59 protein-coding genes and 1 pseudogene (1 of these 60 only partly in view) are annotated in these 56,323 nt (G+C 46.9%); 35 read left to right on the top strand and 25 right to left on the bottom strand.

The annotated features are described in order from the left end of the window. The first annotated feature begins 195 nt into the window (after positions 1 to 195). The 3 genes from H6F52_RS26545 (at position 196) to H6F52_RS21650 (ending at position 2,930) form a co-directional block, all read left to right on the top strand. The gene (locus H6F52_RS26545; protein WP_347276245.1) at positions 196 to 774 is read left to right on the top strand and encodes a hypothetical protein; all 579 of its coding nucleotides are present in this window, start codon (positions 196 to 198) and stop codon (positions 772 to 774) included. 70 nt (positions 775 to 844) lie between these two features. Continuing rightward, positions 845 to 2,209, top strand: coding sequence for an amino acid permease (locus H6F52_RS21645; RefSeq protein ID WP_190536717.1), 1,365 nt, complete (start codon positions 845 to 847; stop codon positions 2,207 to 2,209). Positions 2,210 to 2,243: 34 nt separating this feature from the next. After that, positions 2,244 to 2,930 carry a class I SAM-dependent methyltransferase gene (locus tag H6F52_RS21650; RefSeq protein WP_190430570.1) on the top strand — a complete coding sequence of 229 codons (687 nt, stop codon included), beginning with the start codon at positions 2,244 to 2,246 and terminating at the stop codon, positions 2,928 to 2,930. A gap of 253 nt (positions 2,931 to 3,183) precedes the next feature. On the opposite strand, the gene H6F52_RS21655 is transcribed toward H6F52_RS21650, so the two are convergent. Beyond that, a complete protein-coding gene (locus tag H6F52_RS21655) occupies positions 3,184 to 3,480 on the bottom strand; it encodes a hypothetical protein (protein ID WP_190536718.1) in 297 nt (98 codons plus the stop codon). Positions 3,481 to 3,530: 50 nt separating this feature from the next. On the opposite strand from H6F52_RS21655, the gene H6F52_RS21660 reads away from it, so the two are divergent. Further along, positions 3,531 to 4,076, top strand: a complete 546-nt coding sequence (locus H6F52_RS21660) for a pentapeptide repeat-containing protein (protein WP_190536719.1) — start codon at positions 3,531 to 3,533, stop codon at positions 4,074 to 4,076. Between the two features lie 49 nt (positions 4,077 to 4,125). Here H6F52_RS21660 and H6F52_RS21665 read toward each other — a convergent pair whose 3' ends face one another. Next, positions 4,126 to 4,488 carry a metalloregulator ArsR/SmtB family transcription factor gene (locus tag H6F52_RS21665; RefSeq protein ID WP_190414558.1) on the bottom strand — a complete coding sequence of 121 codons (363 nt, stop codon included), beginning with the start codon at positions 4,486 to 4,488 and terminating at the stop codon, positions 4,126 to 4,128. Positions 4,489 to 4,885: 397 nt separating this feature from the next. On the opposite strand from H6F52_RS21665, the gene trxA reads away from it, so the two are divergent. After that, positions 4,886 to 5,257 carry a thioredoxin gene (gene trxA / locus H6F52_RS21670; RefSeq protein WP_190414557.1) on the top strand — a complete coding sequence of 124 codons (372 nt, stop codon included), beginning with the start codon at positions 4,886 to 4,888 and terminating at the stop codon, positions 5,255 to 5,257. Positions 5,258 to 5,383: 126 nt separating this feature from the next. Next, positions 5,384 to 6,490: an alkene reductase gene (locus tag H6F52_RS21675; RefSeq protein ID WP_190414556.1), complete on the top strand. Its 1,107-nt coding sequence runs from the start codon at positions 5,384 to 5,386 to the stop codon at positions 6,488 to 6,490. A gap of 295 nt (positions 6,491 to 6,785) precedes the next feature. On the opposite strand, the pseudogene H6F52_RS21680 reads toward H6F52_RS21675, so the two are convergent. The 3 genes and pseudogenes from H6F52_RS21680 to H6F52_RS21690 form a co-directional block, all read right to left on the bottom strand. Next, positions 6,786 to 7,468, bottom strand: a pseudogene (locus tag H6F52_RS21680) (SDR family oxidoreductase). 99 nt (positions 7,469 to 7,567) lie between these two features. Continuing rightward, entirely contained in the window at positions 7,568 to 8,419 is an 852-nt protein-coding gene (locus H6F52_RS21685; RefSeq protein ID WP_190414555.1) for a pentapeptide repeat-containing protein, read from the bottom strand. Between the two features lie 138 nt (positions 8,420 to 8,557). Next, the gene (locus H6F52_RS21690; protein ID WP_190414554.1) at positions 8,558 to 9,199 is read right to left on the bottom strand and encodes a hypothetical protein; all 642 of its coding nucleotides are present in this window, start codon (positions 9,197 to 9,199) and stop codon (positions 8,558 to 8,560) included. 276 nt (positions 9,200 to 9,475) lie between these two features. Between H6F52_RS21690 and H6F52_RS21695 the strand changes: the two genes are divergently transcribed. The 5 genes from H6F52_RS21695 to H6F52_RS21705 all read left to right on the top strand — a co-directional run bounded on the left by H6F52_RS21695 (position 9,476) and on the right by H6F52_RS21705 (position 11,682). Continuing rightward, positions 9,476 to 9,742: a hypothetical protein gene (locus H6F52_RS21695; RefSeq protein WP_190414553.1), complete on the top strand. Its 267-nt coding sequence runs from the start codon at positions 9,476 to 9,478 to the stop codon at positions 9,740 to 9,742. A gap of 29 nt (positions 9,743 to 9,771) precedes the next feature. Next, complete coding sequence (locus H6F52_RS26240) at positions 9,772 to 9,894, top strand: hypothetical protein (RefSeq protein WP_277879377.1); 123 nt, start codon at positions 9,772 to 9,774, stop codon at positions 9,892 to 9,894. Positions 9,895 to 10,276: 382 nt separating this feature from the next. Then, complete coding sequence (locus H6F52_RS26245; RefSeq protein WP_277878744.1) at positions 10,277 to 10,399, top strand: hypothetical protein; 123 nt, start codon at positions 10,277 to 10,279, stop codon at positions 10,397 to 10,399. Positions 10,400 to 10,452: 53 nt separating this feature from the next. Then, a complete protein-coding gene (locus H6F52_RS21700) occupies positions 10,453 to 11,193 on the top strand; it encodes a DUF2993 domain-containing protein (protein ID WP_190430565.1) in 741 nt (246 codons plus the stop codon). Between the two features lie 141 nt (positions 11,194 to 11,334). Further along, the gene (locus H6F52_RS21705) at positions 11,335 to 11,682 is read left to right on the top strand and encodes an antibiotic biosynthesis monooxygenase (RefSeq protein WP_190414550.1); all 348 of its coding nucleotides are present in this window, start codon (positions 11,335 to 11,337) and stop codon (positions 11,680 to 11,682) included. Here the strand turns inward: H6F52_RS21705 and H6F52_RS21710 are convergent. Both H6F52_RS21710 and H6F52_RS21715 read right to left on the bottom strand, forming a co-directional pair. Continuing rightward, a complete protein-coding gene (locus H6F52_RS21710; protein WP_190536720.1) occupies positions 11,643 to 12,014 on the bottom strand; it encodes a hypothetical protein in 372 nt (123 codons plus the stop codon). The genes H6F52_RS21705 and H6F52_RS21710 overlap by 40 nt on opposite strands. 275 nt (positions 12,015 to 12,289) lie before the next feature. Then, positions 12,290 to 12,784, bottom strand: coding sequence for a peptidoglycan-binding protein (locus H6F52_RS21715; protein ID WP_190536721.1), 495 nt, complete (start codon positions 12,782 to 12,784; stop codon positions 12,290 to 12,292). Positions 12,785 to 13,011: 227 nt separating this feature from the next. On the opposite strand from H6F52_RS21715, the gene H6F52_RS21720 reads away from it, so the two are divergent. Together H6F52_RS21720 and H6F52_RS21725 are read left to right on the top strand one after the other, a co-directional pair. Beyond that, positions 13,012 to 13,185, top strand: a complete 174-nt coding sequence (locus H6F52_RS21720; RefSeq protein WP_190536722.1) for a hypothetical protein — start codon at positions 13,012 to 13,014, stop codon at positions 13,183 to 13,185. Next, positions 13,182 to 13,628 carry a hypothetical protein gene (locus H6F52_RS21725; protein WP_190536723.1) on the top strand — a complete coding sequence of 149 codons (447 nt, stop codon included), beginning with the start codon at positions 13,182 to 13,184 and terminating at the stop codon, positions 13,626 to 13,628. Before H6F52_RS21720 ends, H6F52_RS21725 begins: the two co-directional genes overlap by 4 nt. 97 nt (positions 13,629 to 13,725) lie before the next feature. Here the strand turns inward: H6F52_RS21725 and H6F52_RS21730 are convergent, their stop codons facing one another. Next, on the bottom strand, positions 13,726 to 13,950 hold the full coding sequence (locus H6F52_RS21730; protein WP_190414545.1) for a hypothetical protein: 225 nt from the start codon (positions 13,948 to 13,950) through the stop codon (positions 13,726 to 13,728). A 531-nt stretch (positions 13,951 to 14,481) separates the two neighbouring features. Here H6F52_RS21730 and H6F52_RS21735 point away from each other — a divergent pair. Next, positions 14,482 to 15,069, top strand: a complete 588-nt coding sequence (locus H6F52_RS21735) for a universal stress protein (RefSeq protein ID WP_242034026.1) — start codon at positions 14,482 to 14,484, stop codon at positions 15,067 to 15,069. A gap of 517 nt (positions 15,070 to 15,586) precedes the next feature. On the opposite strand, the gene H6F52_RS21740 is transcribed toward H6F52_RS21735, so the two are convergent. Next, positions 15,587 to 15,784 (bottom strand): hypothetical protein, encoded by a 198-nt coding sequence (locus H6F52_RS21740; RefSeq protein ID WP_190536724.1) that lies wholly within the window; start codon positions 15,782 to 15,784, stop codon positions 15,587 to 15,589. Between H6F52_RS21740 and H6F52_RS21745 the strand changes: the two genes are divergently transcribed. The 4 genes from H6F52_RS21745 (at position 15,783) to H6F52_RS21760 (ending at position 23,779) form a co-directional block, all read left to right on the top strand. Next, positions 15,783 to 17,348 (top strand): adenylate/guanylate cyclase domain-containing protein, encoded by a 1,566-nt coding sequence (locus H6F52_RS21745; protein ID WP_242034027.1) that lies wholly within the window; start codon positions 15,783 to 15,785, stop codon positions 17,346 to 17,348. The two genes, H6F52_RS21740 and H6F52_RS21745, sit on opposite strands and share 2 nt — an antisense overlap. Positions 17,349 to 17,654: 306 nt before the next feature. Then, positions 17,655 to 20,789 carry a plasmid replication protein, CyRepA1 family gene (locus tag H6F52_RS21750; protein WP_190536725.1) on the top strand — a complete coding sequence of 1,045 codons (3,135 nt, stop codon included), beginning with the start codon at positions 17,655 to 17,657 and terminating at the stop codon, positions 20,787 to 20,789. A gap of 401 nt (positions 20,790 to 21,190) precedes the next feature. Further along, the gene (locus tag H6F52_RS21755; protein ID WP_190536726.1) at positions 21,191 to 22,144 is read left to right on the top strand and encodes an isoaspartyl peptidase/L-asparaginase family protein; all 954 of its coding nucleotides are present in this window, start codon (positions 21,191 to 21,193) and stop codon (positions 22,142 to 22,144) included. A 339-nt stretch (positions 22,145 to 22,483) separates the two neighbouring features. Next, the gene (locus H6F52_RS21760; RefSeq protein WP_190525104.1) at positions 22,484 to 23,779 is read left to right on the top strand and encodes an ATP-grasp domain-containing protein; all 1,296 of its coding nucleotides are present in this window, start codon (positions 22,484 to 22,486) and stop codon (positions 23,777 to 23,779) included. A 196-nt stretch (positions 23,780 to 23,975) separates the two neighbouring features. Here H6F52_RS21760 and H6F52_RS21765 read toward each other — a convergent pair whose 3' ends face one another. Further along, on the bottom strand, positions 23,976 to 24,506 hold the full coding sequence (locus H6F52_RS21765; protein WP_190536727.1) for a DUF2243 domain-containing protein: 531 nt from the start codon (positions 24,504 to 24,506) through the stop codon (positions 23,976 to 23,978). A gap of 496 nt (positions 24,507 to 25,002) precedes the next feature. On the opposite strand from H6F52_RS21765, the gene H6F52_RS21770 reads away from it, so the two are divergent. Then, positions 25,003 to 25,836 (top strand): SGNH/GDSL hydrolase family protein, encoded by an 834-nt coding sequence (locus H6F52_RS21770; RefSeq protein WP_190536728.1) that lies wholly within the window; start codon positions 25,003 to 25,005, stop codon positions 25,834 to 25,836. On the opposite strand, the gene H6F52_RS21775 is transcribed toward H6F52_RS21770, so the two are convergent. Beyond that, positions 25,808 to 26,518 (bottom strand): alpha/beta hydrolase-fold protein, encoded by a 711-nt coding sequence (locus H6F52_RS21775; protein WP_190536729.1) that lies wholly within the window; start codon positions 26,516 to 26,518, stop codon positions 25,808 to 25,810. The two genes, H6F52_RS21770 and H6F52_RS21775, sit on opposite strands and share 29 nt — an antisense overlap. 25 nt (positions 26,519 to 26,543) lie before the next feature. Continuing rightward, on the bottom strand, positions 26,544 to 26,681 hold the full coding sequence (locus H6F52_RS25900; protein WP_190433945.1) for a hypothetical protein: 138 nt from the start codon (positions 26,679 to 26,681) through the stop codon (positions 26,544 to 26,546). Positions 26,682 to 26,875: 194 nt separating this feature from the next. Here H6F52_RS25900 and H6F52_RS21785 point away from each other — a divergent pair, with 194 nt between their 5' ends. Beyond that, the gene (locus tag H6F52_RS21785) at positions 26,876 to 27,733 is read left to right on the top strand and encodes a hypothetical protein (RefSeq protein WP_190536730.1); all 858 of its coding nucleotides are present in this window, start codon (positions 26,876 to 26,878) and stop codon (positions 27,731 to 27,733) included. Positions 27,734 to 27,951: 218 nt separating this feature from the next. Here H6F52_RS21785 and H6F52_RS21790 read toward each other — a convergent pair whose 3' ends face one another. Then, entirely contained in the window at positions 27,952 to 28,497 is a 546-nt protein-coding gene (locus H6F52_RS21790) for a hypothetical protein (protein ID WP_190536731.1), read from the bottom strand. 272 nt (positions 28,498 to 28,769) lie between these two features. On the opposite strand from H6F52_RS21790, the gene H6F52_RS21795 reads away from it, so the two are divergent. The 8 genes from H6F52_RS21795 to H6F52_RS21825 all read left to right on the top strand — a co-directional run bounded on the left by H6F52_RS21795 (position 28,770) and on the right by H6F52_RS21825 (position 35,770). Further along, complete coding sequence (locus H6F52_RS21795; RefSeq protein ID WP_190536732.1) at positions 28,770 to 30,251, top strand: cytochrome P450; 1,482 nt, start codon at positions 28,770 to 28,772, stop codon at positions 30,249 to 30,251. A 135-nt stretch (positions 30,252 to 30,386) separates the two neighbouring features. After that, on the top strand, positions 30,387 to 30,512 hold the full coding sequence (locus H6F52_RS26250; protein ID WP_277881992.1) for a hypothetical protein: 126 nt from the start codon (positions 30,387 to 30,389) through the stop codon (positions 30,510 to 30,512). A gap of 26 nt (positions 30,513 to 30,538) precedes the next feature. Further along, complete coding sequence (gene psbP, locus H6F52_RS21800; RefSeq protein ID WP_190536733.1) at positions 30,539 to 31,084, top strand: photosystem II reaction center PsbP; 546 nt, start codon at positions 30,539 to 30,541, stop codon at positions 31,082 to 31,084. A gap of 137 nt (positions 31,085 to 31,221) precedes the next feature. Next, positions 31,222 to 31,818 carry a nucleoside triphosphate pyrophosphatase gene (locus tag H6F52_RS21805; protein WP_190536734.1) on the top strand — a complete coding sequence of 199 codons (597 nt, stop codon included), beginning with the start codon at positions 31,222 to 31,224 and terminating at the stop codon, positions 31,816 to 31,818. A 173-nt stretch (positions 31,819 to 31,991) separates the two neighbouring features. Further along, positions 31,992 to 32,438, top strand: a complete 447-nt coding sequence (locus H6F52_RS21810; RefSeq protein ID WP_190536735.1) for a hypothetical protein — start codon at positions 31,992 to 31,994, stop codon at positions 32,436 to 32,438. Between the two features lie 184 nt (positions 32,439 to 32,622). Next, the gene (locus H6F52_RS21815) at positions 32,623 to 34,134 is read left to right on the top strand and encodes a hypothetical protein (protein WP_190536736.1); all 1,512 of its coding nucleotides are present in this window, start codon (positions 32,623 to 32,625) and stop codon (positions 34,132 to 34,134) included. Positions 34,135 to 34,164: 30 nt separating this feature from the next. After that, a complete protein-coding gene (locus H6F52_RS21820) occupies positions 34,165 to 34,983 on the top strand; it encodes a hypothetical protein (protein ID WP_190536737.1) in 819 nt (272 codons plus the stop codon). Between the two features lie 154 nt (positions 34,984 to 35,137). Further along, positions 35,138 to 35,770, top strand: coding sequence for a hypothetical protein (locus H6F52_RS21825; RefSeq protein ID WP_190430725.1), 633 nt, complete (start codon positions 35,138 to 35,140; stop codon positions 35,768 to 35,770). 78 nt (positions 35,771 to 35,848) lie between these two features. On the opposite strand, the gene H6F52_RS21830 is transcribed toward H6F52_RS21825, so the two are convergent. The 6 genes from H6F52_RS21830 to H6F52_RS21845 all read right to left on the bottom strand — a co-directional run bounded on the left by H6F52_RS21830 (position 35,849) and on the right by H6F52_RS21845 (position 41,203). Next, positions 35,849 to 36,097 (bottom strand): hypothetical protein, encoded by a 249-nt coding sequence (locus H6F52_RS21830; RefSeq protein ID WP_190430724.1) that lies wholly within the window; start codon positions 36,095 to 36,097, stop codon positions 35,849 to 35,851. Positions 36,098 to 36,474: 377 nt separating this feature from the next. Continuing rightward, positions 36,475 to 37,596: an AI-2E family transporter gene (locus H6F52_RS21835; RefSeq protein ID WP_190525085.1), complete on the bottom strand. Its 1,122-nt coding sequence runs from the start codon at positions 37,594 to 37,596 to the stop codon at positions 36,475 to 36,477. Between the two features lie 227 nt (positions 37,597 to 37,823). After that, positions 37,824 to 39,230, bottom strand: a complete 1,407-nt coding sequence (locus tag H6F52_RS21840; RefSeq protein WP_199300674.1) for a protein-glutamate O-methyltransferase CheR — start codon at positions 39,228 to 39,230, stop codon at positions 37,824 to 37,826. A gap of 64 nt (positions 39,231 to 39,294) precedes the next feature. After that, positions 39,295 to 39,426 carry a hypothetical protein gene (locus H6F52_RS26255; protein ID WP_277878397.1) on the bottom strand — a complete coding sequence of 44 codons (132 nt, stop codon included), beginning with the start codon at positions 39,424 to 39,426 and terminating at the stop codon, positions 39,295 to 39,297. Positions 39,427 to 39,566: 140 nt separating this feature from the next. Next, on the bottom strand, positions 39,567 to 39,719 hold the full coding sequence (locus H6F52_RS25505) for a hypothetical protein (RefSeq protein WP_206754046.1): 153 nt from the start codon (positions 39,717 to 39,719) through the stop codon (positions 39,567 to 39,569). A gap of 758 nt (positions 39,720 to 40,477) precedes the next feature. After that, a complete protein-coding gene (locus H6F52_RS21845) occupies positions 40,478 to 41,203 on the bottom strand; it encodes a Crp/Fnr family transcriptional regulator (RefSeq protein WP_190438337.1) in 726 nt (241 codons plus the stop codon). A gap of 353 nt (positions 41,204 to 41,556) precedes the next feature. Here H6F52_RS21845 and H6F52_RS21850 point away from each other — a divergent pair, with 353 nt between their 5' ends. Then, on the top strand, positions 41,557 to 42,846 hold the full coding sequence (locus tag H6F52_RS21850; protein ID WP_190536738.1) for a cation:proton antiporter: 1,290 nt from the start codon (positions 41,557 to 41,559) through the stop codon (positions 42,844 to 42,846). Positions 42,847 to 43,324: 478 nt separating this feature from the next. Here the strand turns inward: H6F52_RS21850 and H6F52_RS21855 are convergent, their stop codons facing one another. Next, the gene (locus tag H6F52_RS21855) at positions 43,325 to 43,489 is read right to left on the bottom strand and encodes a hypothetical protein (protein ID WP_190536739.1); all 165 of its coding nucleotides are present in this window, start codon (positions 43,487 to 43,489) and stop codon (positions 43,325 to 43,327) included. Between the two features lie 393 nt (positions 43,490 to 43,882). Here H6F52_RS21855 and H6F52_RS21860 point away from each other — a divergent pair, with 393 nt between their 5' ends. Together H6F52_RS21860 and H6F52_RS21865 are read left to right on the top strand one after the other, a co-directional pair. Beyond that, positions 43,883 to 47,065, top strand: coding sequence for a DEAD/DEAH box helicase (locus H6F52_RS21860; RefSeq protein ID WP_190536740.1), 3,183 nt, complete (start codon positions 43,883 to 43,885; stop codon positions 47,063 to 47,065). A gap of 2 nt (positions 47,066 to 47,067) precedes the next feature. Beyond that, positions 47,068 to 47,907, top strand: coding sequence for an SWIM zinc finger family protein (locus H6F52_RS21865; RefSeq protein ID WP_190536741.1), 840 nt, complete (start codon positions 47,068 to 47,070; stop codon positions 47,905 to 47,907). 138 nt (positions 47,908 to 48,045) lie between these two features. Here the strand turns inward: H6F52_RS21865 and H6F52_RS21870 are convergent, their stop codons facing one another. The 4 genes from H6F52_RS21870 to H6F52_RS21885 form a co-directional block, all read right to left on the bottom strand. Then, positions 48,046 to 48,642, bottom strand: coding sequence for a GNAT family N-acetyltransferase (locus H6F52_RS21870; protein ID WP_190536742.1), 597 nt, complete (start codon positions 48,640 to 48,642; stop codon positions 48,046 to 48,048). Positions 48,643 to 48,707: 65 nt separating this feature from the next. Then, positions 48,708 to 49,715 (bottom strand): nucleotidyltransferase domain-containing protein, encoded by a 1,008-nt coding sequence (locus tag H6F52_RS21875; RefSeq protein ID WP_190536743.1) that lies wholly within the window; start codon positions 49,713 to 49,715, stop codon positions 48,708 to 48,710. Positions 49,716 to 49,998: 283 nt separating this feature from the next. Further along, on the bottom strand, positions 49,999 to 50,898 hold the full coding sequence (gene aroF, locus H6F52_RS21880; protein WP_190536744.1) for a 3-deoxy-7-phosphoheptulonate synthase: 900 nt from the start codon (positions 50,896 to 50,898) through the stop codon (positions 49,999 to 50,001). Between the two features lie 529 nt (positions 50,899 to 51,427). Beyond that, the gene (locus tag H6F52_RS21885; protein ID WP_190536745.1) at positions 51,428 to 52,330 is read right to left on the bottom strand and encodes an EamA family transporter; all 903 of its coding nucleotides are present in this window, start codon (positions 52,328 to 52,330) and stop codon (positions 51,428 to 51,430) included. Between the two features lie 221 nt (positions 52,331 to 52,551). Here H6F52_RS21885 and cax point away from each other — a divergent pair, with 221 nt between their 5' ends. Beyond that, entirely contained in the window at positions 52,552 to 53,649 is a 1,098-nt protein-coding gene (cax, locus tag H6F52_RS21890; protein WP_190415026.1) for a calcium/proton exchanger, read from the top strand. A gap of 93 nt (positions 53,650 to 53,742) precedes the next feature. Here the strand turns inward: cax and H6F52_RS21895 are convergent, their stop codons facing one another. Beyond that, positions 53,743 to 54,327, bottom strand: a complete 585-nt coding sequence (locus H6F52_RS21895) for a DUF99 family protein (protein WP_190525116.1) — start codon at positions 54,325 to 54,327, stop codon at positions 53,743 to 53,745. A 299-nt stretch (positions 54,328 to 54,626) separates the two neighbouring features. On the opposite strand from H6F52_RS21895, the gene psb28 reads away from it, so the two are divergent. The 3 genes from psb28 to H6F52_RS21910 form a co-directional block, all read left to right on the top strand. Continuing rightward, complete coding sequence (psb28, locus tag H6F52_RS21900) at positions 54,627 to 54,962, top strand: photosystem II reaction center protein Psb28 (RefSeq protein ID WP_190414836.1); 336 nt, start codon at positions 54,627 to 54,629, stop codon at positions 54,960 to 54,962. Between the two features lie 487 nt (positions 54,963 to 55,449). Then, entirely contained in the window at positions 55,450 to 55,962 is a 513-nt protein-coding gene (locus H6F52_RS21905; RefSeq protein ID WP_190536746.1) for a MogA/MoaB family molybdenum cofactor biosynthesis protein, read from the top strand. Between the two features lie 151 nt (positions 55,963 to 56,113). Beyond that, a protein-coding gene (locus tag H6F52_RS21910; RefSeq protein ID WP_190536747.1) for a four helix bundle protein crosses the window boundary here: on the top strand, positions 56,114 to 56,323 show its 5' portion. 186 nt of this gene lie beyond the right edge of the window; 210 of the gene's 396 nt are visible here — the first part of the coding sequence; it begins with the start codon at positions 56,114 to 56,116; its stop codon lies beyond the right edge, outside the window.

The following is a 56,323-nucleotide window of genomic DNA, read 5'->3' on the forward strand; positions in this document are numbered from 1 at the left end:
TTTGTACAAGAACAAGTGAATGTAGCGAATTCAGGTTCACCTGATTCTGTTGTAAAGGTACTGACAGAATCAACAATTCAAGAGCAAGATTTTTCAGAAATAAAATTGCCAACTGCCACTGCATCAGCCGAGGCGAATCAATCTCCATCTAACCTTTCTAGCGAGACAAAGCAGGAAATTCCTGAGAAAACAGCGATCGCAACCTCAGATGCGGTAAACCCAGAGCAGATTGTAGACAAAAGGGTGAAAACGTCTGCGTCGGCTTTGACTGTTGAACCTTCAACACCTCAACTCCCAGAAGCAGCGACGACTGAAACCACAGCGCCGGAAATCGCTCAAGTGGATGTAATACCTGGTAGAGCTACTCGCTCTGGCCCAAGTTATATCGGGGTTGCAGGCAACATTGGGTTGGGTGGCGATACAACTTTGAGTGAAGGTGCCTTTGCAGTCATTAGCAAAATTGGACTCACTCGGAATTTTTCTGTGCGACCCGCTGCTTTATTTGGCGATAATACAGTTTTTCTGGTTCCACTTACTTACGATTTCCCCTCTCAAGGAGTGGAACAAATCAGATACCGTGTAGCCCCTTATATTGGAGGCGGAGTGGCGATTTCAACGGGTGACGATAGCACTATTGGCGCACTGATTACGGGCGGGGTCGATGTTCCATTATCATCCCAATTCACCGCAACCGCTGGCGTGAATGTCGGTTTTGTTGATGAAACAGAGGTGGGATTATTAATCGGAGTTGGTTACACTTTCTCCGGATTGTAAACCGACTTTGCTTTAATCTTTTCACATCGCAACTCAAAGAAATTACGATCGCAACGGTGAAGGTGCCAGAATGAGCAGACGGGTAAACGACAGTCTCCCAAATCAAGTCTTCGCGGTAAGCAAAACAGCAGCACCCAAGCCAGCGCTGGCTTTCGTAGACGCGATCGCCCTAATTGTTGGCATCGTGATTGGTGCCGGGATTTTCGAGACGCCCTCTCTAGTCGCCGCTGCTTCTGGGAGTGAAGTGGTTGCACTTTCCCTGTGGATTCTGGGTGGCGGGATGTCCTTAGTCGGCGCATTGTGCTACGCAGAATTGGCAACGGCATATCCTCACGCTGGGGGCAATTACTTTTACTTGATGCGTGCTTTCGGCAAAAACATCGCCTTCTTTTTTGCTTGGGCGCGAATGACGGTGATTCAAACAGGTTCGATTGCCCTGTTGGCGTTCGTATTCGGAGACTATGCCTCGCAATTACTGCGCCTTGGGAATTATTCATCCTCACTTTACGCAGGGATTGCGATCGCCCTGTTGACAGGTTTAAATATCATCGGCGTTCAGCAAGGAAAGTGGGCGCAGAATTGGCTAACAGTCGCCAAAGTGGGTGGCTTGCTGTTGGTGGTAATTGGGGGTTTAGCCTTTGCCGTTCCCAGTCTCCCGGAGGTGCCTGCTGCACCGGCAACATCCCAAACAAACTTTGGGATGGCAATGCTTTTCGTGCTGTTGTCCTATGGCGGCTGGAATGAAGCGGCTTATATCTCAGCCGAGTTACGCAACGTCAATCGAAACATGGTGCGATCGCTGCTAGTGAGTATCGGCATCATCACGACAATTTACTTAGCGATAAACTTCGCGTACATCCACGGTTTAGGATTGGCGAACATGGCAGCCTCAGAAGCCGTAGCAGCGGATTTGATGCGTCGTGCAGTTGGCGAACCCGGTGCTTGGTTTATCAGCTTCCTGATTGCCATTTCCACCTTAGGGGCGATCAACGCCACGATTTTCACCGGCGCACGTACCAATTACGCCCTCGGACAAGATTTTTCCTTGTTCAGCTTCCTCGGACGCTGGCACCATCGCGCCAGTACGCCAGCCAATGCCTTGCTAGTGCAGGGTGCGATCGCGTTAGCCCTCGTGTTTCTGGGAACTCTCACCCGCGAAGGCTTTAAAACGATGGTGGACTACACTGCGCCGGTGTTCTGGTTCTTCTTCCTGCTATCGGGTATCTCGCTGTTAGTGTTACGAGTTCGAGAACCGCAAGTAGTGCGACCCTTCCGCGTCCCTCTCTATCCTCTAACGCCCCTACTTTTTTGTGCAATCTGTGCTTATTTACTCTACTCCAGCGTTGCCTATACAGGGGTTGGGGCGCTTGTCGGAGTGGCTGTCGCGATCGCTGGCGCACCGCTATTGCTGTTATCTCGTCGTCGGCAAATTTGAACAAAACGTTAACAACTCAAAAGGAGAAGATGCAATGCAATTACAACAAATTAAGCTGTTGCTGGTTGCTAGTTTGAGTGCGGGTAGCTTCTTGTTCGCAGGCTGCACCCAACAACGCCAGTTTGATGCACAAACTCAACCCGATCTTCAAGCCCAAGCGCCCACCGCACCGACCGCACCGAGTGTTCAAGTCGAAGCACCCGCAACCGACGTTCAAACCCAACAACAGCCAGCGGATGTGCCCTTTGTACCAACCCCCGAAGTCGTCGTCGCCGAAATGCTTAAACAGGGGCAGGTAAAAGGGAACGATGTACTCTACGACCTCGGCAGTGGCGATGGACGAATCGTGATTACTGCTGCAAAACAATTTGGCACTCGCGGAACTGGTGTAGATATCAATCCGCAACTGGTTCAAGAAAGTCGAGAAAATGCCCAAAAAGCGGGTGTAAGCGATCGCGTGCGGTTTTTACAACAAGATTTATTCGCCACTGACCTCAGCGATGCCACGGTGGTAACGCTGTACCTGCTTCCTGAGGTGAACTTGCGGCTGCGACCGAAGCTCCTCAAGGAACTTAAACCAGGCACTCGCATTGTTTCGCACAACTACGACATGGGTGAATGGAAACCTGAGAAAGTAGTGCAGGTAGAAAGTAGCCCCGGTCGCCAGCATACTATTTACTCCTGGGTTGTGCCTGAAACTGTCCCGGATAATTTGAAATAACCGGGATATCCTGTTGCTAGTTCCATCCAGCCGAACTAATCTTGCTGATACTATTTCACCAATAATCTGCAACAGCTCCCTTAACGGCATCTTAAAAGGGAGAAGTTAGCCTCCCTTTTAAGATGCTGTTGGCGAATTCCAAAAAATTAATCTTAGGGGCGCTTATTTAGGGGCGCACCGATAAGCGCCCCTAAGCGATTAAACACTTTCTAGAACAGAATAGGAGTGCTGTTATTCTCACCATTTCCAGCGTTCACGAAATTATCCTTAAGCCAGAATAGGTTGGTTTTACTGCCAGAAAGGCGGCATAGAAAATTTTATGCGATCGCGCCGAAATACTAAAGGTATTGGGGTCAATGCTACGGGGCTGGGTGCCACAGTTACGCGCATCTACATGACTTAGAAGCAAAGGCTGAGGTAGAAAGTTTATATCCCAAGGTTTCGGGCAAGTCCGCCGGAATAAATGGCAGCATCGGTGGCATTTTTGGCATCTGACGAAGCTACTTACATCACAAGCTAAACTCGGTTTTTTGACGGTGGGTTGACGCATTATCCCGCCTTTGGCGAGTCTTAGTCATAAGAAAATAGGAGGTATTCACGATGAATTTCAAAAACATTGTACAGCTATATACAGCCGGAAAAAGGAACTTTAGAAAAGCAGATTTATATAAGGCAAAATTAGCTTTTGTCTGCTTAAATGAAGCAAATTTTAGCAAAGCGAATCTATGTTTGGCGAACTTGAGAGGGTCAGATTTGCGCGGAGTCAATTTCAGCGAAGCAGACTTAACAGGGGCAAACTTACGTCAAGCAGACCTCACTGAAGCTAACTTAGGGGCAGCGAATTTAAGTAAGGTAAATCTTCGCGGAGCAAATCTAACCAGAGCAAATTTGGAAGGGGCAAATTTGGAAGAAGCCGTGTTAGGTGAGGCAAACCTGAACCAAACAAACCTGAGATACGCCAACTTATCTAAAGCCAAGCTAATGGGTGCCATCCTTACTGGGGCAATTTTACTAGGAACAAACCTAAGTAAATCTATTTTACTCAGGGCAAATTTAACGCAAGCAAGTTTAATTGAAACCAACCTCAGTGAAGCTGTCTTAACTGAAGCCAGAATGCCTGACGGAAAAGTTCACGACTACGCTTAAGTACGCAAGGAAAACCTATATTCCTTGCAAAATCATCAACATACAGCGGTTAGTTGGATCTGGAATTATTTTCAACTGTGGTTGTTTCTAGCTGTTTGGGTGTAAAACTGGCGAAGCAATCAAACAGTAACTCCCGTTTCAGCGAGTTGTACTTGGTTTGACCTTCCTTTCGGATCTGGATTAATCCTGCTTCCGCCAGTGTCTTGGAATGGTGACAGAAGAGAGCTAAACTAATCCCTAAATAATTGGCTATTTCGCTGCCGCTCATTTCCTCACAAGAAGCTAACATCTCCACAATCCTCAAACGTGTTGGATCGGAGAGAGCTGCAAAGATTTTAGCCCGAAGTTCTATGTCTTGAACGGCAGCTTGAGACGCAGAGGGCAGTTGAACGCTATGGTTGTTATCGATCATGGGAAGTAGGGGTTACTAAAAGAAGCCACGAGAAAGCCCCAACAAGACTCTGCATTACTCCTGATGTCAACGCTAAAAGAAGGTTGAACGACGGTATAGGCGTGTCTGACGTAGATGTATGCCGTTGGCGAAAACTCACCGTCTTACTTCTATTTTACGTCTTGGCGCTCAGTATTGAAGTAGTTAAACAACCACTTGACTATTGGGGAAAGATTGTTCTAGTATTTAGTCAAATGGTTGTTTAACTACTAAACCCTTTAGGGGATTGAAACCAGATTGGTAACTTTTAGCAGCGAGTTGAGTGGATGCGATCGCATGAAATGATGCAATGCGCTTTCTGCAACAGCTGCTGATACTCTCCTCACCTTGATCTACAGCCTGAAGGAGGCTGGAAACCATGTCAGACAACGCGAAATATGTCACCTTGACCGAAGACAACTTTGAAACCGAAGTCCTCGCAAGTTCAGTTCCAGTTGTGGTAGATTTCTGGGCGGCTTGGTGTGGTCCTTGCCGGATGCTCAACCCATTAGTTGCAGAATTAGCTGCCAATTTTGAAGGAATTGCTAAGGTTGGCAAGCTGAATATTGACGCCTATGGACACATCGCTACACAATACAACATCCAAGCCGTGCCAACGCTTCTGTTCTTCAAAGATGGTGTGGTGGTGGATCGAACCACTGGCGTAGCTCCTTTGGAAGTGCTGTCTGACAAGCTTCAAGCTTTACTTCCACAGAACAACTTAACCACAAAGCCAGTAGCGATTAACTAACTATCTAGTTGGTTGGCGGTGCGGGTAATTCTTATCCGCACTGCTCATACACTAGCTAGCTAGAGTTCCTGATGTCTGCGTTGTGCAATCAAAAACTGTAATGTCATTCCAATGGAGATTAAGTCAATGAGCGAGAATATCAATCTTTTCTCAACTGTTCAGCTGGGTTCTTTAGAACTTCCCAATCGAATCGTGATGGCTCCCTTAACCCGGATGCGTGCGGGAGCGGGAAATGTTCCTAGAGCGATGAATGCGACTTATTATGCACAACGGGCATCAGCGGGGTTAATTATCGCAGAAGCCACTCAAGTATCGCCTCAAGGACAGGGATATGCGAATACCCCAGGCATTCACTCAGCAGAACAGGTGGCAGGATGGCAACTGGTGACAGATGCAGTTCATGCTCGTGGGGGGCGGATTTTCTTACAGTTGTGGCACGTTGGGCGGATTTCTCACCCCTTACTGCAACCAGGAGGAGAACTGCCAGTAGCGCCCAGCGCGATCGCACCAGAAGGTGAAGCAATCACTCTTGAAGGGCCAAAACCCTTCGTCACGCCTCGTGCCCTAGAAACTGAAGAGATTCCAGGAATCGTCGAACAATACCGCAAAGGGGCAGAAAATGCCTTAGCTGCTGGATTTGACGGGGTTGAAATTCATAGTGCCAACGGTTATCTCCTTGACCAGTTTCTTGAGGATGGGACGAACAAACGAACCGACCAATATGGCGGTTCAATTGAGAACCGCGCCCGACTTTTGATGGAAGTGACTGAAGCAGTCGTCAGTGTTTGGGGTGGACAACGGGTAGGAATTCGCCTCTCCCCAAGCGGTACTTTCAACAGTATGTCTGACTCCAATCCATCTGCTTTGTTCAGTTATGTAGCCGATTCACTCAACCGTTTCAACCTCGCTTATCTCCACATCGTTGAGCCAAGAACCGATGGCAATACTAGCCTCGATAACTCTACAGGAGGCTTGTTTACCGAATACTTCCGTCCTATCTTCAAAGGGACTTTAATCGCCGCAGGAGGATATGACCGCGACTTAGGGAATGCTGTTTTGGCTTCTGGCAATGCAGATTTGGTGGCTTATGGAAGACTGTATATTGCTAATCCAGATTTACCAGAACGTTTTGCACTCAATACTTCCCTAAATAAGCCAGATCGCTCCACCTTTTATGGTGGCGATGAGAAGGGATATATTGACTATCCAAGCCTTGAATTACAGACAGCTTGAGTTGATTTATTTCCTCACAGAGAACCTCCTCCCCACCCCCTTTCCTTTAAAGAGCTACGGTCTACACACAAGTGACTTGTTTTGCTCATCAAAGCGCTCCCAGACCTGACAAGAACAGCCCCTTCCCTATAAAGGAAGGGGAGCCATATTCAAAGCCCCTCTCCGTTCACAGAGAGGGGTTTGGGGTGAGGTTCCGAGTGTATATTGCACTCACGTGAGAACCCCTATAGTACAAAGAGAAGTAAAGTTTATTTCTGTCTTTAATTCTCGTTCATAGATTAACCGCATAGAAAGGTTATGAAGGAACTGTCAGCGACACACCATTGTCTTTTGGTGTTCTTTGCAATAAAAACGGAACCGCTTTTTTAACCCAATCTTTTACTGCTGTGTAAGCAGCCGCTTCTTCTCCAAAACAAGTCTCTAACATATCGGTATGAATAATGCCTGGGTTGAGGGGAATCGCTGCCATTCCCGAAGGTAATTCTTGAGCCAACGATTGAGTTAATCCTTCAATTGCCCACTTAGAAGCACAGTAGGGTGCAACTTCAGGCGACGTGGAGCGACCCCACCCTGAACTCAAGTTGACAATGATGCCATTGTTCTTTTGAATCATGGCTGGAACAAAGGAGCGGATTACATTCGCGACTCCTTTAATATTGACATCAATGAGTCGAGAAAATTCCGCGCTATCAACTTTCCAAAGCGGGGCGGGTTGATTGATTAATGCGGCATTATTAATTAATAAATCAGGGGATGAGTAGTTATTTAAAAGTTGCTCAGCCCAGGTTTTTACTTGATATTCATCCGCAACATCTACGCTGGAAAAATGATGGGGCGTTCCAAATTTTCGCTCAAGTTTCTGTGTTGCTTCTGTGGACGGGCGCACCCACAAACTGTATGACCTTGCTCAATAAATTTTTCAGTCATAGCAAGACCGAGACCCCGACTTACCCCTGTAATTACAATCAGTTTTTTCATGAGTTAGACTAATTTAGGATTTTAGATTTGGGATTTTTGAAGGGTCTGGCGGGAAGAAGCCATGAATCGCATTTCTACAACCCAAAATTTAATTGCCAGCTAAGGGTGAATTGTGCCATCAGGCATGATTGCTTTTTGGAGTATCGTCCGCGTCAGGTTAACGCCGGTGAGGTTAGCGCCGGTAAGATTCGCCGCAGTGAGGTTAGCGCCGGTGAGATTAGCACCCCTCAAGTTCGCTTTGTTCAAATTAGCGCCGGAGAGGTTCGATTTGCTGAGGTTAGTCCATCTGAAATCAGCCTGAGTCAGGTTCGCTTCGCTCAAGTTAGACCTAAAGAGATAAGCACCATTGAAGTGAGCCTCGATTAAGTTTGCTTTGTGTAGGTCAGCTTTGTAAAGGTAAGCTCCTAGTAGTTCAGCGTCGTAAAGATTAGCATTACTGAGATCGACGGCTATTAGGTTCGCTGCCATCAAGTTAGCTTCGCTGAGGTTCGTTCTAGCCAGCTTTGCTGCACCGAGATCGGCTTTGTGAAGATTAGCGCTTCTGAGATCGGTGCCGATCAGGTTCGCGTTAGTTAGATTCGCTCTTCTTAGGTTAGCGCCTCTGAGGTCAGCCCCGATCAGGTTCGCATCGCCCAGATCGGCATCGCTGAGGTTGGCTTTGCTGAGGTTCGCAATGCTGAGGTTCGCTTCACTCAGGTTTGCCTCCATTAGGGAAGCGGAGTGGAGATTTGCATCGCTGAGGGTAGCATGGCTGAGGTTAGCGGCGATGAGTAAACTATTGCCCAGATCCGCCCTTCTCAGGTTAGCGCCTGTGAGGATTGCGCCTCTGAGGTTGACCCCTCTGAGGTTGGCTTCGCTCAAATCAGGTTCTATTTGTCGGTTTTTTCTTCTCCACTCAATCCATTTCACTGCACCGTTCTGAAGTAGTGCAAGATGCTCTAGATTTGCCATTTGGATTTCCTTTGCTTAACCCACCAGTGCTAACGCATTGACTTTAATCTGAAGTGGCTTTCTTTGAAAGCAAGCGATCGCCCATTTGTAAAGAGCGATCGCATTCCGCTTCTCTCCCTCGTCATCCACATTGTTTCGCTATTCTTGACGCCAACTAGCAGGATTTTCACGACCAGGCACGCCTTCTAGCGCCACCAACGCCGCCGCAGAACCCGCCAGAATATCCTGTTCTGCTCCGCCCAAATAGAGGCGTCCGAAGCTTCCCACAGCTTGCACTTCCAAGATGTTAATTGCCGCCGCTTTCTCCGCCGCATTCGCCGCCAGTGCTGCATAAGCGGCAGGTTGAACTTCTAATACATAAAGCGTTTGTCCTGCCAGAAGTAGCTGTCCTCGCCGCGTGCGATTGATCAACTGCGTTTGGTGAGCATCAATGTTGCGGATAATCTGGCTAGAAACGACGTGCGGCTTGAGACATTCATTTCGATGCACTCCCAGCGCCTCCAAAATGGCTTTACCCGCCGCCCGCGTCTCCCCTTGGCGGCTGGAATGCACTTCTAGTAGCCCGTATAGTCGTTCGACCACCTGCACCCCTGGACGTACAGAGGCAGCTTTGAGGGCAACATCAGTAATCCGGTTAATTTCAATGCCCGGTGAGATTTCAATCCACAGCGACGTATCTCCTGGCAATGGCAAGAACCCTAGTGCTACCGTCCCCATGTAAGCTGCGTGCTGAGGCTGCAAGCTGTCTAGAAATACGTAACTGCGTAGTTCTATGCCCAAGGTAATTAACTCCGGAAGTTAGAAAAAAGGAATCGGGTGCAACATCTGAGTTTACCGCGATCTCAGATCGCCAGAAGCTGCATCTGGTCAGCCAATAAGAGAAGCGATCGCTTCCCGCCGAAGGACTCTCCCATTTAGGGATTTGAAGACTCACGCAACCAGGGTTCTACCTATTTATAGACAATCGGGTTCTACCCCTTTATAGACACAACCACCCAGACAGGCGCGTTAGCTTAATTCACATAAGTTAACAATAAAAGAATACACCTTTAAGTTATGATGCCTAACCTGTTTGAAGCAACCAAAGAATATTGGCGCAAATTAGATCAGTTAGAAGCTGCCTATGAAAAGGGCGAAGTCTCGATTGAAGAGGTAGATGCTAAAGTTCAATTGCTCATGGCTGAACTCGGACGAGAACGCCGTGCAGCGTTTACCTATGTTTTTTATGGCTTGCGCCGTCTTTGGGATGAGCAACGGGAAACCATTGTTGGGGTGGCAATTCTCGGAGTTCTCGCGGTTTTCCTTCAAATTGAATACACCTAAAATTCCTAAATCGGGTCTGATACTCAGGGATGGCGTGGGTTGTTCTGGATGAATCCCGATCGGGGATTGTAAAGATGACCGACGCTTCGGAAACCTGGAATGTGTTGGGTGTGTCACGTTACAAAAGAGCGATCGCCCAGAAACCAGCTTAATATTGTAGCCGCCGAGCGATTTTCCTCCGTCTGGGCGCTCATCAACCATAATGTAAAGATTTTTATCTAGCGCGTGTCAGTTGATCAAGTGTCACGTACTAGAGTATTGGCTCGATTGAACAAGCGATATTCTTTAGTTGTGTGAGGAGCAAGTTTAGAAGAAAAAGCGTCTGGGGTCGAAACACGGCAAGACTCCCAGGCGCTTTTTCATATCTGTCAAAATCCTTCAACAACGAACTACAGCCCAGATTCATAGCTTATCTTGTCTCCAGAAACGACACATTTAGACTGATAAGCAGGTAGGCAATACTTTGAGATCGGGAATGGATGGAGCGTTTTACCTCTTCCCAAACCCTCTCCAATCCCCAGAGGAACTGTGAAAATGGCTCTGGCTCCCGTTCCCTGCATGGGAACGGGTTGGGGGTTAGGTTTGTCAGAGCCAAAAAATATTGGACTAGATGATTTATTACATTTTGTTTATTCCGAGATGCAGATACGCTGCTGAGTGATGAGCGTCTAGAGTAACCAGTATCAGCACACTTCTTGAGATTAAGCACTATGACAGACGAGCCACGCCTAGAGGAGCAGGCCCTCTCCCAGGCTGTCGAAATGGGGTTATCTAGCCAGATGGATAGCGTAGAGAACATCAATGTAGATGTCCGAACCGATTTGCTGAAGATGGCTCAAGGAAAGGCTAATTCAGTTTCGGTTGAAGGTCGGGGTCTGGCGATTCAGAAAGATATTCGCGTGCAGGAAATGGAATTGCACGCCGATAATATTGCGATCAATCTATTTGACGCGATTTTCGGGCAGATTAAGCTGAACCATCCGCTAGACGCGACTGCCCGTGTTGTCCTCACCGAACAAGATATCAACCGCGCTTTAAACTCAGACTACATCCGCAGCAAGTTTCAAAGCATGGAGTTGAATGCAGATGGTCAACTCGTGACCTTGGAACCGCAAGAACTGGAAATGCATCTGCCGGGTGAGGGCAAGATGGAATTCAGTGGAAAAATGCTACTGCATGACGTGGATAAGGCTCGACAAGTCGGTTTCGCCGCCGTAGTGCGTCCGCGCACTTCTTCAACGCCAATCTTGTTGGAGGGGTTTAGCTGTAATCCTGGACAAGGCATTTCACTGGAACTCACGATCGCCTTGATGGAGAAGTTAGGAGAACTGGCAAACTTGCCCTATTTTGACCTCCAAGGGATGGCAATCCGCATTAAGGAGATGGATGTACAAGAGGGTAGTTTAACCCTTTATACCGAAGCCTACATCAAGCAAATTCCCGATCAATGATCGAGGATGAAGGGCGCGATAGCGAAGCGCTGCTGCTTTCAGCAGATCGCATCCATCAAGCGGTTCTCCCTTCAACCCATTAGCGTACCGTAGGCTTAGCCCCGACAAAACCGCGATAACCCCAGCTTCTAGGAGGAAACCATGACAGAGTTTCAAGATTTTTTAAAGCACAAATTTGCCTATGTTGCGATTGGAGAATTCAAACCTGGCAAATTTGATGAGGCTGAGCAACTCTATGAAAAAGCTGTCTCAACGTACACGCACGGCTTTAAGGGGTCCTACTTACTGCAAGAACCGGGGACTGACCGAGGAATCGCTATTATTCTTTGGGAGAGTGTCGAAGATATGCAAGCCAATCAAAGCGAGGCATACCAAGCCATCTTAAATCAGATGAATCCTTTGTTTGAGGAAGCGCCGACCACTGCTTTCTATGAAATTGTCAGTGAAATTCAGCCTACAAATGCAAGTGGTGAATCCCCATCCATATAATCAACCCGAAAAAGCGATCGCTCTATCCGGTCGGAGACATTTGAGTCATTTGATGTCAAAAGCTTTCTCGCGGGCACTCCTGACTCCAACTTGATGGCGAGATCGATGAGGAATCGCACATGACCAATGGTTGAAGCAAGGCCAGCTTCGTTTACAGGACACCCAAACCGGGGGAAGGATTCTTGGGGATGTTGCCAACGCAACCATAGCTTTCCATCAATCACTTTTGTGCTAATTGACCAGCCTTTATATTGGCTGGGAACTTCTTTAACGTCAGTATCAAGGACGTTGGATGTTACTGAGGGTTGGGGTTGACTCGGTGGGATCATCATTAGGGCACGGGAACTTAATGCCCTAAATATCGGTGAAAATACTATGGCGAATCGTGATTCAACCCGCAAGCAAAAGTGATTGTTTAAAAAGATTTAGGTGACAGAACTTTGGAACCCCTCGTGATGCACCTCGGATGGTGAGTGTGAGGTGCATCACATTCGCAAGCAGGAGAGCGGTTTGGTAGAATTCAGCGGGTGGCGTCGCCATGTCAAAATCTACGGCTAGCGATCGCTTGAAATATGCAAGTATTGAAAAGCGTGTCCACGCAACCGGCTCAACACCCCCCAATTTGTTGACGCACCTTACTCAACCCATACCAGGTTTTTTCGCCCACAATTCCATCTGCTAATAGACCGCTACGCAGTTGAAAGGATCTCACAGCAGCTTCAGTGCGTGGCCCGAAGATTCCATTCACTTCTTCATCAAAATCACCAGATAAAGACAGTACACTCTGAAGCGTGATGACTATCTCACCTTTAGCGCCTCGTTTCAGCACTGGCATATTTACGGGAGCGCCGCTGTAGAGAGCTTGCCAGGTCATTTGACCCACGACGCCATCTTCTTTGAGAAACATCCAATTTTGAAAAACAAGAACGGCAAATTCGACTTCTTCATTAAAGTTTCCGTTAATAGCTCCGTTATAAGCAAACCTTTTAGTTAATAGTTGTTGTAATTCTTTTACTGCGGCTCCAGAGTTCCCTATTTGCAGTACGGGCTTATTGAGTTGAGCTGGTTTGACTGATATTTGAGTTGATTCTTTAGCAAGCATGGCTTAACTCTCTTTGAATTCCTGTGTTTGACTATTCCAAACTAACCAAAGCGTTCTCCCTTCCACCTCGCACGCTCAGTTCATGCAACTGGATATTTCAATATCCCGCTTGTTGGTCACCCATTAGCAGGAGGTGATAAAAACTACTGAGTGGCTCCTTGATTCGCTCCCAGGAACCAGAGACGGCTTGGTCGAGAAGGTTTGTCCCAACTTAAGTTGGCAGTCTTATGATGGGTTTATGGCGCGTCAAGACATCGACTTGCGTCGAGTTGGGAAGTGGGATTTTTGCTTTTTATGATTCGTGGCAGCAGTTTTGGTTATTCTTGTCAGGCGTGACCTATGACAGTAGCAAGAGCAAATCTGCTCTTGAGGTGCGATCGCATCCACGGCTAAACCGATGAAGGTAATTCAGCAAACTTTTACATTACTCACCCTGCGAGAACGCCCAGTTGGCATTTGGATGCTGAGTAGTTTTACCGCTGTTTTAGGGCTTCTCGTTTTTATCTCTTCCAATTGGCCGATTGATTTTTTTGGATTGTTCTGCATTTTTTGCGCTAACTTGATGATGTTTGGAAGTCCGGTGAAGACTTGCCGGTTTGATAAACATCTCAATCGAGTAATTCTCAAACAAAAAGGCTGGTTGGGAACTCAAGTAACGGGTTATTCAATTGACAAGATTACGGGGGTTCAAGTAGAAGAATCTAACTTAGGAGGAATTCGCTTTTACCGGCTTACGCTGACGCTTTTATCAGGACAGCGATTTTATTTAACTCCGATTCCCAGCACTGACTGGCAATTACAACAAAGTTTGGCTAGCTACATCCAGCAATTTCTCAGCCATTAAAGTGGCGGCAAAAACGCTATGAGCGACTCTTTTGGGTAGACGCGATCGCGTGTCTTCAAAGCGAGGCGTTCGCCTACCCCTGACAAGTCTGTGCTATTTACCAATCCACCTCATCCGCATCAATCCGTTGGAGCTGAGAATGATGAGGAAAATCATACCAGCCATCATCGGTTGTGTAGCCTATGCGATCGCCCGCCTCGTATTTCACCACTACCCCTTCCGTACAAAAGTCCAAGCGCCTGACTCGACACCCAACCGGAAACTGCTCAACCAGTTTGGGTGAGATGCAGGGTTTGAGAGCGACCGCGCTAGTGTTCACCATTTTCAGACCTCGGCGCGAAGAGTGCTGCCACGAGCAATGCTAGTTTGAGTGTAGCCCCTTCACTCCACTACTGCTAGTGTTGCTAATTCTAGTAAAGTGTGTTTAACCCTACCAGTGGGGCTGGGATCAACTAAAGGAAAGGTAGAGGATCGTTGCGGGACGCTGATTTCACAAGCTTTTCCGGGGAAAAACGGTATCAAATTAAACAATCTTCACGGTAGGTAATTGGCGATCGCAGCATTGCTATGTAGTTGTCACCCTGATGTCACATTTGCATGAGTAAACTTTATGTAGGCATAGGGTAATTGCTTCTGACATATCCATCAGTTAAAGAACGATGTCCTCTCAGCAGAAGGAATGAGAGGGCATTTTTTTATGGATAGCGATCGCGACTGGGATTGGCAACGATACCCTGGTTGGGAAAGCTAGTCCTCGGCTACCAGACAAGTAAAGCGCTAGACCAGTTGCTCTTTGGCATTCCTGCCCAGTCTCGACTAATTTGGTCGAAGAGTATCATCTGCACCTCTGATAATGGAGGAACTGGTAGTCATAGCCCAAACCGCAAGGAGAGCTAAACATCCAGGCTTCGCTGGTCAAGAAGTGCTGCATTCTGGCAACAAAAACAGGTTGGGACTGGTGTGTATGTTTTACAAAATTCTCGTGGCAATGGATAGCTCTGAAATCGGCAAGCAAGTCTTTGATGAAGCCGTATCCTTAGCGAAAGCGTTCCATGCCAGTCTGATGCTATTGCACGTCCTATCTGCGAATGAAGAGGGCAGTCCGGGGATTCCTGGCATGCCCGGTCTGGATTACTATCCTTGGCGACGCGATGATGTCCCAAGCGACTATCGACAGCAGTGGGATGCATTTGAAAGTCAATACTTGGCGCTACTGCGATCGCGTGCAGATGAAGCAACGAAGGCAGGAATTAGTACCGAATTCACCCAAAGCCTTGGCAGTCGGGGTGAAAACATCTGTGACTTAGCCCAAACTTGGGGTGCCGATCTCATCGTAATGGGGCGTCGGGGTCGTTCTGCAATTGGTGAGTTAGTTCTCGGTAGCGTCAGCAATTACGTCCTCCATCATGCCCCCTGCTCGGTTCTGGTTGTCCATCGTTGAGTTTGTAAATAACACGGTTTGGTTGTTTTAGAGGAACGAGGGCAAGACGAGCAACAGCGATCGCAGCATTGCTATTTACTTGTCATACCCCTGTCACATTGCCGACTTATGCTTGTTTTTAAGAAGCATGGTGAAAACCCTTCTCACACCCATCAGTTAGACGATGCCCTTTCAGCGGAAGAGATGAGAGGGCATTTTTTTTACTAAGCGATCGCGCAAGTGAATGTCACTCATTTGAGCTACCTCAAATAAGGTTCGCTCAAAAAAGCGACTGGAAACCCACCTTGAACAATCGCTATACATAAATCTATCTACCACTCAAGAACTGCTTACTCATCAGTGAGATTCTGCCTTCTTTATAGAAGGCTTTTTTGTGAAATTGCGATTCATCCCAATGAGCGTAGGGACACGGCATTGCCATTGGGACATGGCAATGCATCTGGATTCATCTTGGCATCTCGTAGCGGCGAGGCATTGGGTAATAATTCCTCCCCGACTAAAAAATTGGCTGAGTTTGTCAGTTCATCTGAAAATGCCCCGGAAACAGCTCAATTTGTAAAGCATAGTGGTAAGAAATCACTGAAATACTTATCTTTTTCGCACAATGATGAGTAAGACACACTGCCGTAGGAATCGGTAAAACCAGAAGCCGGGAAGCGATCGCTGTAAAACCATGCCAACAACGATTGGCTTTCCCCATCAAGGAGGCGGACATGGCATCCCGTTATGGATTGGTTGATAGGAGTCAATTAAACTGGCTCATTCTTTATCGTCTAGGGATGATCGCCTGTGCGCCACTCGCTGCCGAGTTGATTGGCAGTGCATTTAATATCTGGTACAACCTGACCCAGATTCAATCGCTGCTGACTCCCGCGCAGAATAGAGTCTTTGTCAATACTCTGTTGGTTTACAACGTTGTCGTCTACCCAGTCGCTCTGTCCCTCTGGGTGCAGCTCGTGCTGTCGCTACAACGACCTTTACAACAGATCCTACACCAGCAAACCTTGAGAGCCGAGCATCTGATTAAAGCCAGACAACGAGCGATTAATCTGCCGTGGTGGGGAATGCTTATAGCTGGAATCGGTTGGCTGTTGTGCATTCCCGTATTTATACTTGCCCTGCATTATGCTCCGGGAACGCTCGACCGGCGCGTATTCTTGCATCTGTCGATTTCGGTGATCGTTGCAGCGCTGATTGCTATCCCTCAAGGTTTTTTTATCGTTGAGCTGTTTACCCAGCGACTGTTATACCCGTTGCTGTTTCAAGAAGCTCACCCGGCGGAAACACCGGGGGCTTTCCCCCTCTCGCTGCGGCAACGAGGACTCGTGTGGGCAATATCGGCTGGGGTATGCCCGATCGCTTCGCTATTACTTTTAAGCTTGACTTATCGTTCATCCGCAACGCCCGACCCCTGGTTTACCATATCCGTCGGGGTGTTGGGTATGGTCTTCGGGTTTAGCAGTGCTTGGATGGTCGGTCAATTAGTCGTTGAACCAGTAGAAATGCTACAGCAAGCGGCTCGCGCTGTGGCAGCCGGGAACCTTAACATTCACATCAAATTGCTGCGAGCTGACGAATTTGGCCCCTTAATTGATGATTTTAACGACATGATTGAGGAGTTGCGAGACAAACAACGCTTGCAAGAAACCTTTGGTCGTCATGTCGGTCAAACAGCCGCTCAACAGATTCTCCAGCGCGATCCCAGCTTAGGCGGGGTCGAGCAGGAATTAACAATTGTGTTTGCTGACATCCGCAACTTTACAGCCCGCTGCGCGGTTTCTTCTCCTCAGCAAGTCGTGACCATGCTGAACTTGTTCCTGACTGAAATGGTAAAAATTGTTGAGCAGGAACATGGGGGGATGGTAAACAAATTCTTAGGGGATGGATTTATGGCGCTGTTTGGCGTCGGAGATGATCCCCACAATCATGCTACCAAGGCTGTTGCAGCGGCTCAAAAAATGCTCCTCAGCCTGCAATTTATTAATAGCGACTTAGCAAAACAGGGACAAGCTCCTTTAGCAATGGGAATTGGCATTCATACGGGATCTGTGGTGTTAGGCAGTATCGGCTCACCCCAGCGATTGGAGTACACTGCGATCGGAGATCCGGTGAACGTCGCCTCGCGGATCGAATCTTTGACCAAAGAACTTGGAAAACCGTTGCTGCTGAGTGCAGCGACTCATAAGCAATTACCCTCGACGATTTCGACTCAAGAATTGCCTCCCCAGCAGGTAAAGGGGCAACCCCACCCGATTATTGTGTATTGCCTAAAGGAATAGTCGGTATTCATGGCGGCAATTCTCATTTGGGTGCAGTACGGTTGAACCCCACCCCTGCCCCTCCCCGTAAACGAGGAGGAATTCAAGATCCCCTCTCCGTCAAGGTCAAGGGGCTGGGGGTGAGGTTCCGAAATTTCTCGCCCTGGTGCGCTCTGTTGGGGAACGGTACCGGAAAAAACTACGATTTTACAAGGGTTTCAGGAGCTGTGTCTGTGAATTATGCCTCCACGCTTTAGCTGTTTAATCGGCTGGTTCGTGGTACGGTTTTAGATCCGTTGATGTCTCAAGAGTTTTATACTCCTCCAAATGCATCCACCCAGCCTAAACCCCAAACACTTTCAGGAATTAGCCTTAGACAGCGGTATTGACCGCGATCTGGCTTTACTCAACTTCATCTCATTGGAAGGAGATGCCTTTTATGAGTATTTGTTGATCTCCAATCGCATTCCCCGGACGAATACTGGGATGGTGAGCAGTTGGTGGCTGCATCGCTATGCTCATGGGGCGAAAGGAGGCTGGTGGTGTTCGGGACTCGATCCCCTTAACGATTGGCGGTTGATGGAGTGGGGGTGTTATAAGCCGAACCATCCCAGACCAGATAAAAAGGGTAAACTCATCAAGTACGAGCATCCGCCCTGCACGCCGACACGGATTTTTTGTCTGAGAGTGCCGCTTCATATCTGGCAGCAGACGGCATCCCGCTACGGTGTCCCAATGCCAGAGAAGATTGCGATCGCTCAAAACGGAGAAGCGCTGGGATTTTGGCAGTGGGTGCTAGAGATGAAAATCCCGACGATCCTTTGCGAGGGAGCCAAAAAAGCAGCGGCTTTGTTAACCCAAGGATATGCTGCGATCGCTTTACCGGGCATTACTAGCGGCTACCGCGTCACCAAAGACTTTCAAGGCAATGTTCTTAGCCGACAATTAATTCCAGACCTTCTGGCGTTCACGCGACTCAAACGCACTTTTTTTATCTGCTTTGACTACGAAACTCAACCCAAGACCATCAAAGCAGTCAATCAAGCGCAAACTCAACTGGGCGAACTGTTAGAGGAACAAAAGTGCCCGGTCAAAATTATCCGGCTTCCCGGATTACAAAAAGGCGTTGATGATTTTATAGTCGCCCAAGGCGCTGCCGCCTTCCAGGCCGTCTATGAAGCCAGCCTCAACTTAGAAACTGACCTGGCCAAAAGCAAACCCCACACCGAGTTAACCTATTCCCCCGCACTCACCCTCAACCGGCGCTACCTGGAAAAATTGCCTTTTCCCACCTCTGGATTAGTCGGAATCAAGTCTGCGAAAGGAACCGGGAAAACCACTGCGCTGGTATCTCTGATTCAACAAGCGAAAAATAGAGGCGATCGCGTCCTGCTACTCACCCATAGAATCCAACTAGGGCAGTTCTTGTGCGAAAAAATTGGAGTGAACTGGATTAATCACCGCACACTCGAAAAGCGGGAAAAAAACTCGCATAACTTATTGCCCATTGCCCCATCGTTAGGACTCTGTATTGATTCCATTTGGAAGCTAAACCCAGAACATTGGCAAGGCGCGATCGTGATTCTGGATGAAGTTGAGCAATCCTTATGGCATCTCCTCAACAGCGACACTTGTAAAGACAAGCGAATCAAGATATTAAGAGTCTTCCAGCAGCTAATTTCCACTGTCCTGCAAACTGGCGGTTTGGTTATTGCCCAAGATGCTGACTTATCAGACCTTTCCCTAGACTACCTGAAAGGACTCGCAGGCATTAAAATTGAGCCGTGGGTTGTATTGAATGAGTGGAAGCCTGATGGCTGGGATGTCACCTTCCACAACACCCCAAACCCTACTCTGCTAATTCAACAGTTGGAACTCGATCTGATAGCCGGACGAAAGTGTTATGTTACAACCGATAGTCGTTCTGGTCGTTACAGTTCAGAAACCATCGATCGCTACATCAAACAACGTCTAGAACAGTTCCTTCGACAATACCCCAAGACATTAGTAGTTAGTTCCCAAACAACCAACACTCCCGGTCATGAGGCGGTCAATTTTGTTGAAGATATCAATCAAAAAGCCTTAGATTATGATGCAGTTTTTGTGACTCCTAGCCTAGGTACGGGAGTCAGCATTGATGTAGAACATTTTGACCGGGTTTATGGTATTTTTCAAGGGGTAATTCCCGACTCGGAAGCACGACAAGCATTAGCCAGAGTTCGTCAGAGCGTGCCGCGAATTGTTTGGTGTGCCAAACGAGGCATTGGCATGATTGGCAGTGGTAGTAAGAATTATCGGGTACTGTCTCACTGGTACCAGGAAAATCAGAAAGAAAACCTAGCTTTGATGAGTCCGCTTCATCCAGTTGATGTTGATTTGCCTTTAGTTTATGACTTAATTCACCTCAGAAGTTGGGCAAAATTTGCAGCCAGAGTAAATGCTTCGATTACTCTGTACCGTCAATCGATGTTAGAAGGATTAATCGCTGAAGGACATCAGGTAAATGTCATGAGCGATGCTCCCCCTCACGAGCGTCTCAGAGAGCTACGGATGGCGCTTTTAGCAGCAGCTCCTCGCGATTGGGAAACTTCTAAGAAGCTGGTTCGAGAAATTGTTAAAATTCAACAAGAATTTGAAGTGCGCCGCAAAAAGACTAAATCTATCAAGCATCAAATTGTCAAAATTCGGAATCAAATTGAATTACAAGCAGCGAGTGCAGTTGCGAATTCTCCAGACATTGAGCGCAGAGAATATGAGCGTCTGTTAACCAAGCGTTCTTTGACAGATGAGGAGCGAAATCAAGTGCAGAAATACATCTTGAAACAGCGCTATGGGGTAGAAGTGACTCCTCAATTAAAGTTACGGGACGATCGGGGATATTATTCACAGTTGTTGGTTCACTACTATTTGACTCACGAAAGCGAGTATTTTCAACTACAAGATCAACAAGAATGGCATCAGCAGTTGGAAAGAGGCGAGGGTAAAGTTTTCCTGCCAGATTTGAACACTTACACTTTGAAAATAGAGGCACTTAGAGCATTAGGAGTGCTGCAATTTATCCATTCGGAGCGTGAATTTAAAGAAACTGATTTAGACTTAGTTGAACTCAAAGCGACTGCACTCCGGTGTAGCAAACACATTAAACGTGCTATCGGAATCAGCATTCCGATGGAAACCGAAAAAGAGCGCCTAAGTTGCATAAAAGTGCTTAGCAAGGTTTTGAATTTACTCGGCTTAAAGCTAAGGTCATTTAAAAGAAAAGAAAATGGATATAAAAATCCATTAAAAGTTTATAAAATTGACTCAAAAACTCTTGATGATGGCAGGAACGAAATCTTTGAAGCGTGGCGTTACAGGGAAGGCTTGATAGAGGAGAGTGTTTCCAACCAGAGAGTTTTCACCCTGAAATCTGAAAGATGTACTACCCCATACAAACCAGCGCTATTTCATTCCCAGCGATAAACGGATGAACGGGGAGCAACACCGATGCAACAACCAGCAATTTTAAGAGTTTTTGTATTTAAAGTTACAAAATTAGTTCATACAGAATTCAGCCTTAAGTGCAAGTAAGACATTCTATAGGGATGAAGCTGTAAGTTAAAGGCTGCCCTTAAATGTAAAACAGGGAACAAACGACGGGGAATATTACCTGTAGGGAATTCCAACCACTAGACACAGCGATCGCAATCGGGTCAATAGCCAAACCCGGCTTTAGCTGAGCAAGCTCCCTAAGCAGTCTTTCTTTACGCTGCTAGGTGCTTAGGCTTACTTAGGCTAACGCAGGGATGAGTGCGATTGTTTCACAAAGCCGTTTGCGCGCTCGCATTTACATACATCTAACCAGAATTTAGAAATAGGCACGTATGACAATAAGCATAATTGTTCATGGTGGAGCAAAAACCATTACAGAGGGCAAGGTTGAAGCCAATCATGCAGGCTGCTTGGCAGCAGTAGAAGCAGGTTGGACAGTGCTTCGCAGTGGAGGCAGTGCTGGAGAAGCCGTTGAGGCAGCCATCCGTGTTCTCGAAACTGACCAGACGTTTAACGCCGGATTTGGTGCAACTCTCAACAGTGAAGGAGAGGTAGAGCTAGACGCGGCGATGATGGAGGGCGATCGCTTAGGTTGGGGAGCGGTAGCAGCAGTTCAAGGAGTGCGTCATCCAATCTCGGTGGCACACAAGATTATGGATGAAAAAGCCCGGCTCCTAGTGGCGCGGAGCGGCGAACGCTTCGCTGTTGAACACGGGATGGAGATGTGTGCAAAAGAAGACCTGATCAGTAAGGAGCAGCAGCAGGAGTGGGAAGAGGAGCAGGAAGTTATCGACCGTCCTAACACTGTCGGTTGTGTAGCTCTAGATGCTAGCGGCACCATAGTTGCCGGAACCTCCACTGGGGGCACTACAGGTCAGCCACAGGGTCGCGTTGGCGACACAGCCCTGGTTGGTTGCGGCTTATACGCTGATAACCACTTGGGCGGTTGCTCAACGACGGGTGATGGCGAGTCAATTATCCCAGTGGTTCTTGCCAAGACAGCGATTGATTTTTTGGCTGGAGACACCCATCCAGAGGAAGCAGCACAGAAGGCGATTGACACTCTTGTCTCTAAGGTTGAAGGAGAGGCTGGCTGCATCCTGATAGACCGTCAGGGACGTATTGGGTGGTCGTACAACTCGTCTGACATGGCGGTAGCTTATATGACCGCAGAAATGGACAAACCAGTGGCGTTTATCAAGAAAGAAGAAGAAAACAACTCAAAAGTAGCATCCTTTGAGCCACATACAGAACAGATGCAGACGCCTCACTCACCAGCCGCATAATCGAGTTGGCTACCCATTTAAGACGGGATGGAACCCCACCCCAACCTTTGTGAGATGGTAGCAGTTCAGATACCCGGCTTCTTGGAGAAGTCGGGTATCTCGTATTCAGTTCAGCTCAGATTGAGGCGGTGATGCAAGTAGCTAGAAAAGCTCAAATTGCTGAATGATAACAATTCATTCTCTAACTAAAAGTTGTGTGGGCATTTTATCAGCTTTGCTTATCTTCCCATTTCTCCTGAAGTGAATACTCCCTAGGAAGATGATAGAAAAATTGGTTTGTTGAGAGAATACTGATTGTTTGCTGTGCAGCCTGCTTTTGCTTCATAGGGGTAATTTTTTATGAACTCAACATACGACTTTCAATACTTTCAGGGGAATTCTCTTTCCGATCTGTTTGCTCAAGACATCACAGATGGGCGGTATGCATTTATCCTAAATTACCCGGCGACTGCGACTTGGGCTGCTTACCCTAACAATAAAAAATACTATATTCAAGACGGTAGTAGTGAAGCCACCAAAACTTCCTTCGATAAAATTTGCCAGAAGGAACCTTGGAAAAATCTAGCGGTGTTAGGCGATCTCCTTCCAGGAGTTATCATCAGTTCGCCAGAAGACGCGCTGATTAACTATTGGCGGGAACATTTTGGTTTCAGCTACAAAAACATAGAGAGGATAGACTGCTCAACTTATCTGGATGAACTCAGCCAGATAGATACTCCGGAAGAATCTCAAAGCGATCGCTTTGACAAACTCATCACTCTATTTCCCTTCGATCATCTCAAACCAGAAAAACACGCTGTTCATCCGGATACTCACTACCGCTTGCTTAGCAAAGTAGCGCTAGCCGATCTGGGGATACAATGTCCAAAATATAAAACCTACAATCTGCACCAAATTAGCCTGGAAGACATTCAGCTACCACAATTCCCATACTTGATCAAAACCTCCCACGGACTCTCAGGCGAAGGTACTTATATTATCAAAAGCGCCAGCGAGTTAAACTACTGCTTGCATGAATTAAGGAAATACCTAGAGATTAAGTTTGTGGATACGATTATTGTTTCGGAATTTGTCAAGAATGAAGTGCAGAACTACTGCGTGCAGTTCTATGTCAGCAAGACAGGAGAGATTACGCTGATTGGCACTACAACCCAACTTGTCACTCCAGAAGGCAATTATTTAGGAGGACTCATTCACTACCGAGAAACCGACATGAGCAAGTTCTTTGAGATGATTGCTGCGGTTGGTAAGTATGCTCATCAACAGGGGTATTTCGGCGTGATTGGCTTTGATGTATTGGAAGATAAAGACGGACAACTCTATGCAATCGATGCCAATTTTCGAGTGAATGGATCGACTCCACTCTGCTTACAGCGTCATACTTTGCTGGGACTGGGAAAAGAAGTCGCTAAGTATTCTAGCGATTATCGGATGGATGGGACATTAGAGTCCATTCTTGCCACGTTGAAACCAGAATTGGAGCGTAAAGATTTTACGATATTGTCAGCTTTGGAGAAGGTTAAATACGGGAAAATTTACACCGAAATTTACGGAATTGTTGCTGGAGAAACGACCGAAGAAATGCAACAGATCGAGCAGAGTTTACAACATAAAGGATTACACATACTCAGTTAGAGGTTACTGGAGAGCTGATTTAAATACCGGGTATTAACTGTTGAATCTTTGTCAATAGTTATACTCTATGTATTCAGAACCCCGACTTCTTAGAGAAGTCGGGGTTCTGACGTTCACGAATCAGTAGGACTGCTTCATATATAAGGTCTGCCTAGTAGCAATAATGACTGTTCTCAATACTGACTCGCTCAAACTTCTACGTTTCAGCTTCATTTTTATTCGATTTTGCTGATTGCAATACTATCCAACCAGCACTAGCGATTAAGGAACTAATCACTAAAAAGCCAATATCATAAGCTAACGTATACGAACCCGGTCTGACATGATGAATGCCTAAAATTTGATGATCGATAACTCCTTCAATAAGATTGAACGCTCCAAATCCTAGTAATAGTGAACCAATAAAGGTTGGTGCTGACAAAGAATGACTTTGTTTTGCGGCTCGCCAAAACAGAAAAAGCCCAATTAATGTTAATAGCCAATCAAACAGATGAAACAACCCATCGCCAAGAGTATTTAGTTCCAAACCGGCAACAGTAGCATCAGTTTTAACACTCGAAAACATATGATGCCATTGTAATAATTGATGAATGACAATCCCATCAAAAAATCCAGCCTGACCCATTCCTAACACAATACCAGCCACAATCAGAGGGCGGCGATCGCGCTGATGGACGGAAGAATTTCCTTGGCTACTCGCCTGGGATGTAGTTTGGTTTGAAGTCATGGCAATACCTCTGTAACAACCTCAGCGCGTACATCACTCGCAACGAAAACGAATTCTTGAGTGCGGTTCGTTATTGACGATGGGGAGAAGAATTTGACTCCCAGAAAATAAACGGAAGCGGAAACAGACCTATCTTCGGGATTAGGCTGCTTTAATTGTTTCACTTCCTCTCAGAAATTACATCTAACTCCTAGAGGATTGACGATTGTTTTTTGGTATACAAGCTAGGCAAATTCCCTTGCGTTAAACAGCGATCGCATTTTAGGCTATTGGCAAAATCCACACTAGAAAGTATTCGGTTGCGTCCTCCGCTGCTGAAGTCAGCTTGTTAGCCTAGAGAAGCGACAAATCGCCAACATCTTTACTGAAAATTAGAACCACCAATAATTGTTGAAGTTGGTTTTAATCAGGTAAAAATAGCACTCTTCGGATCTTTCAAGAAAGAACCAAGAAAGAACGGAATTTTATCAGCAGGACTTGAGACCTGATTTTTGTCATGGCTGTACTCACAACATCTATTCAGAACACTCATCCGATTACAGAACTCTATGTGTTTGGCGACAGTCTCTCGGATGCGGGGACGGTGTTCCGAGCGACAGGAGGAATGTATCCACCCAACCCACCTTACTTTCAGGGGCGTTACTCAAATGGTCGGGTTTGGGTTGAGTATCTGGCTCTGCGCCTGGATCTCGCCTCTAATCAAACCAAAAATTTTGCTTACGGAGGAGCAACTTCAGGAAACGATCGCAACAGTTTTGTCCCTGGTTTGCTAGCTCAGGTGCAATCGTTTATCCAAACACATCAACCGCTGAATTCAGAAGCGCTGTATGTGTTATGGGCGGGGGGAAATGATTATTTACAGGGAGTCGAGCTAGCCACAATTCCTGTTGAAAATATCACTAAAGCGATCGCTTCTCTGGCTGATAAGGGTGCTAAAAAGCTCTTAGTGGTAAACTTGCCCGATTTGGGACATCTGCCGACTACCCGAACCAGTGCAAATGCTGCCAGACTGAGTGCATTAACCCAAGCCCATAATCAGGGTTTGAGGCGATCGCTCAAGGTAGCTCAGCAGCATTCCAACTTTCAGATTGCGACTCTAGATGCCAATCGGCTGTATCGAGAAGCGATCGCGAATCCGGCAGCGTTTGGCTTTACCAATGTCCTCAATGCGTGTTTGGCTGGCGCTGGCACCAGCGGTAGTCCAGACCAGTTTTTGTTCTGGGATGGCATTCATCCAACAACAGCGACTCATCGCATTTTAGGGGAAACTGCCTTTGCCGCGATTCAAGAAGCAGGGATGCTCAATTCTCCTTCGGTGCTGTTTGGGTAAACCACTCCATTGAAGCTTGAGCGATCGCACTCGGAACCGTGTGGGGTCCGTTGAACTCGTGATACTGCACGTCATAGCTTGCCCGTTGTAACTGCGGCACAATCCGGCGGCTGCATCGCTCAATCGGCAACACCGTGTCCCCCTTCCCGTGAGAAATAAATACCTGCGGCTTCCCTTCCTGTGCCGCAGGAGCCATGAATCCCGGTGAGAAGGCAATGATGTGGCTAAACAAGTCGCCATTGGTAATGCCCACTGAAAGGGCGTAGGAAGCCCCATCAGAGAAACCCGCGATCGCTACCTGATTTGGAGCGATCGCGTAACGGCTGAAGGTTTGTGCCAGCGCCCGGTCAATAAAAGTAATATCGGCACCGTACCCACTCCGAATCACGTCCCAAGTTTGTCGGCGCGAGTCTACTGCCAACAAAATTGTCTGGAAGGGATCTGCCAGATGGCGGACGATATTCAGCGCCCCTTCTGAATCGCCTCCTGCCCCATGCAACATCAACACCAGTGGCGCGGGGCGGTCTGCCCGATAGCTTTTGGGTACATAGATGAAACCATCCCGCTGTCCGTCCAGGCCTAGGGGATGCAATCCGGGAGTTGCGGTTGCGGTGGGGCGAGTTGGACGGGATAATAATCGTCCGTCTGTAGCGGAAGAATCAGCTTGCTTTGAACTTTCCATTGTCAATAAATTCTGTTGCAAACAACTAGAGAGTTGAGAGACCGCGAACGGTAAGATCGTGCCTGCTACCCCAAGCCGGAGTAGTTGTCGCCGTGTCCAATAAGCAGGAAAGCTTTTGTATTGCCTCATAGCGATCGCGCAGCGTCCCCGGCTCGCTAGTCATCCGTGAGAGCTATCCCTTCACGCTAGGATTTTTAACGGTTTCCTGCCTGAATCTTTGGGAAGATTCAGACTGATTTAATCGCTGGGTTTTATCAGCCTGTTAACTCTAGAAAAGGATAAAACCGTTATTAATTGGAACGTCGATCCCATCAGAGGGATATAGAGCGTTAAATTCTGTAAAACATCAAGATACAGATGTATTCAGAGGAGCTATATGCTTTTGGGAGCGATCGTCTGGTGAGAAAAAATATAGTTTCGCTACTGGCTGTGTTGGTGGGGCTTTCCTATGCATGGCTCGGCATCTTCACGTCTCTGAACTCTTATTTTTTCAACTATCGGGCAATGACCATTCCTGGGTGGTTTAGGTTAGGGGCAACTATCGCTCTTGGGCTATATCTTCTGGGTGTCTATACGACGGCTCTGGCGTTTCAACAGATTTCAACCCGAAAATCGGCAATTGAGCCATCGTTTTTAGTGTTGGGTTGCATCATCGGTTTGCTGGTTGGCAGTTTACCCTTTTTCCTGAATTTCCTAACCCCAATCCCGTACCTGCTTTATTCTCCATATATTATTTTGCCTATTTCACTTTTGCTATCTTTTTTAGGAATTCGGATTGCTTGTAGATATGAACGAAGTAAATCTAATTCCACGCTAAGAGTTTTAGTGTTTAGAGCCTTAATTCCGTGCGCGATCGCTTTAACCTTAATCTGGCTTCACAACGGCAGTTTCCCCAGTGTCAAGGCTCCTGCTGAAGTTCGGCAGCAATGGGCGTACATACAATTTGGGGATTACAAGGAAGTGGTGAACTCAATCAAAACCTGTCAGCCAATTCTAGAACGAGTAGGCAGCGTGAAAGTTGTGGCACCGACCCAAGGCAGAAACTATATGATTTCCGATCCAGGGAGTTCCGGTCATCAGGGGGAATTGACTTTAGAAGTAATCGGAGACAAAGGTGCAGGTGTCGCTAACTTTAACTTCCATATCGTTACTTCGGTTTCACAGGTTCGATTTACCAATCGGGGGAAAACAGAAACAATCGTCTGTCCAAGGTAGGGGAAAATCTAATTCTTTTTGCCCCAACTCGATCGCTCCAAATCAGGTAGAGATCGCCTCTGCAAAATTGCTTCACCGACAGCTCCCAAGCGAGTGGCATAACGATTTATTCAACTGTTACTTAGCTGTAGAAAACCGCCTATGGCGTAGTTACTCGCACCCGACCAAACACGCGATAGCGAAGGCGCTGACTTGTCAGTTCGCGCTTGCAAATAGGATTAAAAATTAGAGCGATGTTTAGACTGATTTAGAAAATTCTTTAAGGTAAACCAGAGAGATAAACTTCCTAACATTATCAAAGTAGCTCCGAGCGGATAGACGTACCAACGATTATCCTGCTCAACTTTTAGAGACTTAGCTTTTGAATCTTGGACAAATGCATTGATCTGAGAGGTTTTGTTCTCTGTAAAACTAAAACCGTTATTCATTGGAAAGTAGAGTTTCCCGTCAGATGTTTGCAAGACAAGCTGAGTTGATTTTCCATGTTTCTGAACGTTTGCTTTCTCTAATCGATCGAGTGGGAAGGGAGTCACGGTTTCCCCTCGCAAACTCGACACCACGAGTTTACACATACCTAACGATTGGCGACGTTCGCATTCTAAGGTTGCCAGTTGAGGATTCAGCAAAAACATTCCACCCCGGATAACCATAAAAACGCCTAGAACCGTTATCCAGAAGGGTTCTTTCAGATGTACGGAAACGCCCTGAAGTTCAAATGAGGTATATCGCCGCCCTGCTTTTTTGGAATCTTTGTCAGTTCCCATGCTTGTCCTCTCCTGTCGGGCATTGAACAAGATAAGTGCCACTTAGATGAGATACAAGCCCATGTATCCTGACTCCGGTTAGCTCGATAAAACCGCCTATGCCGTAGTTATCTGGCACCCGACCAAAAACGCGATCGCAATAACTTCTGGTTGATGAAGATAGTTGACCCAACGGAGCGAGTAACCTCAAGAGGGAGTTAAGGTTAAGCGCATACAGTTACAGACTGTTCGCGCATTTGCTTTATTGGATGTCATCACCGAAGGAGACTACGATGACTTCGACCACCCTAAAGCCTAATTTGACCGTTCCCGGCCCCCGTCCCGTCCCCATTCTCGGACGTGCTACCCATATTTATCGCTTCGCGTCCGACTCAATCGGCTATACCCGCGACCTCTTCCAAACCTATGGCTCAGTGGTCTCCCTGACTTATGGTGGGGGCACAAATCTTTATTCACCGCTCCCCAATTGCCCCGGTACTGTATTTGTCTATGGCCCGGAACTCGTGCGCCAAGTGACCACCCAGCACGAGATTTATTATAAGCATCCCTTATCCGGAAAATTGTACCGCAGGCGGGAAGCCTCGGCGCGGACAGAACCCCTAAAGCACTTTGCCGTGGGACTCTTTGGCATCAATAGCGATCGCCATCGGCAAGCTCGTCAACTCCTCATGCCCGCCTTTCACAAACAGCGCATCGAGTCCTACCGCAACGATATCGTTACCATCACCCAATCGGTACTCGATCAAATCCGGGTTGGGGAGCAAAGTGACATTGACCAGATTATGCGGCGGCTGACAATGCGAGTGGCGACCAAAACGCTGTTTGGCGCTGATGTTGGCGAGATGGGTGGCATTACCGGGAAACTTTTTCAGGATGCTCTCGGTTTGCTGGGAACGCCAATGATGCAACTATTCCCCGTGGACTTACCAGGATTGCCCTACCATCGCTTTCTGAGTCTAATCGCCCAACTTGACGACGAGATGCGATCGCTGATTGCAACTAAAAGGGCAAAGGGCACTGATGATGGGGATGTGCTGTCGATGCTGATCCAAGCTCGTGACGCCGAAACTGGCCTCTCCCTGAGCGATGATGAATTGCTGGGACATACTGGGGTCTTCTTTTTAGCCGGACACGAAACCAGTTCCAATGCACTTACCTGGACGCTGTTCCTCCTCTCGCAGCATCCGCAAATTTTTGCCGATCTCCTCGACGAACTCGAAAGCGTGCTGCATGGTGAAGCGCCGACAGTCGAGCAATTGCAACAGTTGCCGTTATTAGAGCGAGTTATCAAAGAGAGTATGCGTGTATTGCCGCCAGTCCCCTGGAATGGGCGCGTCACCGCGCAACCGACTGAACTCGGTGGTTATGCCTTGCCTTCGGGAACGGAGGTATTTGTCAGTATTTACCAGACCCACCAGATGCCCGAACTCTATCCAGAACCGGCGGTTTTTAATCCGCACCGTTGGGAAGGATTTGAACCCACTATTTTTGAATACAATCCCTTCAGCGCTGGCCCCCGGATGTGCATCGGTGCAGCCTTTGCCATGATGGAAATCAAAATCGTGCTGGCAATGCTTTTACAACGCTACCGCCTGCAATGCATTCCCCATCTGAAGGTAGACCGTTTTGGGGTGATTGTCATGGCACCGAAATATGGGATGCCAACGATCGTCCATCAGCAAGATCGTCAGTTTAGCCAGGGAGTGGGTGGCGTGCGCGGTAACGTGCGAGAGATGGTGAAATTGCCTGAATAATCCGGTACGAGTAGGGGCGACGCATTCGGACAAAAAATCTTGGGCGATAGACACTCGGAACCCCACCCCTGCCCCTCCCCGTTCACGGGGAGGGGTTCAATATTTCCCCTCTCCGTGAACGGAGAGGGGTTAGGGGTGAGGTTCCGGACTGCATCCAATAAAGAATTGCGGCTATTTGAGATGGCACGGGTCATTTGCTCTCTCGGTGCTGTTTCCTCTGAAGTTCCCCGGAAGTGGGAAAATGAGACAAATGGCGCTTAGTGACAAAATTGCAAGGAAAGAGGTAAATGCTAAAACGGATTGCCGCACTACTACTGGTGGTATTAAGCGTAAGCTTGCAAAGTTGCACTGTCGCCAGTGCTACCAGTGGCTTAAAAAGCTATGTAGATAGCACCGACGGTTATCAGTTCCTATATCCCAACGGCTGGCTTCCAGTCGAGGTGAAAGGTGGAGCCGATGTAGTGTTCCACGATATCATTGAGCCTTCTGAAAATGTGTCAGTCGTCATTAACCCGGTTGGGGCAGAGAAAAGCCTCGCTGAGTTGGGGACACCAACAGAAGTGGGATACAAATTATCAAAAAGCGCGATCGCACCCCCAGGATCGGGACGCGAGGCAGAATTAGTGAACGCTGAAAAGCTGGAATCTAACTCTAAGACTTATTACATACTGGAATACACCGTCAAACTTCCCAATCAGCACCGCCATAATCTTGCCTCTATCGCCGTCAGTCGCGGTAAACTTGTCACCTTCAACGCTTCTACCACAGAAAAACGCTGGGAAAAGTTGAAGCCATTGTTACAGCAAGTCGTTAGTTCATTTTCCGTCTATTGATAGCGATTGGCTGATGGCTAATGGCTCATAAAAGTGATGAGAGTGATAAGAGTTGAGGCAAAAAGAGAATTATTTAATTCAAAACTCAACACTTAAAACTTGTTGACAATTAGCAATTCGCCACTGACAACAGAACGATGACCCTTCCCACTTTAGTCTTAGCCTCCGCTTCTCCAGCTCGCCGTCGCCTGTTGCAAAGTGCCGGAATCGAGCCGGTGGTTTGCCCTAGTGATTTTGATGAATCCCAAGTCTCAACTAGCGTTGCATCCGAATTGGTGCAAACTCTGGCGTTGCGGAAAGCGGAAACGGTTGCGAATCAATTTCCAGATGCTTTGATATTGGGATGCGATTCGGTGTTGCTGGTTAACGGTGAGATTCATGGGAAACCAGCAGATGCAGCACAAGCGATCGCCCGTTGGCAAAAAATGCGCTCCCAAATCGGCGAACTCTATACGGGTCATGCTTTAATTGACCAGCAGCAAGACAAAACCGTAGTACGCTGCGGCATCACAAAAGTTTATTTTGCCGATGCTAGCGATCGCCAGATTGAAGCCTACGTCGCCACTGGCGAACCCCTCAAATGTGCTGGCTGCTTTGCCCTGGAAGGCAGAGGGGGACTATTTGTAGACAAACTGGAAGGTTGCCATACAAATGTCATTGGTCTGAGCTTGCCACTACTTCGCCAGATGTTCGGTGAACTGGGATACGATGTCACCGATTTTTGGCAAAGATGAAGGATGAAAGAAGTTTGTTGTCCATTGCTACTAGCAAATAACAACTGATAATTGATTTGTGCCTTTTTCTTGAATTGCTCCGGAATTTGTTAAGGTTCCTAGATTTTTGATTAAGGCAAAGGATCTGCGTGTCTAATATTGGCTAAGGCAAAGCTTTTGGAGGGCTTTTGTTCATGGGAGTAAGTAACGAGTTTAAAGCACAACTCAAGGCTGGCAAAATTTTTGAGGCGCTCACCTTGGCACTCAGCGAAGCCATCGAGTTAGAAATCACCACCTGGGTTTCATCGACTGACTCAGATGCCTCGCCTGGGGTGAGGACAGACCAACCTTTAGCCGGTCAACCTTTACCCGGTCACTGTATGCGAACCCGCATCAATATTGTGGATGGTGATATAGAAAATGAAGTCGGCAGCGAATTTCTGAATAGCGGCCCCTACAACGAACTGCGGGAATTTCACCTCCAGCAAGTTCACGAAGGTCGGGAAATTATTCAGGAAAACCTGGCAAACTTGCAACAGCTGTTTACAGTTTTAACGAACACGCTGTCTGAGATACCAGGATCGCGATCGCGTTCAAATCCACAGCAAGTTTTACCTCCTATCGATTCAGATAATCCTTAAGAGTCAGAACACTTGAGAGCCAAAATAAATGCAAGTCAAAGGTTAAGCTTCTCTTCAGGACTGAGTTTTGAGTGTTGAGTATACCCCAGACTTAAAAATAGGGGCTTGAAATCAGGACGCTTTATTCCTTGGGGCTACATCAACTTGAAACAAACTGCGCCTCTAATTTCCGTTTTGAAAAGGCTTGTACCCTAGTTACTTTAAACCTCAGTCCTCAAACCTCAGTCCTCAGTCCTCAAACCTCAGTCCTCAGTCCTCAAACCTCAGTCCTCAGTCCTCAAACCTCAGTCCTCAGTCCTCAAACCTCAGTCCTCTTTCTATTGACAACTCACAATTGGCTGGAAATTTGGTTATGGCGGCAAGCGATAAATTCAAACAACAACTCAAAGCTGGCAAAATTGTTGAGGCACTTTCTACGGCACTCAGTGAGACGATTGAGTTAGAAATCACCACATGGGTTAGCTCTACCGACATAGATGACAGGACAAGCGAAGAACAGCCTCAACCAGGTTCGCGGATGCAGACCCGGATTAATATCGTTGAGGGCGACATCACCAACGAGATTGGCGATCGCTTTCTCAACAGTGGCCCCTATAGCGAACTGCGACAATTCCATCTAGAGCAAGTTCAGCAAAGCCGCGCGATTATCAACGACAACCTCAAGAGTTTGCAAAAGTTATTTGGGATGTTGGTAAGAGTCGGGTACCAGAATCCTAAAGCTGCCCCGATTCCTCCAGACAAGTCTAGAGTTGATCCTCGCCTACCGCCAGACGAAACCGCAGCTTCTATCGTGACAATTGAGCCTGAAGTTTTGCTTGTTGAGGGGTCGCCAACAGATGCGATCGCATTTGACCCCCGCGTAGAGATTGACACCGTTCCTGCCATTGCACCCACTCCATCCGTCACACCCGATTTCCTGCCCCCAGCGACCCCAGAAACCCCTGTAGAGCCAGCCGTGAGTGCCCAGGAATGGGAAGAAGCCGTCATCCAGGAACCACCGTTTCAGCCAGGGTGGACGCCGGAATTCGGCTCGGCGCTTCCCCCGGATTTCCTGCCCCCAGCGACCCCAGAAACCTCTGTAGAGCCAGCCGTGAGTGCCCAGGGGGAAGAAACCGTCATCCAGGAACCACCGTTTCAGCCAGGGTGGACGCCGGAATTCGGCTCGGCGCTTCCCCCGGATTTCCTGCCCCCAGCAACCCCCCAAACCCCTGTAGAGCCAGCCGTGAGTGCCCAGGAATGGGAAGAAGCCGTCATCCAGGAACCACCGTTTGAGACAGGGTGGAGGCCGGAATTTGGCTCGGCGGTAAACTGGGGAACCGAGGAGGAGTGGGAAGAAGTGGAAGTCGAGGAGGAACCGACACACCCCTTCTCAGCGAGGTTTGCGCCTGTTGAAGATGAGGTCTGGAATGAGAATGACGATGGCTGGGAAGAAGATGAGGAGCCGTCAACGACGCCCGATATCAGCAATCCTAGCGGCATTTCAGATCCCATAGCGGTTTTGTTTGGAGACACTCCCGTGGAGCCTTCCCAGCCTTCTCCACCGATGTCAGATACGCGATCGCCCGTCAACATTGAAGAGGCTTTATTTTCACAAACACCGCCTTCACAAACACCGCCAAAGCCGTTTGATGAGTTTGATGAATTTGAAGAAGATGATGAATTTGACAACCCATCGCCTCCACCACCCTCCAAATAATCATTAAAACCAAACTGGATTCGTACAACGATGGTCAATACACCAGATACCAATAGCAACGAGATTAATCCCAACCTGCGGAAAAATTTTAACAACTTTTTGCAGTCTCTGACCGATGTGCTAATCGACATCACGGCTCTCGAAGTAAATACAATGGTCGTGGATCATATTAGCGGGACTAAGTTTATTCCTTGGGAAGCGTATCGAGATATTTACCCAATTTCCACAACCTATTTGGAAAGGGCAGGAATCCATCCATCTCTAAGGCCTCGGTATCTGAGTCTGCGTAAACAAATCGAGACAGAGTATTGCTTGTATTACCTTGAGGAGAAACTTTTAGAACAGGATGCTTCACAGCTCAGAGAATATGTCCGAGTTCTCAGCGATCCCACAGCAGAACTGGATATTCAAAAAACAAAACTGCCTAACCCGCTGAGTCCTTCTGCGAATCCGGCTGTTGAGATTAACAAGATTCAAAACTTACTCGATGACAGTAGATTTTTACGGAGCTTGCGGAAGGTTGATGAGCTGAAAGCAGCCCTGGATAATCGGAATAAGTCTTTGCAAAAAAGCGAAGCATCGCAAGCATTAGACCCGGTTGAAGAAGTAACAACCGATATGATTTATGCCCAATCAATCATTCAGTTAGATGGAGATATTATCAACCGCTATCACCAGAGACTTTTTGAACACGAGCATAAAGATATCATTTTAGATATCCACAGACAGGGTGTTACTGCGGGTGAAAAACAGTGGCATGGGTTATTAGAATTTATGGTGAATTTAGTGGAATCGTTGGTCAATCAAGGCAGTTCCTCAATGAAAAATTTATTCAAAAACCGCAATTAATCCTGAAAAAACCGATCCAAAAAAATAGGCCAAAAAAATAGGAAAGATGAGCTGAGAAGGAGTGGGAAATTATCTATCAGGTTCCTTTAGGCAACCTCTTAATTTAGATTCATGCATTCAAATCGAGGAAGTCAAAGACGCAAAGGGACAGTTAGTGTCTCATTTCATCAGATTCAACTTAGATGAAAACATCCTCGATCAAATTTTGCAAGCGAGAACCAATGGACAAAACTTATCCATTTCCCGGCGTTTGCTAGCAGAGTTGCGTTCTTATGCGCTAGTAGACGCGGGAAGCTGCTTACAGTCTGGGCTGATTTTTTGCACTCACTACGAGCAAGCGGAGAGTAGTGAGTCAGTAGCGGAAAACTTTGTCATGCAGAGTACGATCGCTCTCGATGGAGACATCATTCACCAAATTCGCCACGATTGTCTTAAAGATTCTATTTGGTGTTTAGCGATCGCAACTGCTCACCACTGGCTAATCGATCAACTGCTCAATCAGCTACAGCTCAAGATTGCCTTATGGTTGAATGGCCTATCTTGGATGCTCTCTTTACTAACTACGGCTGCGACAGTTATCTCTAACTTACAGCGCCTGAATTTATGGACGCTGTTAGCATCGGCGGCGATGGCGTGGTTCTTGCAAGTAGGCTTTAAGCGTCTGTCGCTGTTATTTTTGCCGTTGCTGAGGCGTTGGGTTTTTCGTCAATTGTTGTTGCGCTTGCTTTCTTCCAATCCGAGGGATAGAAAGATTGCGAAAGGCATTTTAGGGCGGTTCGTGCCCTAATCAGAGGAATTGGAGGTGATGCGATCGCTTATCGAGTTGCGTTGCATAAAGCGTAGCGATCGCTCTACTCGCATCCTTCTAACGAACTCTAATAAACTGGCTTGTATGCAGCACCGCTTCACCATGATCCGGAATCCATGCTACCCATTCGTCCTCAGACTGCTGGCAAAGTAGCAACGCTTCATCGTGGCTATAAGGGTTGGGAAGTTCTAGCAACTGTACCCAAGTCGAATCCTGATAATCCATCTGAGACTGGGTTCGATTGGTTTGAGGTGCCCAGCTTCTAGTCCGAGACAGCAAAGGAAGTACGCAATAATTCAATGTCATATCTGTTTCCCCTCCAATAGCGATAACAGCACTCAGAGTTGGCTGACTGCTCTCCATCGCAGTTAAGAGCCTCCACTGATAAGCTATTTTCAAAACATTTCTGTAACAAATGCTACGGAATTTTTGCCGATCAAATCAACTACCTGTCGTAAAACTTTATGTTTGATAAGACGAAACCTAAGAGGGATGCAAGATCCAGCGAATAGCAATTCTCTATTGGAAGCAGTAAAGTTTAACCCCACCCCCGCCCCTCGACCTTCACCCAGAGGGGTTCAATATTCTCCCCTCTCCGTTCACGGAGAGGGGTTGGGGGTGAGGTTCCGAGTTCAGCAAAGAATGCAGAGGTAAGCAAAGTTAAAAAAACGACCCAGAATTGACTACTTCATTGTTGAAGATTTGAGGGGAATAGCGGTGGAATCAGGTGAGGCTTCGACGATAACACCCGCTTTATTTTCGGCTATCAATTTAGGTTTTAAGTAAAGATTTTCCAACAGGACAGCGGCACCCGCCACCCAAGGAGGAACAATCAACGCGCCAAGAATGCCTAAAACCTGCGTTCCTCCTAGCACCCCCAGCAGTTGATACAAAGGATGGACTTTCACAGAAGAACCTACCAGTAGCGGATCGAGGACATAAGTTTCCACATTCTGGATAATCACGAACAACAGCAGCACCCACAGGAACGTCCACCCACCTTGAGAAACTGCCACGATGAGAGCGGGAATGGCTCCCAAAACTGGCCCCACAAAGGGGATCAAATTGGTGAAACCAGCGATCACGCCAAGTCCGAGTGCAAACTCTGATAGCCCTAAAAAACCTAAGCCAAGGGTAATCGCTACCCCTAAAATCCCTGAAACCGCAACTCGGCCTTGGATATAATTCCCCATCCGCTGGCTCATCGGTGCCACTTGAGCCTCCAGACGTTCATCCCAAGGCGACGGGAATAGCTGCACCAAACCTTTAACCAGGTTTTGACTACCCGCCACCATATAACCGGAAATCAATAAAGCCAAAATTAAGCTAAAAACACCGCCAATAATTCCTCTGGTGATGTCGTAAGAGCGCAGCAGGACTTGTTGACTGGAACGAAACACCCACCTAGTTAGCGCTTGGGTATCAAGGAGTTGGTTGACTAAATCGGGTCGCTCGTCGTTGTAACTGATTACAATTTTCTGAATGAGTGCCCGAAGATTTTCAATGTATATTGGCAAATTGACGGCAAGCAGTTGAATCTGCGCGGCTACGGTAGGGCCAATAATCAATCCCGCCCCAACGATGCCAGAAATTAGCGTTACATAAACAACAATGACCGCCAACCACCGGGGAAGCTGCAAGCGTTCAGCCTTGTCGATGAGGGGGGAAATCGTTGCTGCGATGACTACGGCAACCATGAGGATGACTAGGAGACTCCGCAGCTGCCATAGCAACACTCCCAACAAACTGGTGACGACAATTAGCAGGATATTCGATAGAGAAATCGCAGTGCGCCGCTCGAACATGATTTAGTAGCGATGGGCTAGGTGTAAACTACCTACACAAAGAATAGCGCTATCGTGTGGGCTTGCAGCGTCACCGAGAAATCCCTCTGTTTAGACTTGCGCCACTTTGTTGCAATACACACTCCTAACCTTACCCCCAACTCGATCTCCACAAGTGGAAAGGGGCCGGGATGGGGTTAAATTGCACTGCATCCCAACGAGAATTGCGATAAGAGGGACACAACGCGCTAGGCGACTCCATGAAATTTAGGTTGAGTCATCTTCTTTAACAAAGCTTTGGCTTGATTGAGTTCTTCGTTGCGCTGGTACAGTTCTTCACTGAGAGACTGCAACTCCTGATTCATCGTCTGTAGTTGTTCGTGGGTGGACTGGAGTTCCTCTTGAGTCCTGTTCAACTGTTTTTTGAGATCCAGACGTTCTTGCTGAACGGTTTTTAGCTCTTCTTGAAGCACCAGGAGTTGTGTCTGCTCGGTTGTTAACGCTTGATGGGTAGACGAGGGTTGCTTGGTTTTTACCTGTGGCTGAAACACTTGCTGGAACTCTGGCTGGAACACTTGCTGGAACGCTTGCTGGAACGCTTGCTGCAACTCTTGCTGGAAGTATGAGGGTTGCTTTTCTAGAGGCTTCACTGCCTTTTCAGGGCTTGTCTGGGTAAGCGATCGCAACTCCTCTCCCTTAGTCTGGACACCTTTAGTCTGGACACCTTGGCTAGTCTGGACACCTTGGCGGATGCGATCGCGTTTGGAGTCCTGCACCTCAGATGCATTCAGATGCACATTTACTTTTGGCGTCTTTGTATAAACACGTCGCTTCAAATCTGCGGTGCTGAAAGTCTGAGGGCTGTTGAGCAGTCCCTCCGCATGACCTAATACGAGAAAGCCACTATCCCGGAGCGCAAAGTGAAAGCGGGACTGGATTTTTCGTTGGGCTTCGGGATTAAAATACATCAGGGCGTTGCGGCACATCAGCAGATCGAGACGGGAGATGGGCGCATCTTCAATCAAGTTGTGGCGACTAAACAGTAGCGCAGAACGCAACTCCTTATGAACAATGTAGCTGTTAGGAGTGCTATCAAAGTATTTCTCTAACAAAGCGGGAGGAATCCCCGCAACTTCCTTAGCCGTATAAGTTCCCTGACGAGCTTGCTTAAGCGCTTCCTCATCGATATCTGTGGCGTAGATTTTGACCCGCGCCTGGAACTGTTCGATTCCCAGTATCTCCGCAAGGATGATTGCTAACGAGTAAGCTTCTTCTCCAGAAGCGCATGCAGCACTCCAAACTCGAATCGGTTCGTCTGGTTCCTTCTTCGCAACGATCTGAGGGATCAGCTCGTGAGACAAATAATCCCAAACTGAGCGATCGCGGAAGAAAGAAGTAACATTGACTAAAAGTGTGTTAAATAGGTGAGTAAATTCTTGGGGATGCGCCTTTAGGTAATCAATATACTTTGTACAGCTGTCGATCCCCACTTTCTGTATCCGGCTCATTACCAGACGCATCAAACTAGGACGCTTGTAGCTGGTGAAATCAAAACCACGACTTCGCTTTATGTAGTCCAGCAAAGCTTCTAACTCATAAGCTGCTTTAGTCCGGGGCGGAGTCGTATAGGCAGTTGATTGTGATATTGGCATCATTTATCGTTATACAAGTAAAAGTGTAGCGACCTGTCAAGTAGAGGTATATTTTTTAGCAATTGTCCTAAATCGATCCCGCCTTGCCCCGCTTGCGGGGCAAGGCGGGATTTTGATGTTTATTTTTTTGATATTTAGCATCATCTAGATAAATTGCGATCGCTGTAATTACTTTAGCGGTGAATGCTTCTAGATTCATCCTCACAAAGTAGAGCAATCAGTAACAGATATTCCAACGGATGAAGAGGTCTTTAGCCTACCTTAATATCTAAGCAACCAACCTTGAGGACAAGGCACTATGAACGATGATTATCTACCTATTTTCAACAGGGAGTCGCACTAGCAGGCTTCTAGGCTTCTTTGTTTTAAATTCCTAAGGATTTCTGAAACCAATTCTTTCTGCTTTGGAGTTAGTTTATTCCAACCATTCCCCCAAAGTTTTTCTTGGTTCGTATCATTATATGTAAAAGGCATTCTTGTTAAATTATTCATTTTACACCTCTTATTTCCTTTGACCCTGACAGATGGAAACTCCCTAATTCAGTCGTCTGTTAAAGGAGACAACAAGGGACACGAGAGGAACTTAATACTCGACTATTTCAAGCATAAACGCGAGTAACAGTAACGTCTGTCCGGTTTCGCACATATTTAGGGAAACCTACAAGATTTATCGGCATCTAGTCATGTTTTGTGGTCAAAAACCCCTTTTAGCTCAGCTTTGCTGAGACTCATCACATTTGTCAGTTGCCATCTTCGCCTTCATACTTGGCAACACGAGGGAGCTTCAAAGCTGTCTATACTAATGATGTGTAACTGTCTCTTGTGATGGTGACGGTAGCATCTCACCATGTACTAGGATTGTGCGCTTTGTGCTTGGCTCCCCTTAGTAGCGCTTAGGAAACCGCGCAGAATGACAGTTTCAGCTCAAGTTACACTTGGTACTATCTAAACAATAAACGCGATCGCAAACGCCGTCTGTCCGCTTTCGCACATACGAGAAAACAAACAATTTAAAAAGAATTTATCCGCCATTTACCCAGCATCGCCCGCTTGAAGAATGAATTTGATAGCTATTCGTGAACCCAGGGTTGAATATTCTCCCCTCTCCGTGAAGGTCGAGGGGTTGGGGGTGAGGTTCCGAATCTATTGCATCCAAAAGAGAAACCCTATATACAACGCTCGCCCAATCATTAATCCTAGCCGCAGTTGTGCAACAGCATCTAGGGCAACACCATCTAGTACAACGCCATCTAACGGTGTTCCGTGCCAAGCAACCGACCGAACTCGGCTTTGATAATTCCATAACACTCGCAGGAGATCGCTTCCAAGTCGCCTTGATTCAGAATGGTGATTTTGCCCCGGCTGTAGCGAATCGTTCCCGCTTTGCTGAGGGTGCCAGCCGCCACCGTGACGCCAGAACGGCGCGTGCCCAACATCTGGGCGATAAATTCCTGAGTGAGGGGAAACTGGTCTGATTCCACGCGATCCTGAACGGTTAGCAGCCACCGGGCAAGTCGCTCTTCTATCGTATGCAGGCGGTTGCAGGCGACTCCTTGAGAAACCTGAGTCAGCAGTGCTTGCGTATAGCGCAACAGCAGGCTTTGCAGTACCCCTCCCCGCTTAAACTCGGATCTGAGCTGCTCTGCCTTCATTCTCATGCCATTGCCTGCGACCTGCACCAACGCTCGGTTGCTCGTTTTGTTGCCTCCTAAAATTATGGGGAGACCTACCATTCCGTCATTACCCACCATTCCAGCTTCCACAGTCGAGCCATCTTCCAGCACGCTGAGTAAAGAAACAATTCCCTGTTGGGGAAAATAAACGTATTCAATTGGTACGCCAAGTTCGTAGAGGACTTGATTGAGTGGGAGCGAGACGGGTTCTAGATGGGGAACCAGACGTTCGTACTCCTCGTCAGGCAAAGCGGCAAGAAGTCGATTTTTTATTGGCTGAAGAGGATCTTTGGGGACTGACATGAGGAGTTTCCTTAATTTAGCCGTGTTAGAAAAGGCATCTAACGGCAGAAGGAGAAGAACTCAGTAAACCAATCCTAATACCAAAAGGTGTATTTTCTGAATAGAAAGCCGCACGCTTAGCAGGTTAAAGTCTTACAGCCGCTTACTGATGCTGTATTCATTCTAATGGGGTGTGAAATTTTCTCACATTAATAATATTCCCTAGATTCCTAGAGCAACTTTCTAGGTTATGTTGCAAAAACTTGCTGAAAAAAGTTTGGGTACGGAAATCGGGATGTAAGCGCTGATTCTATATAAACTCTCAGCACTTTACTCCTAGATACATCGCAACACTCCCGACCCAGAGGCATAGGATGTCGAATTTTGATCTCGTTTTAAAGTTATTGCTGCAACTAACCGTTATTCTCGCTACTTGTCGCATTGTGTCGATGATTGGGCGGCGCTATTTTGGTCAAACCGATGTTGTCTGCGAGATGATCGCGGGGGTGATGTTAGGGCCATCTCTATTTGGTCTGCTGCTTCCTGATGTGCAGCAATGGCTGTTCCCCAAAGCCCCGATTGTGATTGATGCGGCGACGAAAATTCCCAACCCATCGATGTCGATTCTCTTTGCCATCAGCCAGATTGGGTTGGTCATTTATATGTTCTTGATCGGCTTAGAGTTTAATACCGATTTGATCAAGCGCCGAGTCAAGAGTGCCGGTTTGGTATCTGGGGCAGGAATTTTGGCTCCTTTTATCTTAGGCGCGATCGCAGCTTTGTTGTTGTACGGCAATGGCGAACTCTTCAAACCTGGAATTACTCGTCCGGCAGCAGCCTTATATCTGGGCGCATCCATGTCGATTACAGCATTTCCGATGCTCGCCCGGATGCTATACGAACGCGGCATCGCCAAAACCCGCTTCGGGACGCTGGCACTGGCAGCTGGTTCGATCGATGATGCGACGGCATGGTGTTTGCTAGCGATTGTACTTGCCAGCATTAAAGGCAGCGCCAGTATTGCCGCCTTTGCGATTGGCGGGGGTTTTGGCTACGTGTTGTTGATGATTTTCGTCGGACGACCGGCATTTACCTTCTTCGCACGTCGGACGAAGCAAGAGAAGGGCGTGACGATGCAAACCCTGACATTAGTTTTAGTCGTTTTGATGGTATGCGCGTGGTTTACCGATTTGGTAGGCATCTATGCGGTGTTTGGGGCGTTTATTCTGGGTACGGTGATGCCACGGGGCGAATTTGCCGATCAAGTGCGCCACCACACGGAGTTTTTGACTACTTCGTTTTTGCTCCCGATTTTCTTCGTTTTCTCCGGACTGAACACGCAAATCGGGTTAGTCAACACGCCGCAACTCTGGGCGATCGCATTACTGATTATCCTGATAGCGATCGCGGGGAAAGGGCTAGCTTGTATGTTGGCAGCAAAACTCGCCGGTGAAAGTTGGCGCGAGTCCGCAACCATTGGGGCGTTAATGAACGCACGAGGATTGATGGAGTTAATTATCCTCAACATTGGTTTAGAGGAAGGTGTAATTACTCCAACCTTATTTACCATCATGGTCGTTATGGCAATTATCACTACCCTCATGGCATCCCCGCTGGTTTCATTATTGTTGCAAGGAACAAACTATGAACCTGTTCCCAGATAAGCCACGCCAGGTGCAAGTTTTTCTAATTCGCTCAAAGGCCTCGCAAATCTAACCTAGTGCATTCCTCTTCAAAACCCCTCTATCGAGGTCGGAGAGGGGTTTGGGGAGCCTGCTATGCCTACAGGTTTTAAAAAGGGGCTGAGGGTAGCGAAAATAAATTGCTGAAGAAATACAGAAAATTGCCAATAGCGATCGCATATATAGCAATTCTATTTGAGTAATGAGCCAGCCCTTGAGATCCCCAACTTCTGTCTGGAAATCGCGGATCTCGCCTTCACAAATCATTTAGGATGGAGATAAGATAATCAGACAGAAAAGCCTTGACTCCTAAAGGAGTCAAGGCTTTTTTGCATAGACAATGAGTTGTTACAGCACAAGCGTTTACTACCTAAGACCGCTCTGATGGAGGGTTGCGCCTCCCCTCGGTAGTAACAAAGTGGAGGAAGCGACAAAAACTCCACACCTTCTAGGCCTTTTGTTATTTAAACCGTTCGGACATCTGACGTCGCTCTTCTTTGATGTCCGATTCTGGGCCACTGCGGCATAACGCCCATCCGGTGTTTTTTTCCTTAATCAGAATAACAATCGCCAATTTAAATGTTGTCGTGCTAGCGGTAGAACCGTTGTCAGTCTGTAGGTGCAACTACTAGCATGCCTAACATCTATCTCTGGTGGGAAAGTTCCGGGCTGTAACTGTGTATACAGCAACCACGACGGCTATCTGTACAAGCCTATTCACAAGAGGGTGAATCCCTCCAAAAGTCTCAGCCACAACTGAAATTAACCGTTTAGCATATTGGCTGCCTTTCTAAGACCAATCTTTGTTTTTTGCAGAAAGCTCTCTTTTACTCGGATTTTAACTTTTACCGTTACATTTTTTAATCCATAAGCCAGTTAGAAAACTTGACACTAGGAACGCAAACAGCTAAATAATTGCAACAGATAAGAAGCAATGTCCCCAAGGGACGACTTCTGCGAAAGGTTCGCATCCTTAACCCGCTACAATTTGAGAAAACTCTCCTTGAGGCATCTACCTATGAAAATCCTCCACGGTACTTGGATTCCTAAGGCAGAAGCTAATTTCCTACAAACAGGTGCATTTTACCTGTGGGTAGAAACCCCAATTTTCAAAAAACGCCGCAACTCGCCAAAAAACATCCATCCCAGCCATCTTGCCAAAGACGACTTGGAAGCTTTTCTAACCAATGAACTGGGAATCGCCACAGCACCCTATCATAAGATTAGCGAGAATATTTCTACTCAATACATTGCTCTTCCCACCGCGAACAACCAGCCTCTTCCTTCTCCTGAATTAATTAAATATTTGGAAGAAGAAGTTAACGAAGACTATGAAGAATTTACGGACTGGGAAATTGATACCTATGAAGTGAACGCTAGGGTGAAAACCGGCAGTTATAGCTATGCCAAGGTCAATAATGTTATTAAACTGCTTAACGATATTCACTTCTTGGCTTTACATAACTTTGGTGAAATTATTATCGGTTCAGACCTCCTATTTTGGTATCACTATACCCAAGCATTTAAACAAATTATATTCAAAGACCAATATATTCCCAGCCTCAAATATCGAGAACTTCCTGCTGTAACCAAAGGAAAACGCAAGCAAACCGCTAATTCCTTTGAAATTTATTCAGGATGGGAGATTGTTTCTGAAAAATACGAAACCTTAATTCAAAGATATGCAGACTATATGCCTCTAGTCTGCGTTGCCGGTTCTTCCGTACCCAGGACAACAGTAGAATTTTTTTCTAAAGAAAGCTTACTCCGTCACTTTTCTGAATGTCTGTTGCATGAAATTGTCACCCATACTCCCTCGACTGCTAAATTCGATCAGCAGATTACAGATACCATCCTTTATGATTGTTTCTATCCGGACAGCAAAAACCCGCAAACTACCGAAAAAGCTTTAGAAGAATACAAGCAGTGGTATGCCTGGAAAGCTAAACTAACCCGCAGCCAAAATACAGGGAATTTTGACCTTTGCTTTCAGTTAAAAGAAGCTAACTCTGAAACAGATAACTGGCAAATTACTTTTTTGGCTAATTCCAAACAAGATCCATCCTTAAAACTTTCTTTAGGGGATTATTGGCGGCTAAATCAGAAAAGTAAAAAAGATATTCAAAAATACTTTGGCAAAGATTTTGAAAATAATCTGCTTTTGAATTTGGGATATGCAGCGCGGATGTATCCTAAACTGTGGCAGGGATTGGAAACTGACCAGCCAATCGGGTTGCAACTTAATCTGCAAGAAGCCTTTGAATTTCTCAAAGAAAGCGCCTGGGTATTAGAAGATTCCGGTTACAAAGTCATCGTTCCCGCCTGGTGGACGCCGGATGGTCGTCGGAAAGCTAGAGTTCGGCTGAAAACGTCTTCTCGAAGCGTTGGTAAATCCAAAGCTGCTAACAAAGGATACTTTAATTTAGACGCGATTGTTGAGTATCAATACGAGCTATCAATTGGCGGTCAGCCGGTTACTCAAAAAGAATGGCAGCAACTCGTCCAAGCTAAAACGCCGCTGGTGCAATTTCGCGGTCAGTGGATAGAACTAGACCAAGAAAAGATGCAGCAGATGTTGGAATTCTGGCAATCTCAGGCTAAAGAACAGCCAGAAATGACTTTGTTAGATTTCATGAAATTAGCCGCAGCAGCGGAGGATGATATTGAAGTCGAGCATGACCAGACATTGTCAGAAATGATGGCGAAATTGGAGGATAAAAGTAGACTAGAGCCGGTTCAAAATCCGCCGAAGTTGCAGGGAAATTTACGCGAATACCAAAAACGCGGCGTGTCCTGGTTGCAATATTTAGAAACGCTCGGTCTAAATGGTTGTCTTGCTGATGATATGGGATTAGGTAAGTCGGTTCAAGTAATTGCTCGGCTGGTGAATGAAAAAGAATCGACAAATTCAGTTTTACCAACTTTATTAATTGCACCGACATCAGTTGTCGGAAATTGGCAAAAAGAAATCGAAAAATTTGCGCCTCATCTACAAGCAATGGTGCATCATGGCACTAGCCGCATTCAACAAGTCGCTGATTTTAAAGAAGCTTGCCTTAAGCATGATGTCGTGATTACATCGTTTGCTTTGGCTCGAAAAGATGAAAAACTTTTGCACAGCCTAAAATGGCATCGAGTGGTAGTGGATGAAGCGCAAAATATCAAAAATCCTAAAGCTGCTCAAACCAAGGCAATTTTAAAGTTGACTGCTAACCATCGGCTAGCATTAACCGGAACACCCGTAGAAAATAGATTACTGGATTTATGGTCGATTTTTAACTTTCTAAATCCTGGCTATTTGGGTAAAGAAGCACAATTTCGCAAGGGTTTTGAAATCCCAATTCAGAAAGATAATAATCGGGTAAAATCTACGACGTTGAAGAAATTGGTAGAGCCTTTTATTTTACGTCGAGTCAAGACTGACCAATCAATTATTAACGATCTGCCAGATAAAGTTGAACAAAAATTATATTGCAATTTGACAAAAGAACAAGCTTCTCTTTATGAGGCTGTCGTCAAAGATGTGAGCGAAAAAATCAATGATTCCGAAGGCATTCAGCGCAAAGGGTTAATTTTGTCAACCTTGCTGAGGCTGAAACAAATCTGCAATCATCCAGCGCAATTTTTACAAGATGGGAGCGAATTTTCAACCGCGCGATCGCATAAACTTAGCCGTCTTGCAGAAATGGTTGAGGAAGCCATTTCTGAAGGCGAAAGTTTGTTAATTTTTAGCCAATTCAAGGAAATCTGCGACTCCCTAGAAAAATACCTCAAGCATACTTGTCACTACAACACTTATTACATTCATGGAGGCACCAACCGCAACAAGCGAGAACAAATGATTACCGAATTTCAAAATCCCGAAACTGAACCATCGGTGTTTATTCTCTCTCTTAAAGCTGGCGGTGTTGGCATTACGCTAACGAAAGCAAATCACGTCTTTCACTTTGACCGCTGGTGGAACCCCGCCGTTGAAGATCAGGCGACAGATAGAGCTTTTCGGATTGGTCAGAATAAAAATGTATTTGTTCACAAATTTATTGCAATTGGGACTTTGGAAGAACGCATCGATAAAATGATTGAAGATAAGAAAAAGCTGTCTTCTGCTGTTGTCGGTACCGATGAAGCTTGGCTGACAGAACTTGATAACGAAGCCTTTAAACAACTGATTTCACTGAACAAAGCTGCAATTTTGGAGTAATCATGGCTCAATTTAGCCGTACATGGTGGGGAAAACGCTTCATTCAAGCCTTAGAAGCTTTTACCGATCCTGCGAGATTAGGACGAGGACGTTCCTATGCGAATGGGGGGAAAGTCCTCCACTACAAAATTGACCAGAATGAAATTAATGCTGTTGTCAAAGGTTCAGTGAATCCCTATTTTGGAGTTTATAAAGAGCCAACCTATATTATCAATATTGAAATTACACCGATTGATAAATCCAGTTGGTCGAAGGCGATTAAATACCTTTCATCAAAAGCTAGCTTTGTCTCCAAGCTATTGATGAATGAAGTTCCCGATAATATTGAAGATGCTTTTTCTGAGCTAGGATTGCATCTTCTCCCCCACAATCGCAAAGATTTTAAAACCAATTGTTCTTGTCCAGATTACGCCAATCCCTGCAAACACATCGCGGGTGTCTACTACTTGGTAGCGTCCCAACTAGACCACAATCCGTTTCTCTTGTTTGAACTCAGAGGTTTATCTAAAGAGGCACTGCAAGCGGAACTGGCAAAATCTCCTTTAGGAGAGGTTTTATCCACTGAACTTACGGCAAAAGAAATCCCTTTAGAATCCTCCGCGTCTTACTACACCCCACTGGAAAAAGTCCCCGTTACTGAGAAGATAAATCCCAGAGAATTTTGGCTGGGGACGAAGCGACTGCCTCAAACTGTTGAAATGGCATCGCTGGCAAGTTTGCCAGCAATTTTGATTAAAAAGCAGGGAGACTTTCCGCCTTTTTGGAAGAAAGATAGTTCTTTTATTGAAGTGATGGAGGAGTTGTATGAGCGAGTGAAAACAAAAAATAAAGAAGTCATGTAAGACGGCTTATCTCTCGCGTGCATTGTAGAGACGCGATTAATCGCGTCTCTACGCCAATTAAAATAGGCTCATACAAATTACCTTTAATAGCGATACACTTGGAATTTGCTCTTTGCCCCTTTTGTAAGGGGATCTGTATCAGTCTTTTTGTGAAGTGGAGTGAAATCCTTTACCAATAATTTTTAGAGAATTTTGCCAATCTCTATGCAGAATTGCCCATAACGCCACATCCTCAAATACTCCCGACTTTCGCACTCGCTGGCGTAGCAACCCTTCTTGTACAAACCCGTTTTTCTGAAATACTTTTCCCGAAGCTGGATTTCTGACCATCTGATAGCCATAGAGCCTATTGAGAGATAAATCTTCAAAACCGGAATGAAGCACTGGTTTCAATGCTTCACTCATGTAACCTTGTCCCCATGCTTCAAGTGCTAACCAAAAACTCAGTTCAGCCTGAGAATGCTCCCGTTCAATATCTCGAACCTCAATGATTCCGCTAAACACCCTCTCAGATTTGCTCTCAATCACAAATGTGACAGAATGACCCGCTTCAAACTCTGCAAGTTGCTTAGAGATGTATCGCTCAGCTTCACCATTAGGGTAGGGATGAGGAATGGAAATCATGGCATCAGCGAGTTCACGAACGCTAGCAAATGTCTGGATGGATAGAGCATCCTCAAAAGTGAGCGGACGCAACACTAACCTACTTGTATTTAACGTAGCTTGAGCAGTCATGAAACGTATCTTATCGCAACCTAGTTTTTAGATGTAACTTGAGTGTTGATTTTCTGGTTTTTGGCTTAACCTGAGATCGAGAGATATCTTTGTAAGGTGGCATCAACTGTCAGCTGAATTTCTGGAGAATTGCTCTTTTTTACATTTTCTAAAGCCAACTTCACCGCTTGGTCAGGATAGATAATTTGTCCCAACCGTTTCACAGCATACAACTGGCGAAACTCCTCTGGATGCTGCAACTCGGCAAGCAAAAACGCTTTGTAGCGCCAAAGAAAATAGTTCTCGAAAGCCAAAGCGCTTTTACAAAATTCCCTCAGTTGCTTTCGATCTGCTTCTGCTTCCGGCACCCGATAATTCCAATGATTGCGGCATTGCTCGTAAATGTCTTCTACAAGCGCCGTCCACTCGTCATTAATCCATTTGCGGTACTGGATAACACATTCGCGCTTCGTTACGACATATTGTCCGGCATCTAGGGCGATGAGTGCAGTCGCCGGACAAAGAACATTTAACACTAAATCTTTAGTTCCGTAGTGAATCGTTCCATCCGACGCACGCATCTGACGGCGATCGCAACCATAAAACTCACCGTCCGGATCGGGATAGTCGAGAGGAAACGTTAACACCTCCGGATTGCCACGCGATCGCGTCAACAACCGATATGGAAAGTGCATACTGTCCAGGGTATAGCTATCTATTGGCTTTATTGGAACTAGAGGGCGAATGTCTTCCCCATATATCAGAAGCGTGCCTTTCTGGAACCTAACGGCACCAATCCGAAACAGTGCTTCTTCACTGTCTGCGGTCATACCCAGTTCTATAGAGGTAATTTTCTGGCACTCGTCGCTTATCTGTGCGAATTCCTGTCGTTCGTCAGAAGTCAGGCTACCGTTAAAAACGACGCGCAGATCGATATCACTGGTAGCTACCGCAGTGCCATCAGCATAACTGCCTTCCAAATAATAGCCGCGAATGCGACCTGGAAAACTTTCCCCGATTTTGCCGATAATTTCGCAGGCGATCGCGTCAACTTTCTCGACACCTGTTGAGGCAATGAGACTAATATTTGTCATCTTCGGTTAAAGTCTGCTTGTAGACTTCCCGTTGCGATTGTGAAGGAATTGAATTATACCAACTCTTTATAACAATGCATTCGATTGTTGTGTAAGGACATGGCATTGCTATGTCCCTACAGAAAATAAATAATGCTCATAAAGAATTGGTATTAGCAGAAATTAGCGATCGCACCTCTTCTAAAATTCCTTGAGAAATCTAACACATGGCAGCAGATCCCCCCAACCTCATGAATTGGGGGCTAAGAAGGAACGCAAATAGCGACAGAATTAATCAATGGGATTAAGCCGTAAGTCCACATGGTTTTTTGGCAGAGAAATGAATAGGGGCAGGTTTTAAACTGAAACCCACCCCTACTTCCGATATATTTCGCCCAACAGCTGCTGCTACAGGTCTTAAGCTATGAACGAGATCCACCATATCTTCTAAGGAAAGCGCCTGACGAGCATCGGAAACAGATTTTTCGGGTTCTGGATGACACTCAATAATTAAGCCATCTGCACCACAGGCGATCGCAGCCTTTGCCAAAGGTGCTACTAATTCCCGCTTACCGACGGCATGAGACGGATCGACAATGACTGGTAAGTGGGTTATCTGCTTCAAAGCCGCTACCGCGCCTAAATCCAGCACATTGCGCGTATAGTTATCGAAGCTGCGAATACCCCGTTCGCACAGCACCACATCGGGATTGCCGTGGCTTAAAATATATTCCGCCGCCATGACAAATTCTTCAATCGTAGAAGCTAGACCGCGTTTGAGCAATATTGGCTTGCCAGCTTGACCCAAAGCTTTCAGCAAATCGAAGTTTTGCATATTACGGCTCCCAATTTGCAGCATATCCGCGTGAGTCACAACAGCTTCTATTTGCCCAATTGACATCACTTCTGTGACGACGGGTATGCCATAACGCGATCGCACATCTGCCAAAATCTGGAGTCCTTCCACTCCCATTCCCTGGAACGCATAAGGAGAGGTACGGGGTTTGTAGACACCGCCACGCAGCGCCTGAACGGGCGCTGCGGCGAGTTGGCTAGCGACAGTTTCCATCTGTTCCAAGCTTTCCACTGTACAAGGCCCCCCGATGATCGCAAGTTCCGTCCCACCGATGGAAACTTGTTCGGAAAGTTTGACAGTAGTTTGGTGATTGGCGTGGGATTGCGAGGCGAGTTTGGCGTTAATCATGGTTTGAGTCTCCTTGAAGCTAAAAGATTTTTCTGACCCTTCCTTGCAGGAGGGAGTAGGGCGAGGGAGTTGACAAAAAAGCCCGGAACCTTTTCTAGTTCCGGGCTATAGACGATTCATTGGCATGACGCTATTTACCCGGAACTTGTGGGCCAAAAATAAAAGCCATAAAACCAGCTACTGAAATAGGTCATCACCATGAAAAGTTGCTCCTTAAAACAAAAAAACCGCAGATTTTACTCTGCGGTTCACCGGGCGGTTCCAATGCGGGCACTGGATTCACTGCCGGTGAACCGTCCTAAACCAATAAAAGTAAAAACTGCTGCTGAGCATAGGGGGAAGCGTCTAATTTGGTTTAATTTTGAGAATTTACTGCGTACCTGAGAATTTTGGCAAAAGCCAGTTTTTTCTAGGTCGCTATGGAACTTATCACTCTTTTATTTAAGTTTTATGCAATAAGTCCATTCATCCATGAACTTAGCAAAGGGATCAAATTGCGTCAAGACCCCTGCGAGGGTAAATCAAGCGACTAATCTTGAGGAAACGCCTGAATTAACACCACCGAACTGACTACCAGTAACCCTCCCAATATTTGTCTGCCTACGAGTTGCTCTCCTAGGAAAATGATTCCCAGCAGCACCGTCACCACGGGTTCGATGGTGGAGAGAATGGCAGCTCTGGAGGTTCCCAACCGCTGAATACCCGCGAACAGGGTAATGATGGGCAGCACCGTGGCGATCGCTGCCAACCCGGCGATTGTCCCTAGGGCGATGCTCGTTTGGGGAACAATCAGCCCCTGCCCCAAGCAAGCGGCTCCCATAAAAGAGAGGGCGGCTCCCAGAGACAGATAGGCGCTGGTTGTCACCGGAGAGAGCGATCGCACTAATCTCGCCCCAAAAGTCAAGTAAAGTGCGTACCAAGCTCCCGATGCGATCCCCAGCCCTAACCCTAAAGGCTGCACGGTAGTTCCACCCAAATCGGCAGTCAGCAAACAGCCGGTGAGGGCTAAACCGAGAGCAATCTTCCGGTAGAAGCCAGGGCGATCGCCTTCGATTAACCACGTCAAGACAGTGACAAAGGCAGGATAGGTGTAAAGCAACAAAGCCGCAACGCCAGCGCTGGTATAAGCGAGAGCGCCAAAGAACAGAGTTGCTTGAATCGCATACCCCACGCCTCCCAAAAGGGTGGAAGCGATCGCGTCTTGCGGTTTTAAGCGCCACTCATCTCGCCACACTAGCCACGCCCAGAGTACCACTGCCGCGCCTGTAAATCGCCAAGCCAGGGTGCTGGACAAATCTAACCCTTCCGCATAGGCAAGCTTGGCGAAGATCGCCAGCGTCGCAAAACCCGTTGCGGAGACGGCTATCAGAGCAACTCCCACTCGATTGGGGCGAGGCGCGGTTCTTCCTTCCTCTCGTTTGTCGTCTGGCATCGAGTCCTCCTGCTTCTACATCAGCATACGAGAAACGACAGGGTGCAATTGACAAGTTTCCAGATATTCTTACAGAGGTGAGAGGTGCCCAATTTTCGATGACATCAAGCAGTGAAAGTATGACTCGTCTCAACCATCCAGGGGAGAACTCGTTGCTACTTTCCTACGTCTCATCGGGTGGGAAAATTCATCATGCTCTGCAATTTCAGCCACAATTCGCTATGTCAATCAAGAAAATTATTTCTTACGTCCTGCTAATTTTTGTACCCATTTCAATTGCTGCTGAATATTTAGGGTGGGGTTCGCTTGCCATTTTTATTACATCAGGGATCGCTATCGTCCCCCTAGCAATTTGGTTAAGCACTGCGACTGAAGAAGTTGCCGTCGTTACGGGGCCTTCGATTGGTGCATTGTTAAATGCAGTCTTTGGAAATGCGACCGAGCTAATTATTGCTTTAGCAGCTCTAAATGCTGGTTTAGTTGACATTGTTAAAGCAAGTATTACTGGAACAATTATCAGTAATTTACTCCTAGTCATGGGCCTTTCCATGCTTTTAGGAGGACTGCGCTATAAAGAACAGGAATTCAAGCCGATTGTGGCGCGAGTGAATGGTTCCTCGATGACGCTGGCAGCGATCGCTCTTATTTTGCCCACGACGGTCATCAATACCTCAAATGGTGTTCCACTCGATGCAATTCGCAATCTCTCCCTCACAGTTGCCACTGTGTTAATCGTAGTTTATGCTCTGACGTTACTGTTTTCTTTAAAAACTCATAGCTATCTTTACGAGGTGGGATTAGTCGATTTAGACTCACCAAATTCAATCGGTTCTGAAGCTGAATCAACTGCCCACAAACCGAATCTTTGGCTCTGGATTGGTGTGTTAGTAGCCTCTACGGTTGCAGTTGCCTTTGAGTCAGAGATTTTTGTGGGAGTCGTAGAGGAAGCAACAAAGGGTCTGGGATTAACTCCCTTATTTACAGGTGTTGTTCTGTTACCTCTCGTTGGCGGTGCAGCCGAATATGTAACTGCGGTCAACGTCGCTCTCAAGAACAATATGGATTTATCCGTCTCTGTGGCGATGGGGTCTAGTTTATTAGTTGCCCTGCTCGTGGCTCCAATTTTAGTTTTGGTAGGAGTTGTCATTGGTCAACCAATGGATCTCAACTTCAATCCTTTTGAAGTGATTGCGGTAGCGATCGCTGTCACTGTTGCCAATCTTATCAGTCTAGACGGACGCTCTAACTGGTTAGAAGGCGTACTGCTCTTAGCAACCTACATCGTCTTGGGAGCAGCTTTTTACTTTCATCCCGCCTAAGGGTTGTTTTTTGATAATTGGGAAAAAGTTTTGAGTTAAAGGACTTTCTGCTCGCCTCAAAACTCAAAATTCAAAACTCTCATTACCAAATCCTTACGCCGAACGTCCGCTTTCTCCCTTCACCACCGCTGCTCCAATTAAATGCGCCAGACGTAATGCCTCTGGAACGTTGCCGCAGTCAGTCAGACGTTGCAGCACCGCAGCGGTTACGTCTGGCTCAGCACCGCACACTTGGAAAAAGAATGGCGGGAAGGTATAAATTCCACCAGCACGCTGCAAAAGCTTGAGCCGTCGCTCTGGCTGTGGCAAGTGGTGAATGGCTTGTTTGACGGCGGCTAAATCAGGCTGACGCCGCATTACGGCAACGCAGGGGAGTTCCAATCGCTCGGCAAGCTTAGGAAGGTCAATCACATTAAAACCGCCAAAAGCGATGCCGTCGAGCAGCACTAAGTGTAATTGCGGCAAGAACTTTTTACCGAGCAGTAGCTTACAAACGGTATCAGTTGCATTCCAGCCATCTTGCCGCACCTTTCCCCACACCATGCCCTCAAAGCGGGTGCCTGCACAAACGATCCCAGCGATGGAGGCACTACCACCCCTACGGCGTGCGAACGGTGCATCATCGAAGCCGATGACGCGAATTAGGCGATTGAGTCGGAGTAAAGATTCAAGATTCATCTCACACCAAAAAAGCGATCGCATCCGTGATTTTAAGCTAATTTTCCCTTTTAGAAGCGCTTAAAGTAGCATTTTTGAGCTTAAGAAACTAAACCATACTAATCGTCCTAAAAAAGCTTATTTCTGCCAATTTTTAGGGAAATATGCTTAATTCTAACTTGATCGCTCGTCTAACTCAGGCCTCTTGGTGGCATCCGAGGTACTAAAGTGCCCAAAAGCACCCGTGAAAGCTGAACCAGTCCGCTCTAAATAATGAGAAAATGTTAAGTTATCTATCATAAAAACTTGGTGGCAGAATTATGGCTCAAATTCAATTTTCCAGAGGGATCAACGAAGAAGTCATACCGGATGTAAAGCTAACCCGCTCTAAGAGTGGCGCTCATGGCACCGCTACGTTTTATTTTGAAAGTCCCAACGCCTTTAACACCGAAACCTCAGGGGAAATCACTGGGATGTACATGGTTGACGAGGAAGGAGAACTGTTGACGAGAGAAGTCAAGGGCGTATTTGTCAACGGTCAAGCAAAAGACCTCCAAGCAACTTACCTGATGAAGTCTCCTGAAGAATGGGATCGCTTCATGCGCTTCATGCAACGGTATGCAAAAGATCATGGTTTGGAACTTAGCCAGTCCTAAATAAAGAGCTAAGTGCTTGGGGCACAGGCAATACCCATGCAATCCGGTTCGGATAAGCTCATTTGCCTACCAGTAACCTCCGGTAGAGACGCGAAATGGTGCGGCACTGCACTGCGTTAACGTGTCGCAGCACGAATGCACCATTTCGCTAATGCGTCTCTACACCCCTCCACTGAGCGGTTGAAACCGCACAGCGACAGCAAGCACACATGAAAACCTGCCGGGAGCAGGTTACAGAACCCTAGATTTTCGGTTGGTTCGCGCTTTTAGGACTTGGAATGCAATCGCCGCAAAATTCCATTCTGAGGGCTTGATGCAAAATTTGAGTTAACCGAACAGTATTTGAATGCGCGTGCCCTTACCGAGAGCTAGCGAAATCAGGAGTCAAGATTCGTAGGAACAGTTAATCGGACAGCCGTGTGGCAGTAAGATATCCCAGAAAAGCCCGTTTTTAAAAACTCAAAACTCTTGAGGGAATAGCTTACCCATGACCAATCTGCCTCACCCAGACCCGGAGAGGATGACAGTGACTTGCGCTGTTATCACTGTTAGCGATACGCGATCGCCCGAAACCGACAAAAGCGGTCAATTGATTAAACAGTTACTCCGAGATGCCGGTCATGCGGTCTCAGAGTACGCCATTCTCAAAGATGAACCGAAGCAGATTCGGGCGCACCTGCAAGCACTCGCTCAACGCCCGGATCTGGATGCTTTGATCTTCAATGGAGGCACTGGCATCGCGCCGAGAGATACCACCTACGACGCTCTAGAAAGCTTGCTCTCAAAAATCTTGCCTGGATTTGGCGAATTGTTCCGGTTTCTCAGTTATCAAGAAATTGGCTCGCGGGCGATCGCATCTCGCGCCGTTGCCGGTGTCTATCAAACCAAATTGGTATTTTCCATCCCCGGTTCTACCAATGCCGTTAAACTTGCCATCCAACAGCTAATTTTGCCAGAACTTGTTCACTTAGTTAGCCAGCTACAGAAAAGTGAGGAGTGAAGAGTTAGGACTGAGGACTGAGGGCTGAGGACTGAGAAGTGAAGAGTTAGGAGTCAGGAATCAGGAGTCAAGAGCCAGGAATCAGGAGTCAAGAGTCAGGAGTGAAGGCGTCTTACAGGCGAGTCAGTGAGAAATAGAGGGGGATAGGCGAGTGAAAGATAGAGTAGAGCGATTTGAAGATTTGATTGCTTGGCAAAAAGCTAGAATCCTTACAAAATCAATTTATCAAGTCACTCAACAGGGTGATTTTGCAAAAGACTTTGGGCTTTCTAGGCAAATTCAACGAGCAGCAGTCTCCATAATGTCTAATATTGCAGAAGGCTTCGAGCGAGGTGGTCGGGCAGAGTTTCATCAGTTTCTT

Origin of the sequence: Coleofasciculus sp. FACHB-542 (genome assembly GCF_014695825.1) — a bacterium.
Taxonomy (GTDB): domain Bacteria; phylum Cyanobacteriota; class Cyanobacteriia; order Cyanobacteriales; family FACHB-T130; genus FACHB-T130.

Coding starts and splice junctions, on each gene's coding strand:
- H6F52_RS26245 (WP_277878744.1), top strand. CDS start 10,277: ATGGCTCTGGCTCCCGTTCCCTGCATGGGAACGGGTTGGGGGTTAGGT.
- H6F52_RS21665 (WP_190414558.1), bottom strand. CDS start 4,488: ATGATCGATAACAACCATAGCGTTCAACTGCCCTCTGCGTCTCAAGCT.
- H6F52_RS21860 (WP_190536740.1), top strand. CDS start 43,883: ATGAAAATCCTCCACGGTACTTGGATTCCTAAGGCAGAAGCTAATTTC.
- H6F52_RS21865 (WP_190536741.1), top strand. CDS start 47,068: ATGGCTCAATTTAGCCGTACATGGTGGGGAAAACGCTTCATTCAAGCC.
- H6F52_RS21660 (WP_190536719.1), top strand. CDS start 3,531: ATGAATTTCAAAAACATTGTACAGCTATATACAGCCGGAAAAAGGAAC.
- H6F52_RS21820 (WP_190536737.1), top strand. CDS start 34,165: ATGGTCAATACACCAGATACCAATAGCAACGAGATTAATCCCAACCTG.
- psbP (WP_190536733.1), top strand. CDS start 30,539: ATGCTAAAACGGATTGCCGCACTACTACTGGTGGTATTAAGCGTAAGC.
- H6F52_RS21845 (WP_190438337.1), bottom strand. CDS start 41,203: ATGTCAGTCCCCAAAGATCCTCTTCAGCCAATAAAAAATCGACTTCTT.
- H6F52_RS21735 (WP_242034026.1), top strand. CDS start 14,482: ATGGAGGAACTGGTAGTCATAGCCCAAACCGCAAGGAGAGCTAAACAT.
- H6F52_RS21645 (WP_190536717.1), top strand. CDS start 845: ATGAGCAGACGGGTAAACGACAGTCTCCCAAATCAAGTCTTCGCGGTA.
- H6F52_RS21760 (WP_190525104.1), top strand. CDS start 22,484: ATGAACTCAACATACGACTTTCAATACTTTCAGGGGAATTCTCTTTCC.
- H6F52_RS21905 (WP_190536746.1), top strand. CDS start 55,450: ATGACCAATCTGCCTCACCCAGACCCGGAGAGGATGACAGTGACTTGC.
- H6F52_RS21775 (WP_190536729.1), bottom strand. CDS start 26,518: ATGGAAAGTTCAAAGCAAGCTGATTCTTCCGCTACAGACGGACGATTA.
- psb28 (WP_190414836.1), top strand. CDS start 54,627: ATGGCTCAAATTCAATTTTCCAGAGGGATCAACGAAGAAGTCATACCG.
- H6F52_RS21715 (WP_190536721.1), bottom strand. CDS start 12,784: ATGCTTGCTAAAGAATCAACTCAAATATCAGTCAAACCAGCTCAACTC.
- H6F52_RS21770 (WP_190536728.1), top strand. CDS start 25,003: ATGGCTGTACTCACAACATCTATTCAGAACACTCATCCGATTACAGAA.
- H6F52_RS21765 (WP_190536727.1), bottom strand. CDS start 24,506: ATGACTTCAAACCAAACTACATCCCAGGCGAGTAGCCAAGGAAATTCT.
- H6F52_RS21840 (WP_199300674.1), bottom strand. CDS start 39,230: ATGATGCCAATATCACAATCAACTGCCTATACGACTCCGCCCCGGACT.
- H6F52_RS21830 (WP_190430724.1), bottom strand. CDS start 36,097: ATGACATTGAATTATTGCGTACTTCCTTTGCTGTCTCGGACTAGAAGC.
- H6F52_RS21675 (WP_190414556.1), top strand. CDS start 5,384: ATGAGCGAGAATATCAATCTTTTCTCAACTGTTCAGCTGGGTTCTTTA.
- H6F52_RS21705 (WP_190414550.1), top strand. CDS start 11,335: ATGACAGAGTTTCAAGATTTTTTAAAGCACAAATTTGCCTATGTTGCG.
- H6F52_RS26255 (WP_277878397.1), bottom strand. CDS start 39,426: ATGAATCTAGAAGCATTCACCGCTAAAGTAATTACAGCGATCGCAATT.
- H6F52_RS21790 (WP_190536731.1), bottom strand. CDS start 28,497: ATGGGAACTGACAAAGATTCCAAAAAAGCAGGGCGGCGATATACCTCA.
- H6F52_RS21685 (WP_190414555.1), bottom strand. CDS start 8,419: ATGGCAAATCTAGAGCATCTTGCACTACTTCAGAACGGTGCAGTGAAA.
- H6F52_RS21730 (WP_190414545.1), bottom strand. CDS start 13,950: ATGGTGAACACTAGCGCGGTCGCTCTCAAACCCTGCATCTCACCCAAA.
- H6F52_RS21650 (WP_190430570.1), top strand. CDS start 2,244: ATGCAATTACAACAAATTAAGCTGTTGCTGGTTGCTAGTTTGAGTGCG.
- H6F52_RS21725 (WP_190536723.1), top strand. CDS start 13,182: ATGAAGGTAATTCAGCAAACTTTTACATTACTCACCCTGCGAGAACGC.
- H6F52_RS25505 (WP_206754046.1), bottom strand. CDS start 39,719: ATGAATAATTTAACAAGAATGCCTTTTACATATAATGATACGAACCAA.
- H6F52_RS21805 (WP_190536734.1), top strand. CDS start 31,222: ATGACCCTTCCCACTTTAGTCTTAGCCTCCGCTTCTCCAGCTCGCCGT.
- H6F52_RS21755 (WP_190536726.1), top strand. CDS start 21,191: ATGACAATAAGCATAATTGTTCATGGTGGAGCAAAAACCATTACAGAG.
- trxA (WP_190414557.1), top strand. CDS start 4,886: ATGTCAGACAACGCGAAATATGTCACCTTGACCGAAGACAACTTTGAA.
- H6F52_RS21870 (WP_190536742.1), bottom strand. CDS start 48,642: ATGACTGCTCAAGCTACGTTAAATACAAGTAGGTTAGTGTTGCGTCCG.
- H6F52_RS21895 (WP_190525116.1), bottom strand. CDS start 54,327: ATGAATCTTGAATCTTTACTCCGACTCAATCGCCTAATTCGCGTCATC.
- H6F52_RS25900 (WP_190433945.1), bottom strand. CDS start 26,681: ATGACTAGCGAGCCGGGGACGCTGCGCGATCGCTATGAGGCAATACAA.
- H6F52_RS21850 (WP_190536738.1), top strand. CDS start 41,557: ATGTCGAATTTTGATCTCGTTTTAAAGTTATTGCTGCAACTAACCGTT.
- H6F52_RS26240 (WP_277879377.1), top strand. CDS start 9,772: ATGGCGTGGGTTGTTCTGGATGAATCCCGATCGGGGATTGTAAAGATG.
- H6F52_RS21745 (WP_242034027.1), top strand. CDS start 15,783: ATGGCATCCCGTTATGGATTGGTTGATAGGAGTCAATTAAACTGGCTC.
- H6F52_RS21740 (WP_190536724.1), bottom strand. CDS start 15,784: ATGTCCGCCTCCTTGATGGGGAAAGCCAATCGTTGTTGGCATGGTTTT.
- H6F52_RS21785 (WP_190536730.1), top strand. CDS start 26,876: ATGTATTCAGAGGAGCTATATGCTTTTGGGAGCGATCGTCTGGTGAGA.
- H6F52_RS21835 (WP_190525085.1), bottom strand. CDS start 37,596: ATGTTCGAGCGGCGCACTGCGATTTCTCTATCGAATATCCTGCTAATT.
- H6F52_RS21885 (WP_190536745.1), bottom strand. CDS start 52,330: ATGCCAGACGACAAACGAGAGGAAGGAAGAACCGCGCCTCGCCCCAAT.
- H6F52_RS21700 (WP_190430565.1), top strand. CDS start 10,453: ATGACAGACGAGCCACGCCTAGAGGAGCAGGCCCTCTCCCAGGCTGTC.
- H6F52_RS21655 (WP_190536718.1), bottom strand. CDS start 3,480: ATGCGTCAACCCACCGTCAAAAAACCGAGTTTAGCTTGTGATGTAAGT.
- H6F52_RS21795 (WP_190536732.1), top strand. CDS start 28,770: ATGACTTCGACCACCCTAAAGCCTAATTTGACCGTTCCCGGCCCCCGT.
- aroF (WP_190536744.1), bottom strand. CDS start 50,898: ATGATTAACGCCAAACTCGCCTCGCAATCCCACGCCAATCACCAAACT.
- H6F52_RS21710 (WP_190536720.1), bottom strand. CDS start 12,014: ATGATGATCCCACCGAGTCAACCCCAACCCTCAGTAACATCCAACGTC.
- H6F52_RS21810 (WP_190536735.1), top strand. CDS start 31,992: ATGGGAGTAAGTAACGAGTTTAAAGCACAACTCAAGGCTGGCAAAATT.
- H6F52_RS21720 (WP_190536722.1), top strand. CDS start 13,012: ATGATGGGTTTATGGCGCGTCAAGACATCGACTTGCGTCGAGTTGGGA.
- H6F52_RS21750 (WP_190536725.1), top strand. CDS start 17,655: ATGCATCCACCCAGCCTAAACCCCAAACACTTTCAGGAATTAGCCTTA.
- H6F52_RS21695 (WP_190414553.1), top strand. CDS start 9,476: ATGATGCCTAACCTGTTTGAAGCAACCAAAGAATATTGGCGCAAATTA.
- H6F52_RS21875 (WP_190536743.1), bottom strand. CDS start 49,715: ATGACAAATATTAGTCTCATTGCCTCAACAGGTGTCGAGAAAGTTGAC.
- cax (WP_190415026.1), top strand. CDS start 52,552: ATGTCAATCAAGAAAATTATTTCTTACGTCCTGCTAATTTTTGTACCC.